We start from the raw sequence: 57,671 nt of genomic DNA, 5'->3' as shown, positions 1-57,671 counted from the left end.
GCGCCCGTAGCGGTTCCGGCCGCCAACTCGGTATCGACCACGCCCGGCATGATCGCCGTCAGATGCACGCCGCTGCCGCGCAATTCCTCACGAACCGCGGTCAGATAGCCGAGGACCCCGTGTTTGGTCGCGGCGTACGTCGCTTCACCGGCGGGGGAGACCTTGGACGCGAGAGACGCGATGGTGACGATGTGCCCCCGCCCGCGTGTCCGCATCGCGGGGGCCGCCAATCGCACCCCGCGGATCACCCCGTGCAGATTCACCGCGAGCATCCGCGCCGTCGCACTGTCGGGTTCGGTATCGAACGGCCCGACCCACATCACCCCGGCATTGTTGACGAGCACATCGACCGGCCCGAGTATCGCCTCGGTGACGGCGAGGAAATCGTGAAACGACCGCTCGTCGGTCACATCGAGTTCGCACCCGTGCACCGTTCCCGGCAGCTCGGCCGCGGCCTCGCGCGCCGCGTTTCCCGACAGATCGCCGAGGCACACCCGAGCTCCCGCGACCGCGAACTGCCGCGCGATCTCCAGCCCGATCCCGGCGGCACCGCCGGTCACCGCGACGACCCTTCCGGTGTGCGTACGTGTCATGGCGAAAATGCCCTCTCGGTGGAAACCGCTACATCTGGCATGCTGTCATGCCAGAAATCGGTCGCCAGTATTCCACGCAGTCACGACGCGGCGATAGCCTCGGCGGCAAACCTCTGGACACTCGACCACCAGGCGTCCGCGGCGTTCGACTTTTACACAACAACTCCCGCTGAGAGCGTGGTGATCGACTTCCCGGCGTGAGTTCAGCGCAGGGCGGTGTGCCAGACGACGGCGGCGGCGAGCGCGCCCGCGCCGTTGAGTGACCAGTGCAGGGCGATGGGCGCGAGGAGGCTACCGCTACGGCGGCGCAGCCAGGTGAACACGACGCCCGCGGCGGCGGTGGCAGCCACGGCCAGCGCTATGCCGACCAGTTGGCCGAGCAGGCCGCCGCCGACGATGCTGGACAGTCCCTTGTTGCCGGAGGTGAGGCCGAACGAGGACGCGATATGCCAGAGTCCGAACATCAGCGAGCCAGCGGCGAAGAGCCCGCGGACGCCGAGGACCCGATCGAGCGTGCCGTGGAGTACGCCGCGGAACGCGAGCTCTTCGGGGATCACCGTCTGCAACGGGATGACGATCATCGACGCGATGAGGGCGCCGGAAATCGTCGCGTACCGGTCAGCGAGGAAGAACGGCCTGGTGAGCGGTAGGAGGGCGCCGATCGCGACCGCGGTCAGCACAATCCCGACCGCGCCGAGGGCGTACACCGTCCCGCGCTTCCAGTGCCGCGGTGACAGTCCGAGTTCAGCCCAGCCCAGCCCCCGCTTGCGCATCAGCGCCAACAGCGCGAATGCCGCGATGGGCACGGTGACGATATTGGCCCAGGCCGTCGTGAAGTGCGCGATCAGATTGGTACCGGCCAGCACGACGACAACTACGGCGATGTCGATGTAGGCATGCAGCTTCGGCCGGGAATCGGCGATGGCGGGTACGGGCACCCGACCGAGTGTACGGAAATATCACGAAAGGAAAACGGTCCGGTGAATGCGGGACAACGCGCCGACTCCGGCCTCGAGCGGCCCGGAGTTCGCCCATCAAGATCGTCGGGATACGCCGCGCTGTGAGCTATTCGACAGCCGAGCCGGACCATCCGGCCGGATCGGTCCACGCCCGCAGCGTGCGCTGGGTCTCGAACCGCCGTGGCACCCCGCTGACCGGATCCGAGAATTCGAGCGAAGCCGCCAGCAATTGCAACGGCCGTGTGTAGTCGTCGACCGATTTATCGGTGATCACCGGATAGAAATCATCGCCGAGAATCGGCACGCCGAGCCCGTTCATATGGATCCGCAGCTGATGGGTTCGCCCGGTGTGCGGGCGAAGACGGTAGCGTCCGAGCCCGTCGCGGTGCTCGACCAACTCCACCTCGGTCTCGGCATTGGGTTCGCCGTCCACTTCATACGCGGCGAGCACCTGCTTCTCCTTGATGATCCGGCTGCGCACGGTCCGCGGCAGTTCGAGCGCGGGATCGTAGGGGGCGATGGCCTCGTACTCCTTGCGCACGGTCTTGCGGTGGAACATCGTCTGATAGGCCCCGCGTCGCGCCGGATTCACCACGAACAGCAGCAGACCCGCGGTGACCCGGTCCAGTCGGTGCGCGGGGATCAGGTCGGGAAGCTCGAGGTCGTTGCGCAACCGCACCAGCGCGGTCTGCAGGATGTGCTGGCCACGTGGGATCGTCGCCAGGAAATGCGGCTTGTCGATCACGAGGATGTCGTCGTCGCGGTGCACGATGCCGATGTCGAACGGCACCGCGGTCTCGACGGGCAGATCGCGGTGGAACCACACGGCGCCGCCCGGCACGAACGGCGCGTCCGGTGCCAGCGGACCTTCCAGATCCACGATCTCACCCGCCACCAGCATCGCGTCGATCCTGGCCGGATCCACCCGCGGCAACCGCTCGACGAGGTGGTCGCGCACGGTCGCCCACTGCCCGTCCTCCGGGAGCCGGAGTCGGGCGGGATCGAGGCCGTGCCGTTTCGGCAGCGGCGGTTGCTGCCTACGTCGCATGAAGCAAGTGTGGTCTGTCCGGTGAACGCGCTCCGCCGTGGGGTTCAGGCGGTGCGCGTCGCGATTCCCGGATACTCCACGATCAGGCCCGACTCGTCGTAGTCCAGGGTGGCCTCGAAGTCGAAGTCGGGAGCGCTGTAGGCGTAGCGCTGACCGGCCCCGTCGGCGATGCGGCGATAGTGCTGCGGTAGCCGCGCCGCGGTGAGGTCGGCGGCCCGGAGATAGACCGCGGGCGCGTCGGCCGCGTCACCGACCACGAGCCCGAGGCGATGCACCGGTAAGGCGTTCGTGAACGCCGACGCCTCGAGATCGATATCGAGGCACCCGTCGAACTCGGGCACGAGCGTGCCGTCGACCTGCCAGCGCCCCAACCCGTCGGACTGCACATGCACCGACCGCCTGCCCTCGGGATAGCGCCCGACGATCTGTGCCGACCGGGTATTCCAGCCCCCGTCGAGCCGCAGCCGATAGTCGATCGCCCAGACGATCCCGTCCTCGACCGCCGTCGCACACCCCTCGACGAGAAGTCCGCGCGCATCGTCGCGGAAATATGTCACTTCGAATCCGGTGCGCGCGTCACGATGCAACCAGGCGGCCGAAGGTGGCAGGGGAGTGAACATGGCCAACGCATTCCCTGAATTCCGCCGCCCAATCGCTAGCCCGCCCGCTGATCGAGCACCATCAGTTTCGCTTCGACGAGGACTTGGCGCGCACGCCGTCGCACCCGACACAGGTCGACGCTGCATTCCAGATGTATCTGCATCGCTCGATGCGCCCGTTCGGGCGACAGTTTTCCTGGATCGGAATGGCAATCGGCAATGGCTGAAATGATTGACGCGACAAACATTTTCGTTCTCCCACCGCTACACGAGATAAAGAAGTAGGGAGGAAATTACGCGCGAAATTGCGCAATGCCGACGGGTTGACTGGCAGTTCACACAACCTTCCCCGATCGGCCACAACCAATCAACTTAGGCTAACCTACCTTCTGTGGAGTTGCCGCGGACAGGTCGAGAGGCGAGAACGATATGACGGTGCAGGTAGCGCCGCCACCGGGGGCGGAGTCGGGGAATCGGCTGCCCAAGGCGGCAGCGAAAGCGCAGAAGCAGCGGGAAGCGCTGGCGCGCAAGGAGATTCTGGCACCGGTATCGGGGATGCTGACGGTGGCGAGCCTGATCGTGGCGCTCGCCTCGGTGTGCTCGGTGGTCCCGTTCCTGCTGATCGTCGCGGCCTGCCGCGAACTGCTGAACTCCCCGGTCGACACCGACCGGGTGTGGTGGCTGTTCGGCGCTGCCGTGCTCGTGCTCGTCGTGCGGGCTTTCCTGCAGGTCGTCGCGCTCAGCTGGTCGCACGCGGTCGACGCCGGCTACCAGCTCACGCTGCGCAGGCTGCTCGCGGCAAAGCTCACCCGGGTGCCGCTCGGCTGGTTCGGTGAGCGCAGCTCCGGTGAGGTCAAGGGCTATCTGCGCGACGATGTCGACGCCCTGCACTTCCTGGTCGCACATGCCCGGCTCGATTTCATCGGCGCGCTGGTGGTCCCGCTGGTCACCCTCGGCTACCTGTTCACCGTCGACTGGCGACTCACGCTGGTGCTGATGATTCCGCTGATCGCCTACATGATCCTGTTCAGCAAGATCATGGACCGCGACGGCCGCGACCGCCTCGCGGTGTACACCCGGTGGGAGCGTCGCCTGTCCGCCGCCACGGTCGAGTTCGTCGACGGCATCCAGGTGGTGCGGGCGTTCGGTCAGGCGGGCAAAGCGCACAAGGAGTTCCAGGACGCGGTCGAAGGCCAGGTCCAGGCGGCGCATCGGATGAAGACGCCGATCATTCGCGTGCAGGCGGCCTCCGACATCGTCGTGATGCCCGTGTTCGTCATGCTGGTCGTGGTCCTCGGTGGCCTCGCCGGGGTCGGCCTCGGCTGGGTGGACCCGCTCGATCTGCTGCCGTTCCTGCTGGTCGGGCTGGGCATCGGCAGTTCGCTGCTCGGCCTCGGCTACGGCTCGCAGGCCCTGCGCGCCGGTGGCGCCGCGGCCCTGCGACTGCACGAACTGCTGCAGACCCCGGAACTGGAGATCGCCGAAACACCGGCGGGCGTTCAGACCGGCATCGTGGGATTCGACGGCGTCCAGTTCGCCTACCGCACCGGCCATGATGTGCTGCGCGGCATCGACCTCGAACTGACCCCCGGCACCATCACCGCCCTGGTCGGCCCGAGCGGTTCCGGCAAGTCGACCCTGGCCAAGCTGCTGCCCCGCTTCTACGACGTGGGCGCGGGCCGAATCACCATCGACGGCCGCGATATTCGCGAGTTCACCAGCGAAGAGCTCTACCGCACAGTCGGATTCGTCTTCCAGGATGTGCGCCTGATCCGCGCCAGCATCCGCGAGAACCTCCTGCTGGCCCGCCCCGACGCGGACGCCGAAGCCATCGAGCGCGCGACGAGGGCCGCCCAGATCCACGACCGGATCCTGGCGCTGCCGCGCGGCTACGACTCCGAGATCGGCGTCGACGCCACGCTCTCCGGTGGTGAGGCGCAGCGCCTGTCGATCGCCCGCGCACTGCTGGCCGACACCCCGGTGCTCGTCCTCGACGAGGCGACCGCGTTCGCCGACCCCGAGTCCGAGGCCGCGGTCCAGGACGCGCTGGCCGCCCTCGTCGCCGGGCGCACGGTGCTGGTCATCGCGCACCGTCTGCACACCATCACCGGTGTCGACCGGATTCTGGTGCTGGACAACGGAGCTCTCGTCGAACAGGGCACGCATGAGCAACTGCGGGCCGCCGGCGGACTGTATCAGCGGCTGTGGGAGATCAACGAAGCTGCCCTCGGCGCGCTCGCCCTGGTGGAGGAAACACGATGATTCGCAAGGTTTTCCGGCTCGTCCCCGACGAGTTCGCCCCCCTGATCTCGCGGCTGCTCGGAGTGATCGTCGTGCAGGCGCTGTGCCAGGCCATCGCGTATCTGCTACTGGTGCCTGTCTTGGAAGCGCTGTTCGACGACGACCTGAGCGGCGCGTGGCTGTGGGCGCTCGGCATGACCGCCGCCGTGGCCGGTGTGGTCGTCTTCGGTTACCTGCAGGCCGTGATCGGTCTGCGCATCGGCCTCGGCATGCAGCGCGGACTGCAGACCAGGCTCGGCGATCAGCTCAACGCGTTGCCGCTGGGCTGGTTCGAAGATCGCGACGCGGGCCCGCTCTCGCGGGTGATGGTCGAGCAAGTGCGTGAAATGCAGGGCCTGATCGCCTATCTGCTCACCAAGGTGCTCACCGGCGTCATCGTGCCGCTGGTCGTCGCGATCGGGATGCTGTTCATCGACTGGCGCGTCGGCGTGGCGATGTTGCTCGCCGCACCGGTGCTCTACCTGGTGAACAATCTCGCCAATCGCGCCTATACCGGCGCCGACGCCCGGCTGCACGCCGCGGCGGCCGAAGCCGACTCGCGGGTGGTGGAGTTCGCGCAGGCCCAGCCGGTACTGCGCGCATTCGGCGCGGTCGGCGCGGGCAACAAGAAGCTGGATTCGGCGCTGGTACAGCAGCGTTCGGCCGTGCTGAAGATGATGGTCGCGACCGTGCCGGGCCTGACCGTGTTCGCGCTGTTCGTGCAGGCCGTATTCCTGGTGCTCGCCTATATCGCGGTCGTCCAGGTGACCGATGGCGCGATCTCGGCCGCCGCGGCGATCGCGCTGATCGCGGTGAGCGCGCGCTTCATCGAACCGGTGAACCAGGCCGCCCAGCTGGGGACGGCCCTTCGCTCGGCCGCCGCGGCCGCCGATCGCATCACCGACCTGCTCGCCGAATCGCCGCTGCCCGCCGCCACCGAACCGGTCACCCCGGGTGCGCCCGCGGTGGCCTTCGACGAGGTGAGCTTCGGCTACCGCCCCGGCGAACCGGTGCTGTCGGACCTGACCTTCACCGTCCCCGCCGGCACCACCACCGCCATCGTCGGGCCGAGCGGTTCGGGCAAGACCACCCTGCTGCGTCTCGCCGCCCGTTTCTACGACGTCGAGTCCGGCGCGGTCTCGGTGGGTGAACACGATGTGCGCCAACAGCCTTCCGACACCCTGCTCGACCAGCTCTCGCTGGTCTTCCAGAACGTCTACCTGTTCAACCGCTCGGTCGCCGACAACATCCGCATCGGCAAGCCCGACGCCACCGACGACGACCTGCACCGCGCGGCGGTCGCCGCCAGGGTGGACGAGATCGTCGAACGGCTGCCGGACGGCTTCGACACGACCGTCGGCGAAGGTGGCACCTCGCTGTCCGGCGGTGAGCGTCAACGGGTCTCGATCGCCCGCGCCCTGCTCAAGGACGCCCCGATCGTGCTGCTCGACGAGGCCACCAGCGCGCTCGACCCGCACAGCGAGGCCGTCGTGGTCCGTGGCATCCACCAACTCACCAGGGACAAAACGGTTCTCGTCGTCGCGCACCGTCTCTCGACGATCGCCCACGCCGACCAGATCCTGTTCCTGGACAAGGGCCGCATCGCCGAACGCGGCACGCACGCCGAGCTTCTCGCCCTGAACGGCCGCTACGCCGCGTTCTGGAACGAGCGCGAGCGGGCAACCGGCTGGCGCCTGGAACCTGTCTCTGCCTGACGGCTTCTCGGCCCGCCCGCCTCTGGACTGAGTGGAGGGTGCGACGAAGGAGTACCCGGAGGGAGGGAAGAGGCGGGGAACAGGGCCGAGAAGTGCGGCGCCAGCCGCTAGTGTTACTGCTGGTAGGTGGAGAGGAATTCGCCGATTCGGCCGATGATCTGGTCGAGCTCGTCGGCGTGCGGCAGGGTGACGATGCGGAAGTGGTCGGGTGCGGGCCAGTTGAAGCCGGTGCCTTGGACGACGTGAATCTTGGTGGCCAGCAACAGATCGAGGACGAACTTCTCGTCGTTGTCGATCCGGTAGGTCGCGCGGTCGAGCTTGGGGAAGGCGTACAGCGCGCCCTTGGGCTTCACGCACGACACACCCGGAATCGCGTTGAGTGCCGACCACGCACGATCACGCTGTTCGAGTAGTCGCCCGCCGGGCAGGGTGAGTTCATGGATGCTCTGATGCCCGCCCAATGCGGCCTGAACAGCCTGCTGCGCGGGCACATTCGCACACAGCCGCAACCCGGACAGCATCGTCAGACCCTCGAGGTAACTTTCGGCATGACGCGTCGGCCCGGAGACGGTGAGCCAGCCGGACCGGAACCCGGCGAGCCGATAGGCCTTGGACAAGCCGTTGAACGTCAGACACAGCAGGTCGGGCGCGAGCGAGGCGGTGACGGTGTGGGCCACGTCGTCGTAGAGGATCTTGTCGTAGATCTCGTCGGAACAGACGATCAGATTGTGCTGGCGGGCGAGCTCGAGCATCTGCTCGAGCACCTCGGTCGGATACACCGCGCCGGTCGGGTTGTTCGGGTTGATGATCACGATGGCCCGCGTGCGGTCGGTGATCTTGGCCGCGATATCGGCGATGTCGGGGTACCAGTCGGCGCCCTCATCGCAGAGGTAGTGCACCGCTCTGCCGCCGTTGAGGTGCACCGCGGCAGTCCACAGCGGGAAATCCGGTGCGGGGACGAGGACTTCGTCGCCGTTCTCGATGAGCGCGGTCATCGCCATCATGATGAGTTCGGACGCGCCGTTGCCGAGGAAGACGTTCTCGATATCGAGGTCGTCCACGCCGCGGTCCTCGTAGTACTGCACCACCGCGCGCCGGGCGGGCAGCAACCCCTTCGAGGTCGCGTAGCCCGCCGACGCAGGCAGGTTGGCGATGATGTCGCGCAGCAGCTCCGACGGTGCGTCGAACCCGAACTGCATCGGGTTACCGGTATTGAGCTTGACCACCCGGTGTCCCTCGACCTCTAGTCGAGCGGCGTGCTCGGCTATCGGGCCGCGGATTTCATAGGAAACGTTCGCGAGCTTGCTCGACTGTTTGAACTGCATGTCGGCTCCCCACCGTGATACGGACGGAGATCGCCACAGTACTCGCCGGGATCCCGCGCACGCACCGCGGCAGTTCAGAAGCCGCGCAGGCGGTCCGGGGCGATGTGGATCGGCACCGAATAGGTCTCGAAGAATTCTGATCGTGTCATCTTGATGTCGACGAAACCCTTGGTGTATTTCCGTGCGTAGTGAGCGATCTCGTCCTCGGTGGGCGGTTCGTCCACTCGCGCCGTGCCGGTGAAGACAGCCACCTCGCCGCCGGACTCGGTGGCATTGAAATTCAGCGCGACCCGCGGATTGTGTGCGAGGTGGCGCAGCCTCTTCGCCGCGGGCATGGTGAAGATGAGGAACTCGTCGTTCTCCCAGTGGAACCACACCGGGTTCGGCTGCGGAGTGCTGTCCGCGCCGACGGTGGTCAACCAGATCACGTGTTCGTCAGCCAGCCGCTTGCCGACTTCTTCGCCGAAGGGGGTGGCGGCGTCGAGAATGGACACGGTGCTCTCCTCGCAGGCAGGGGACAACTTCCGGCCCACCCTTGCCGAAATCCCGCCGCGTCGCTACCCGCCTCGCGGGGCTTACTTCCAGTAGGCCTGCGCCTTGATCGAGGTCTTGGGCAGGGCGTGTTGGGTCTTGAGGGTCTTCACGATCGAGCGGGTGGTGTGCCCGTCGCAGGTGACCCATCCGTAAGTGCCCGGTACGCAGGTGATTTCCTGAGCGGCCTCGCGCAGCAGGCGGCCGTCGTCGATGCGCTGGACCCAGGTGAGGGTGTGGTGGGGCTTGTTGCTGACCGGGATGGTCTGGTCGGACTCGTACTGCCATTCCAGCCAGACGCGCGCCGGGGTGTCGCCGATGGCGTCGAGCAGCGAGTTGATGGCAGGCAGGGAGGCGGTGTCGCCGAAGATGACGTACTCGCTGGGTGTCTGCTCGGGCAGTTGGAAGTCGGAGCCGAGCACGGTGGCGTCGAGCGGGTCGCCCGGCTTCGCGCGGCGCGCCCAATCGGCTGCCGGGCCGTCGTGCAGGGCGAAGTCGATGCTCATCGTGTCCGCGTCAGGGTTCTGGTCGACCAGGGTGTAGCCGCGGTGGTGCAGCTTGTCGCTGGTCGCGTCGGGAATCCACAGGCGGATCCACTGGGTCGGGTGCGCCGGGTGGTCGGCCAGCAGGCCACCGGCGGTGAAGCCGATGCGGACGAACTTGTCGGTGATCTGTTCGTTGGACGTCACCGTCAGCCGGTAGTCGGCACCGCCCCAGGCCTTGGTTATCAGACCGTTCAATCCCTTACCCATGTCGTTAGGTTAGCCTAACGACACTTGTTTGTCCGCTTCGGTGGTTAAATAAGGTAAGCCTATGCAAATATGGGCTGGTGCGTGAGAGAGTGGAGAACGAACCGGTGGAAACCCTCCTGGTAGTCGGCGCGGGGCCGAAAGCCCTTGCGGTGGCGACTAAATCGCACGTTCTGCGCTCGCTCGGAATGCCCGCGCCGCGCGTTGTCGTGGTCGAGGCGCACGCCGTCGGCGGTAACTGGCTGCCCACCGGCGGCTGGACCGACGGGCAGCACCGGCTCGGCACCAGTCCCGAGAAGGACATCGGCTTCCCCTACCACTCCACCTGGGCGCGCGGCCGCAACCGCGATATCGACCATGCGATGTCCGCCTTCAGCTGGACCACGTTCCTGATCGAACACGGCACCTACGCCGAGTGGATCGACCGCGGCAGGCCCAGTCCGCAGCACTATATGTGGGCCAAGTACCTGCAGTGGGTCGCGAAGTCCATCGACCTCGAGCTGGTGCTCGGTCGCGTGGAGCGCATCAGTCACGGCGACGGCGAGCAGTGGCAGGTCGACGTGGTCGACGCAGACGGCGCGCGCAGCGAACTGACCGCCGACGGCCTGATGATCACCGGCCCCGGCCGCAGCAGCCGGGCCCTGCTCGACCATCCGCGCGTGCTCAGCATCGCCGAATTCTGGGACAGGGCGGGCAAACGCACGCTGCCCGCCGCCTCGCGCGCCGCGGTGATCGGTGGTGGCGAGACCGGCGGCTCGGCGCTGGACGAGCTGGTTCGGCACGAGATGCTCACCATCTCGGTGATCTCCCCGCTGGCCACCCTGTACACCCGTGGTGAGAGCTTCTTCGAGAACTCGCTGTTCAGCGATCCCGTGAAGTGGGCGGCGCTGAGCATTCAGGAACGCCGCGACGTGATCCGGCGCACCGACCGCGGGGTGTTCTCGGTGCGCGTGCAGGAAAGCCTGTTGGGCGACAACCGCGTTCATCACCTGCAGGGCCGGGTCACCAAGATCGCGCCGCAGGGGGAATCGCTGGCTTTGACACTCAGCAACGAGTTGCGGGCCGATCAGGTGCACAACTTCGATCTGGTGGTGGATGCCACCGGCGGCCAGCCGCTGTGGTTCCTCGAGATGTTCGACCAGCGCACCGCGGACCTGCTCGAACTCGCCGTCGGCGGAGCGTTGACGCAGTCGCGGATCGAATCGTCGATCGGCTACGACCTGGCCGTCACCGGGCTCGGCGGCAAGCTCTATCTCCCCAACATGGCCGCGATGGCGCAGGGGCCGGGCTTCCCGAACCTCAGTTGCCTCGGCGAACTTTCGGACCGGGTGCTGCAGACGGTGCCCGCTCGGGCGCGGGCCACCGCTATCTCTCGCTGAGCACAGACAAAAGGCCCCTTCTGGTCGAGAAGTCGACGAGAAGGGGCTTTTGTGTTCGCGCTCAGCGCGGCGCGATGACGTCTTCCGGAGTGCGAGGCACGTACTGCAACGCGATCCGCCGGTCGGGGCGGACGTCGATCTCGCCGATCTGCTGGAACCCGGCCTTGGCCAGGCTGCGGGCGATCGCCACGTTGCGATGGTCGGGGTCGGCCATGACGCGGCGGCAATCGGGATCGGCCGCGAAGACGGCGGTGGTCATGGTGGAGATCCAGGCGGACATGATGCCCTTGCCGATCACCGCGGTGTCGGCGGTGGCGATATGGAAGCCGATATCGCTGGGATCGCTGTCGTAGAAGCGGCCGATCTCGTCCTTGGCGGCACGGTAGAACTCCAGGTAGGCGATATCGCGTACACCGAGTTCGGGCTCGCCGAGCAGGGCGAAGTCCAGGCTGAGAATGCAAGGGCGGGAATAGGTTCCGGCCAGCTGCGCGCGGAAGTTGTCGCGGCGGCGCTCGGCGTCCCAGTCCTGTTCCCACGATTCGAGCAGGTGCGGACGGGCCATCCATTCGGCGAGCAATTCGGGATCGGTGCCGTCGGGATCGGCCAGGCGCAAGCTGAACGGCGCCGCGAAAACGGGCAGCGCGGGCGCGGGCGCGGCGGCCACCTCGGCGGGCGGATCGGTCTGCTCGCGGGGCAGCGCGGTGGGGGTCCCGGCGGGGTTCATCTACTCGGTGCTCCGTTCAATCGTAACCTTGGTCACCTCGATGGGTAAGGCTAGCCTATACTAATGACCGGGTGTTACTGTTGCCCGACCGATCGCCCGGTAATAGCGGGCCGTCCACGAGTCCGGTCGGATTCGGGTGCAACAGGATTCACCCCGGTTCCGGACGACCGCGCCGGGCGGGCCCGTGCGCGAGCACGGCGTTGGACAGTGCGAAACGGTAGCGCAGCGTTGTGCGGCCGGTAAGGGAGAGCGACATGGCAAGAGAACTCGGCTGGATCAGGCAATTTCAGGCCCCCAGGACCGACTCCCTCCCGCCGCTGATCGTCTTCCCGCACGCGGGCGCGGGCGCCTCGGCCTACCGGGTGTTCGCCAAGCGTATGGCCACCGACTTCGACACCGTGATCGTGCAGTACCCGGGCCGTCAGGACCGCGCGCGCGAAGCCGCCGCCGACACGCTGCCCGAGCTGGCCGCCGGTGCCTTCGACGCCTTCCGCGAGTCCGCCCACAACACCGGCGCGCCGTTGACCGTGTTCGGCCACAGCATGGGCTCCATCGTCGCGTTCGAGTTCGTCCGTTCGGCGGAAGCCGCGGGGTTGCCCGTGCGTTTGCTGGTGGTCTCCGCGGCCGCCGCACCGCACCGAATCGCTGAGCTCCCAGGCCATCCCACCGAGGACGACGAATTGCTCGACCACATGGGCGCGCTCAACGGCACCGGTGCCGACGTGATGGCCAGCCGTGAAGTGATGCGCATGGCGCTGCCGGTGTTGAAGGCCGACTACCGTGCCTTCGACGCCTACTCGTGCGGCCCCGAGGTGACTGTCGCGACCCCCCTGCTGGTTCTCGGTGGCGACGACGACCCGTTCGTCGGCCCGCGTGACCTCTACGGCTGGGACCAGAGCACCACCGCCGAGATCGAGGTCAACCTGTTCGCGGGCGGCCACTTCTATCTCGACGAGAACATCGACGGCATCGCCGAGGCGCTCGTCGGCAAGGCGCTCGCGCGATGAACTCCGATCCCATCGTCATCGTCGGCATGGGCGTCGAAGCCCCCGGCGGCGTCGACACCCTGCCCGATTTCTGGTCCGCACTGGCCGCCGGGCGTGAGCTGATCGGCCCCTTCCCGCGCGACCGTGACTGGCCCCTCGACGAACTGTTCGCCCTCGGCAGGCTCGAGGGCTGGGCGCCGGTCCGCGACGCGGGCGGATTCCTCGACAGCGCCACCGAGTTCGACGCGCAGTACTTCGGCATCACACCGCGCGAAGCGGTGGCGATGGATCCGCAGCAGCGGGTGGCCATGCGGGTGACCTGGCGCGCGCTCGAGCACGCGGGCATCAATCCCGGCGCGCTCGACGGTGATTCGGCCGGCGTGTGGATGGGTGTCTCGGCGGCCGAGTACGGGCCCCGGGTGGGCTCGGTGAACGAGTACAGCGGTTACCGCGCGACCGGCACCGCGCTCGGTGCGGTGGCCGGGCGGATCTCGCACGGGCTCGGGCTGGTCGGTCCCTCGATCAGCGTGGATACCGCGTGCGCGTCGTCGCTGACCGCCGTGCACCAGGCAGCCTCGGCGATCCGCGCCGGCGAGTGCGGCTGGGCGCTGGCGGGCGGAGTGTGCGTGATGGGTTCGCCCGGCGCGTTCTACGAGTTCTCCAAGAACAATGCCCTGGCCACCGACGGCCACTGCCGTTCCTACGCCGCCGACCCGACCGGCACCCTGTGGGCCGAAGGCGCGGGAGTCATCGTGCTGGAACGGCAATCGCGGGCGGAGGCACTGGGCCACCGGATCTACGGGCAGCTGCTCGGTTCGCGGGTCAACCACAACGGTGCGGGCGCCCCGATCGCGGTACCCAGCGCGAGCGCACAGCAGCGGCTGATCGAGGACACGGTCGCCGCGGCCGGAATCAGTGCCGACGACATCGGCCTGATCGAAGGCCACGGCACCGGCACCGCCGTGGGCGATCCACTCGAATTGACCGCGCTGGCAGCGACTTACGGCAATCCCGATCGCGCCGACGGCCCGCTGCTCGGTTCGGTGAAGTCCAACACCGGCCACGCCCAGGCGGCCTCGGGGATGCTCGGGCTGATCAAGGTGCTGCTGTGCGGTGCGCACGGCGCCATCGCGCCGAGCCTGTGGGCCGACGCCCCGACCACCGACATCGACTGGGACGCGACAAGTCTGCGGCTGGCGGCCGAACTCACCGACTGGGCGCCGCGCGCGGACGGCCTGCGCTACGCCGCGGTGTCCTCGTTCGGTGTCGCGGGAACCAATGCGCACGCCATCGTCGGCCTGCCGGTGCTGGAGGAGACCAACCATGGCTGAGTACCGCTTGCCGGACGGCAGCGTTCCCGTGCTGCTGTCCTCCGACAGTGTCGACGGCCTGCGCGCCGAGGCCGCCGCGCTGCGCGACTACCTCGCCGCGCACCCCGAGGTGACTCCGGAACGGTTGGCGGACATGCTGTTCCGCACCCGTACGGCCCGTCGCCGCCGGGCCCTGATCCTGGCCTCGCCGTCGCTCGCCGACCCGGGCACAGGCGCAGGCCGAGCCGCAGCGCCCTCGGCGGGGACGACCGACGAGCTGCGGTTCGCGCTCGACGCGATCGCGACCGGCTCCGAGCACGCGCTCGTCGTGCACGGCGACGTGCCGGCGAGTGCGCGTCGCGTCGGGTTCGTCTTCCCAGGTCAAGGCAGTCAGCGGCCCGGCATGGGCGCGACGTTCTACGAGCTGTCGGCCGACTACCGTGCGGTGGTCGACGAGTGCGCCGCCATCCACGCCGAACGCTTCGGGCACTCCCAGCCGCTGCACTATCTGCTCGGCCACGAGGGGCAGTACGAGGACACGGTGTGGGAAGTGCAGCCCGCGTTGATGTTCCACATGACGGGCCTGGCCGCGCTGTGGCGAGCGGCGGGTGTGGATCCGCACGCGACCGTCGGCCACAGCCAGGGCGAGCTCGCCGCGGGCGCGGTCTCCGGTGTGATGACGCTGCGTGATTCGGTGCTCGCGGTGACCCATCGCGCCCTGCTCGCGGACCGGCTTTCCCCGCGCGGCTATTCGATGGCGGTCTTCGGGATGGACCGCGAGAGTGTGGAAGCGCTGATGGCGCGGCACTCGGGGTGGGCCGAACTCGCCGTGGTCAACTCGCCGCACATCATCGCGATCTCCGGTGAACGCGGCGCCGTGGTCGATCTGGTGGCCGCGGCCACCGCGCGCGGCCAGTTCGCCAGGGAGATCCGGGTCGCCTTCCCGGCGCACACCTCCATCGTGGCCGAGGTGCGGGCCGATTTCGAAGGCTTCCTCGGTGACGAGATGAGCACACCGAACTTCACCGAGTCCGAGATCGCCTGCTACGGCGCGACCCTCGGCGAGAAGATCACCCCCGACCTCAAGCAGGAGGAGTACTGGTTCTGGAACCTGCGCAACCGGGTCCGGTTCGACCGGGCCGTGGTCAGCGCGGGCAGTGACGGCGTCGACCTGCTGATCGAGGTCGCCGAACACCCCGTGCTGCAACTGGCCATCCAGGAGAACCTCGGCCTCGTCCCGAACCGTCCCGGCCTGCCCGCGCGCGACTTCCGTGTCCTCGGTACCTCGCTGCGCACCGCGGACGGCCTGTCGGAGTTCACCCGCAATCTCGCCCAGGTCGCCGTGCTCGACATCGACTACCGCTGGGACGCGCTGCGAGTCGACGACGCCGTGACCCTGCCGCTACGCGACTTCCCGCACACCGTGACCAACCCCAAGCGTCTCTGGGCACCCCTCGGCACCAACGAAACTCCCGCCGAACTCGCCGTCACCACTCCGAAACCCCAACGGCTGGTGGAACAGTGGACGCCACTGCAACGGCGCTCCCTGACCGCGCCGCGTCGCCTGCTCATCGTCGACCACACGGGCGAATGCTCCGAGCTGGCCGCCGCGTTGGTCACCGCGGCGGACCGCCACGGCGCCGAGGCGCGCGTTGTCGCCGCGGGTGAACCCGGCGACGAACTGTCGACCGATACCGTGATCGTTCTGCTTCCGCCGAGCCCCGACGACGACAGCACCGGTGCGATCGATGCGCTGGTCGACTTCTATGCCGAACGTGCCTGGGCCCCAGCGGTATCCGCACTTCGCCCCGGCGGCGAGTGCTGGCTGCTCACCACCGGCGGCGAGACCGTGCACGACGGTGACCCGATTCCCGGACTGTTCCAGTCGGGCGTCAGCGCCGGATTCCGCAGTGTCGGAATCGAACACCCCGGCATCCACTTCCGCCATCTCGATCTTGCCGCGAGCGAATCCGCGCCCGCGCAAGCCGCCAAGATCGTCGGCGCGGTGCATTCGAGCGGTGAGGCCGAGTTGGCGCTGCGGGCGGGCAAGCTGTTCGTGAAGCGGCTGGTCGTCGATACGACCGACGAAACCGGCTCGCTGGGCACCGATCTCGATCACGCGGTGATCGTGGGCGGCACCGGTCAGCTGGGTCTGCGGTTCGCCGATCACCTGGCGCGCACGGGTGCCGGCCGGGTCACGCTGCTGAGCCGCAGTGGCGAAACCGACGCGCTGGCACCGGAACTGGCTCGGCTGCGCGCGGTCGGCGCCACCGAGATCGTGGTGCGGTCCTGCGATGTCAGCGACCTCGAGGCCGCGACCGCCTTCGGCGCCGAGATCGCCGATCGCCCCGTGGATCTGGTGATCCATGCCGCGGTGAACTACGTGGACGCCGAACTCGAGCAGATCACCGACGATGCCGTGCGCACCGCCGCCGCCGCGAAGCTGCGCGGCCTGGACAACCTGATCGACGCGGTCGCGCTGACCGTGGACTGCCGGGTCCTGCTGTGCTCGTCGATGGCGGCGACGCTGGGCGGACGCGGGCAGGTGCTGTACGCGGTGACCAACCGCATGCTCGACGTGGCGGCCCGCCGGCTCCGCGCCCGTGGCATCGCCGCCGCGAGCCTGCAGTGGGGTCTGTGGAGTGTGGCCGGTCCGCTCGACGATGCCGGGTTCGCCCGGGTCGAAGAGGCAGGCGTGTTCCCGATGGTGCCCGCCGACGCGATCGAGGCCGGACTGGCCGCGCCGGTTCGCGACGGCATGATCATCGCCGCCGACTGGGACTTCCTGCGCGAGGTGCTCGGGGCGTTCGGCCAGGCCAGCGTGCTCACCGGCCTCGAATCCGAGACGCGGGCACCGCAGGTGACCCAGGCACCCGCCGACGTGATTTCCGCACCCGCACCCGCACCGGCTCCCGTCGCTGGCGCGCCCATCGACAGCTTCCCGCTCGACCTGCGTATGCGCACCGAACTGCTCAAGGTGATCGGCGGTGACAGCGCCGAATCCATCGACGCCACCATGCCGTTGGTCGCACTCGGCCTCGATTCCTTGCAGGCCTTGGACTTCCGCAAGCGCGTGAAGGTGGAGCTGGATCGCGATCTGCCGGTCGCGGCGATTCTCGGCGGCGCATCGCTCGACGATGTCGTGCTGCTCATGGCACAGAACACCAACCAGGGCTGAGGGGCCGAAGAACATGTCTGACACCGAAGCCACCCTGTCCGTCGCGGAACGCCGCAAACTGCTGCTGCAGCAGAAGCTGCGCGAACGCGGCATGTCGGTCGTGCACGCCGAACCCGTGGCGGTACCGAGGATCCCGGCGGGGGAGCGGCGCCCGCTCACCCCCGGCCAGCGCCGCATGTGGTTCCTGCAGACCCGCGACGCCGACGACACCGCCCTCAATATCTGCGTCGCCTACCGCCTCACCGGCCCGCTCGACGCCGACCGCCTGCACGCCGCGTTCGACACGGTGGTGGCGCGCCACGACATCCTGCGCACGACCTACGGCGCGGATGTCGACGGCACTCCGTTCCAGGTGTTCGCCGAGGATGCCCGCGCCGATTGGTCGACCCACGACGTCACCGAGCTCGCGGAGTCGGGTCGCGACCTGCGGGTGGAGGTGCTGGCCCAGCGTGACTTCGCCCGCCCCTTCGCCCTCGGCACCGAGCTCCCGCTGCGTGCCACGCTGATCCGCACCGGGGTCGACGAGCATGTCGTGTTGTTCACCATCCACCACATCTGCTGGGACGACGACTCCTGGGCCGTCTTCTTCGCCGAACTCAACGCCGCCTACCGGCTCGGCGCACCCGCTGTCGACGCGTCGGCCGCCGGCTCCCAGCCCGAGACGGTGCAGTTCGCGGCGATCGCGCCCACTGTCGAGCCCGCCGAGGACGACGTCGCCTACTGGCGTGACGCCCTTCGCCCGCTGCCCGAACCGCTCGAGCTCCCCGGCGCCGCCTCGGCAGGCGCGGGCAGGCACGCCCGGCGCCGCACCCACCGGCTGCCCGCCGACCTCGTCACCCGCACCGAACAGTTCGCGCGCGAGCAGGCCGCGACCCCGTTCATGGTGCTGCTCGCCGGTTTCGACGCCCTCGTACACCGCTACACCGCCGCCGACGATTTCCTGGTCTCCATCCCGGTGACCGACCGTCCCATCGGCACCGAACAGCTCATCGGCTACTTCGGCAACACCCTGCTGCTGCGCGCGGGAATCGGTGGCCGCGACGATTTCGCCACCTTGGTCGCCGGCGTGCGCGACACCTGCACCGGATCGTTCGCGCGCCGTGGGGTCGGCATCGATCGTGTTGTCCGTGAAGCGAATCCGGACCGTGTCGCCGGACGCGACGGCATGGATCAGCTGGTCCGCCTCGGCTTCAGTGTGCGCAAGAGCGCCGATGGTTTCGCCATCGACGGCGTGCGATCCACCCAGCTCGAACTGGGCGCGGCGAGCGCGCAGGTGCCGCTGGCCTTCGCCGTGGTGCTCGAGGCCGACGGCAGCGCGGTGGTGGAAGCCGAGTACCAGACCGACGTGCTCGCCGATGCTCTCATCGACCAGCTGCTCGTCCATTTCGGTCGTCTCCTCGACAGCGCCCTGCGCGACCCGAAGCGCAGGCTCGCCGATCTCGACATGCTCGGCGACGCCGACCGCGCCGCGCTGCTCGACCGTTCGCACGGCGTGCTCGTCGACGAAGAGGCGACAACCCTTGTCGCCCTGCTGGAGTCGGCCGCGGCGGCCGATCCCGAGGCGCGGGCGCTGGTCTCCGATGATGTGGAGCTCACCTACGCCGCGCTGCACGCTCGCGCGAATCGGTTGGCGCACTGGCTGATCGAGCAGGGTATCGGCACCGAAGACATCGTCGGCCTTCGGCTCGGCACTTCGGTCGAGTTCATCGTCGCCGTGCTCGCGGTGCTGAAGGCCGGTGGCGCGTACCTGCCGATCGACCCGGCCTACCCGGAGGACCGCATCGAATACCTGGTCGAGGACGCGAATCCTCGATTACTGCTCGGGGCGGTCGAATTGGCCGCCGCCGAGGAGGCGGCGTCCGAGCTGCCCGCGACGGCGCCCACCGATGCCGCGCGACTGCGGCCACTGCGCCCGTCGAACCTCGCCTACGTCATCTACACCTCCGGCTCCACCGGCAAGCCCAAGGGTGTTCCGGTGCCGCACAACGCGATCGCCGAACACATCGTCTGCTTCACCGCGGACTGGAACATGACCCCCGCCGACCGGCTGATGCAGTCGTCGTCGGTGAGCTTCGACGCGTCGCTGGTCGATATCGCGATCACGCTGACCGTCGGTGCGCAGCTGATCGTGCCCAAGCCCAACGCTTTCCGCGACATCCGTTATGTCGCCGACTTGATCAGCCGCCGCCAGGTGACCGTGCTGCACATGGTGCCGTCGATGCTGAGCACCTTCCTGCTGCTGCCCGAGATCAGTGAATGGCAGTCGCTGCGCCAGATCCCCGTCGGTGGTGAGGCATTGCCCGGCGAGGTCGCCGACCGCTTCGCCAACACCCTCGACGCCGAACTGCGCAACCACTACGGCCCCACCGAAGCCGTGGTCTGCTCCACCCACATGCCGGTCTCCGGCCCGCAGGGTACCGGCGTGGTGCCGATCGGCGTCCCCAACCGCAACGTCTACACCTACGTCCTCGACGAGGCGCTCCAGTTGGTGCCCGACGGCGTCGTCGGTGAGCTCTACCTGGGTGGTGAGCAGCTCGCCCGCGGCTATCTCGACCGGCCCGCGCTGAGCGCCCAGCGTTTCGTCGCCGACCCGTTCACCCCGGGCGCTCGGCTGTATCGCTCCGGTGACCTGGTGCGCCGCAACACCTTCGGTGAGCTGGAGTTCGTCGGTCGCGCCGACGAGCAGGTGAAGGTGCGCGGTTTCCGCATCGAACTCGGCGAGGTGGAAGCCGCGATCGCCGCGCATCCCGCCGTGGCCCACTGTGTTGTCGTGGTGACCGAGGACCCGGCCATCGGCGCGATGCTGGCCGCCTATGTGGTGCCCGCCGAGGGCACCGTCGACCTCGAACAGGTCCACGCGTTCGCGGCGAGCGGACTGCCCGAATACATGGTGCCCAGCGCGTTCGCGGTGATCCCCGAGATCCCGCTCACCGTCAACGGCAAGCTCGACAAGCGCGCCCTGCCCGCGGCGACCCCCGCCGTGGTGCGCACCCACCGCGCCCCGGCCACGGCCACCGAGCGCAAGGTCTGCGCCCTGTTCGGCGCCCTGTTCAGCCTCGACGAGGTCAGCGCGGAGGACTCCTTCTTCGAGCTCGGCGGCCACTCGCTGCTCGCGGCCCGGCTGGTAGCCCAGGTCCGCGCCGAATTCGGCGTGGAACTCGACGTCCGCGTCGTCTTCGACAGCCCGACCCCCGCCGCCCTCGCCGCCAACTTGGTCGCCCGCTTCCTGGCCGAATTCGACATCGACCTCGACGCCGTCGACAACGATTTCGACGACGCCCCCGCCGCGACCGAGAGCGAGACCACCGACACCAGTCGCCCCGCGATCGGTGGGCGCGCGCGTGGCGAGCGTGTTCCGCTGTCGTACTCGCAGCTGGCGATGTGGTTCCAGTATCGGATGGAGGGTGCGGGCTCGGTCGGCAACCTGCCGCTGGCCATGCGGTTCGACGGCGCACTCGACATCGCGGCGCTGCGTGCCGCACTCGACGACGTGGTCGCTCGGCACGAGTCGCTGCGCACCACGTTCCCCGAACACGACGGCGTGCCCTACCAGGTGGTGCACCCCGCCGCTCCGGTCCCGCTGCCGGTGCGCGAGATCACGTCCGACCAGCTCACCGAGGCGCTCGCCGAGATCGGCGACTACCACTTCACCCTCGACGGTGAGCCGCTGATCCGCGCCGAACTGCTCGTCCTCGACGCCGACACCCACGTGCTCTCGCTGCTCGTGCACCACATCGTCGCCGACCATGCGTCCTTCGGCGTGCTGCTCGACGACCTCACCACCGCCTACCGCGCTCGATGCGAGCTGGGCGGCGCCCCGAACTGGGCGGCGCTGCCGGTCCAGTTCGCCGACTACGCGCTGTGGCAGCGTGAACTGTTCGACCAGGCCGCCCCGAGCGCGTTCGCCACCGACCAGATCGACTACTGGCGTGCCGCGCTCGCCGACGTCCCCGAGGAGATCGCGGTCGCTCACGATCGGCAGCGCCCGCCGGTGCTCGGCAAGCGCGGTGAAGTGGTGAACTTCTCGTTGCCCGCCACCGTGCGCTCCGGACTGGAATCGCTCGCGATCCGCAGCGGCGCCACCGAATTCATGGTGTGTCAGGCCGCGGTCGCCACTCTGCTGCACACCCTCGGCGGTGGCACCGACATCACCCTCGGCACTCCCGTCGCGGCGCGCACCGATCCGTCGACAACGGCCATGATCGGGTTGTTCGCCAACATGGTCGTGCTGCGCAACGACCTGTCGAACGCGCCGACCCTGCACGACACCGTGCTTCGGGCGCGCAATGTGGTGCTCGACGCCAATGCCCACCAGGAGCTCCCGATCGAGCGATTGGTCGAAGCGCTCAACCCGCGCCGCTCACGCTCACGGAACCCGCTGTTCCAGAGCATGATCCACTTCCGTGGCGCCGACTGGGCACCGACCACGTTGCCGTTCGCCTCCTCGGGCGAGACCACCGTCACCGTGCTGCCCGCCGACTTCGACGTCTCGTTCCTGGATCTGAACCTGAGCCTGAACGTGACCGCCGACGGCGGCATGGATGTGCGCGTCGTCGTCAACGCCGATCTGTACGACCCGGCCACGGCCGCGCTGATCGCCGACGCGCTCGCCGCCACGCTGCGCGCCTTCGCCGAGACACCTGACCTGCCGGTCGCCGACCTGCGGGTGCTGCCAGCCGCGGATCTCGAGCGCCTGCTCGCCCCGCCTGCCCCCACAGCGACGAGCGCCGTCGCCACCGGTGCCGCGACCGACTCCGATACCGAGCGCACCCTGATCGCCCTGATCGAGGAACTGCTGGAGATCGACGAGGTCGTCGGCGACGACAACTTCTTCGCCCTCGGTGGCGACAGTGTCATCTCCATCCAGTGGTCGGCCCGCGCCGACGCCCTCGGTCTGCCGCTGTCGCCGCAGATGGTCTTCGAGTGCGCCACGATCACCGAATTGGCCGCCGCTGTCGACGCCGCCGGTGGCGCGACTCGAGCCGATGAGCCCGAACAGGTTTCGCACGCGCCGATGAGCGCGTCGGGCCTGGAATCCGACGCCCTGTCCGCGCTGACGGCCGCCTGGTCCGCACAGGGATGAGCACGAACGTCGGGATGAACGAGCAGTTAGGAAGGGACGCAGCATGAGTGCGCCGCAGATCGAAGACGTACTCGCGCTGAGCCCGCTGCAGGAGGGGCTGTTCTCCCTGTCCCGGCTGACGGGCACCGAGATCGATCTGTACACGATGCAATTCGTGGTCGATATCGACGGCCCGCTCGACACCGACCTGCTGCACCGCAGCGCGCAGGCCATGCTGGACCGTCATCCGAACCTGCGGGCCGCGTTCTGGGACACCGATGTGCCCAAGCCGGTGCAGATCATCCCGTCGCGCGCGGAGCTGCCGTGGGCCGAACGGGCCGCGCTGTCCACGGAATTCGACTCCATCGCCGAATCCGAGCGCCGCGTCCCCTTCGTGCTCAGTCGCGGTCCCGCGCTGCGAGTGCTGCTGCTCGACGTCACCGACGCGCCCGCGCCGCGCAAGCGGATGATCCTCACCGCCCACCACATCCTCATGGACGGCTGGGCGGTGGCGGTGTTCTTCACCGAACTGCTCGCCGTCTACCAGGCGGGCGGCGCCCTGGACGGTCTACCCGCGCCCCGTCCCTACCGTGACTACATCGGTTGGCTCGGCGCCCAGGACCACGACGCCGCGGCCCGCCGCTGGGCCGAGTACCTACAGCAGGTCAGCGCACCGCTGGTGCTGGCCGACGGCACCGGCGAGCGCGGCTCCGCGGTTCCGCAGACCACGCGACTCCGGTTGTCCGCCAACGAAACCGAGCAGTTGCAGCAGTGGGCGCGCGGCAACGGGATGACGCTGAACACCGCGGTCCAGTTCGCCTGGACGCTGCTGCTCGGTCGCATCACCGACCGTCGCGATGTCGTCTACGGCACCACGATCTCCGGCCGCCCAGAGAAGCTCGCGGGCGTCGAAGGCATGGTCGGGCTCTTCATCAACACCGTCCCGGTCGTGCACCGCCTCGATCCCGTCGAGCCGGTCGTCGCGCAATGCGCACGCCTGCAACGTGATTCGGCCACTATGCGCGACATCGGCTACCTCAGTCTGTCGACCCTGCAGCGCACGGCGGGCCACGGCGCCCTGTTCGACACCCTGTTCGTCTTCGAGAACGCCCCCATCGACGACGCCATCCAGACGGTCACCGCCCCCGACGGCGCGCAGTTCCGCCCGATCGAGATGGAAAGCCTCGCCCACTACCCGCTCACGGTGGTCTCCCACCTGAGCGACGGCGAGCTCCTCGTCCTCGTCGAGGCGATCCCCGCCCTCCTCGGTCACCTCGACCCCGCTGACCTCGGCGCCCGGATGCTCACCGTGCTGCGCACCCTGTCGACCCTGGATGCCACCGCGACCACCGAGTCGATCGACCTGCTCTCCGAGGCCGAACACGCCGAACTCCGCAGCGCCGCAACCGATATCACGGCTGCGCCGACGGCCACGCCGTGGGAACTGTTCGAGCAGCAGGCCGCGGCCGCTCCGGACGCGATCGCGCTCACCACGACCGACGGCGAGGTCTTCACCTACCGTGCGCTGTGCGACGAGGCTTGCCGGATGGCGGGCGAGTTCGTCACCCACGGTGTCGGCCCGGAAACAGTTGTCGCCCTGATGCTCCCGCGTGGGCCTCGCTCGATCATCGCGATCCTGGCGACGTTCGCCGCGGGCGCCGCCTACGTCCCGGTCGACATCACGCTCCCTGTGAGTCGCATCGAATCGATTCTGCGCCAGTCGAACCCGACGCTGGCCCTTGTCCTCGGTGAGAACCGCGCACTGCTCGACGGCACGAATCTCGACACGGTGTCCGTGGATGACGATGGCGGCATCGACTTCGGGCAATCGGTCCAGGTGCTGGCGCTCGACGCGCCTTCGGTCGTGGACCGGATCGCCGCCCGCCCCGCGCAGGCGCTCGCAGTCCACCGCGCGCTCGACCACAGCGCCTACATCATCTTCACCTCCGGTTCGACCGGCGAGCCCAAGGGCGTGGTCGGTACGAACGCCGCGCTGGCGGGCTACTTCGCCGATCACCTGGAGCGCTTCTACCGCCCGGCGACGGCCCGGCTCGGCCGACCGCTCCGGATCGCCCACGCCTGGTCGCTCGGCTTCGACGCCTCCTGGCAGCCGATGGTCGGCTTCTTCGCCGGACAGGCCCTGCATCTGTTCGACGCCGAGGAGATGCGTGACGCGCACCGAATCGTCGCAGGCATGGCCGAATTCGACATCGACATGATCGACACGACCCCGTCGATGCTGGCGCAGTTGGCAGCAGCGGGCCTGCTCGACCGCGAACTGTCGGTGCTCGCCCTCGGCGGCGAGGCCATCGACACCGCGCTGTGGGCACGACTGCGCGCCCTGCCCGGGACGGCTGTGTACAACTGCTACGGCCCCACCGAGACGACCGTCGAAGCCGTGGTCGCACCCGTCGCCACCTCGGAGATCCCCACGATCGGCACCGCCAACGGCGGCATGGTCGGCTACGTGCTCGACTCCCGGCTGCGACCGGTCCCGCAGGGCATCGTCGGCGAGCTCTACCTGTCGGGCGTGCAGCTGGCCCGCGGCTACCTCGGCAAACCCGCCATCACCTCGGACCGTTTCGTCGCCGACCCTACGCGCCCCGGCGAGCGCATGTACCGCACCGGCGACCTCGTGCGCAGGCTGCCCGGTGGCCGTTTCGGCTACCTCGGGCGCGCCGACGCCCAGGTGAAGGTGCGTGGCTATCGCATCGAGGTCGGCGAGATCGAGACCGCGCTTCGTCGCTCCGCCGATATCGACACCGCCGCGGTGACCGTGGTGCGCCGTGCCGGTGGTGCGTCGCTGGTCGGCTTCGTCGTCGGCAAGGCCGGTCGCGCCGTGATCGTCAGCCGGGTGCGCGCCGACCTGGCACAACGCCTGCCCGCGTACATGATCCCCGCGCGCATCGTCGTCATGGATCAGCTGCCGGTGAACGTCAACGGCAAGCTCGACAGCCACGCGCTGAACGAGCTCGCCGAGCGGTCGCTCTCGGTCGCCGACAGCAACGCCGCCGCCGAGACGGCAACGGAGATCGCGCTCAGCGAGCTCTTCGCCGAACTCTTCGACGGCCGCGCACCCGGCATCGACGCCGACTTCTACGAACTCGGCGTCGACAGCATCGTCGCGATCTCCCTGGTCAACAAGGCCCGCCGTCGCGGCCTCGCCCTCAATCCGCGAATGGTGCTGGCCTGCCCGACTATTCGTGAACTCGCCGCCGCCGTCGACGACGCGCCGGTCGCCGCCGCGCAGTCCGGCGCCGACGCCTACGGTGTGGTCCCGCCGCTGCCGGTGGTCTCCTGGATGTACGAGTACGGCAACTACCGCCGTTTCACCCAGACCGCACTGCTGCGCCTGCCCGCCGGGATCGACCGTGCGGCATTGGAGTCCACCCTTCAGGCGTTGCTCGACGCGCACGACACCCTGCGCGCGGTGCTCACCGACACCACCGACGGGCCACGCTTGGTCACCCGGGCGCCCGGCGTGGTGAACGCCGCCGACCTCGTCATCGAAGCGCCCTCGAGCCTTTCCGGTGACGAACTCGGCTCGGCCGTCACCGAATTCGCGCGGATCGCCAACGACGCCATCGACCCCCGCACGGGGGACATGGTGCGCGCCGTGTGGTTCCGGGGCGCCGGCTCCGATGTCGCGGACATTCTGCTGCTCGCCGTGCACCACCTCGCGGTCGACGTCGTGTCCTGGCACATCATGCTCGACGCACTGGCCGCCGCCTGGCAGCAGATCCAAGCGGGCGTGACGCCGAAGATGTTGCCCGAGTTCACCTCGTACCGACAATGGTCCGAGGCCATGTGGCGGCGCGCGTCCGAGCCGGAAGTCCTCGCTCAGCGCGATTACTGGACCACACAGGTCCGCGAGCCCGATGCCGCACTCGGCTCCCGACACCCCGCACCGGCGACCGACACCTGGTCCAGCCTGCGGGTCAGCACGGTGGCGACTCCCGTCGCGGTCACCGAACGCCTGCTCAACCGCGTCGGCAAGGACGAGGGCGTCCGCGAATTCCTCCTCACCGCCCTCACCATGGCCATGGCCTCGCTGCACGCCGACAACGGAAACGACCCGGCCGCAGGCGCGTTGATCGCCATGGAAGGCCACGGCCGCGCCGACACCACCCTCGGCACCGACACGGCCAACACCCTCGGCTGGTTCACCAGCGTCTTCCCGGTACGCGTCGGCGTCGGCGACAACGCGGTGGATGTCGCACGCGCACAAGCAGACCCCGCCGCCGCTCGCACCCTGCTCGACTCGGTCTCCGCGCACCTGCGCGAAATCCCCAACCAGGGCCTCGATTACGGACTCCTCCGCTACGTCAACCGTTCCGCGGAACTCCGCACCGCCGCCGAACCCCAGGTCGAGTTCAACTACCTCGGCCGAATCGACTTGAGCGGCAACGAAACCGCCCCCTGGTCACTGCTCGTCGGCGAACACGACACCGCACTTCCGCTCGACCCGGAACCCGATCTACCCCTGCGCTACGCGGTAGACGTCATCGCGGGCATCGGCGCCACGCCGGAAGGCTCCGCGCTCACGACGAACTTCCGCTGGAGTACCGCTCTCTTCACGGAGGCCCAGGCCGCCCGCTTCGCCGAACACTGGGAGCTGGCGATCACCACCCTCGCCGACGCGTTGGACCGTTAGGGCGGGTACACCCACACGCTGCTTGTCAGTCGCTGTGGGGCTTGGCGAACTCTTCGATCAGCACGGGATACTGTTCCTCGCCGTGACCCGCGGTGATCGACCTCGCGGGCCTGTGCCGAGTCACCCGAGGTCAGATTGAGCAAGGTCGTGCCGCCGACCTCTGTGGTGTCGAACAGTTCACGGACGGCCGGGTAGTCGGAGACGCAGATGATCGTGATCGAGGCCGCTCGCAGCGCGTCACCGACGGTCGGCGCGAGCCGCGCACCCTCGGCGACCAGTCGGTCGGCCTTGGCGGGCGTCCGATTCCAAACGGCGGTGGATGTCCGGCGGCGAGGAACGCGCCGGCGAGCGCCTGGCCCATGAGCCCGAGTCCGATGACAGTCACAGATGTTTCGGTTGCGTTGTTCATGGCAGCATCATCAACGTTCATACCGGTATGAAGGTCAAGTGAGGATGCCATGCGAATCGGCGGACTGAGTACCCGCACAGGCGTCAACGCCCACCAACTGCGCTACTAGGAAGCCCAGGGCCTGATGTCCGCGCACCGCAGCCCGAACGGCTACCGCCCTGGCTGTCTACATCACCGCCGCCGAACGCACAACCAGCGACACCTACCCACCCTTCGACGGAACCGAACCGATCCCCGCCTGAGTAATAGTTGGCGGCGGCCAGTGCAGGCTTGAAGACCGACTATCGAAGCCGTTCCAGCCACGCATTGGCTCACGCCGGCCCCACTCGCCGCCGCAGCAGGCAGAATTCGTTCCCCTCCGGGTCGGCCAGCACGTACCAGGTTTCGGTACCGGTCTGTCCGATATCGACGTTGCGGGCACCCGCGGCGAGCAGACGCTGGAGTTCTTCGTCCTGATCACGGTCGGTGGCGTTCACATCGAGGTGCATCGGCAGTTTCCCCCGCCTGGGGTCGGTGCTGAGGCTGAACAGCAATGTAGGCTGCGGTCCGCCGAATTCGGTTCCTGGCGCACCGATTTGGCGACGACTCACGCTTGGTGAATACCAGCCTTGGGCCAGACCCCGTCGGCCCGATGCCCTCGTATCGCCATCCCTGCCACTCGCACCGTCATATTGTCGCCCTGCCCATCCTCCACCGCGACCGAATAATCCGCAGAACTGATCTTCAGCGCCCGATCGAATCGGTGATCCGCCCCACCGAACTCGTAACTCACCCCCATCGCATCTTCCGAAGTCTTCCGAAAAACCACGTATATCGCCACACGTCCTCCACTCTTTCCTTGTGCTAGGGGCCCGTGGAATTACGAAGCTCGTAGATGCCGTTACTAGTCGCACCTGTCTTCTTGTCGAGTACGAAATTTCCGAGACTGCGTCCGGCCCCGCTTGCGACCTCGTCGTCGGTCAGGACCGCCCGGCCGACCCAACCGTGGACGCACTCGAACACGCGGAACTCTCGACCGGTTTCGAACACGTTCCCGAACAGCTCACGCGCTTCCTCTCGCGAGGTCACAGGCTCTCGCTGCAGGCGGGGATCCGATGCCGCCGATATCGAGGCGTGGGCGTCGCGGCCTTCCACGACGCGAGGGCCGTCGGTGTCGGTGTGGCCCGCTAACCAGCGCACGGACTCTCGCGGGATTCCGGTTGTCTCCACCAGGATGTCCACCTGGGGTTCCCCGCCTCCGTATCCGCGCACCGCCACGTAGGCGCAGCTGTGATCAGGCGGCGCGAACAGGCCGAGCGGCACGCCCGTTCGCATCGTGAGCAGTAGATAGGCACCGCCCGCTGGGGAACGGCTGAACAAGCGTGACATTCGAACTTCGACACGGTGTACGCGAGTTCCCTCATTCGAGGGAACGTAGCCGAGGTGGGTCCATCAGAACTCGATGCGATGACCGGATCAGCGCGCCGGTGAGCCGACGATGATGCTGCCGACGTTGCACTCTTCGAGTTCGTCGAGCCCGGTGGCGGCGGCGAAAGCGGATGTGTCGCTGAAGCCTTGGGCGACGACGCCGAGGTCCATGGCGGTGGCGGCCAGGTAGACGGTCTGCATGAGGACGCCGACGTGCTTGAGGATGTTGGCGTAGGCGACCTGTTCGTAGCTCCACATGACGCGGCCCGCGCGGGCCGAAACCAGCAGTAGGACTTGGGGTTGCGCGCCGCCTGCCAGGGTCGCCGAGGTGGATTTGAGGAGCTTCTGAACGGCGGGGGCGTCGGCGAGGGCGACCGGGCGTAGGGCGTGGTCGGTCGAGTCGTAGTGGTACATGCCGTTTTCCAGGCCTGCGACGTTGCGCACCACGGGGTAGATCTCGAGTTCGTAGGCGCCGCCGCCGGAGGGGTAGGGGCGGGAGCCGTCCTCGCGGGTGCGGGCGGTGCGGAACAGCAACTCGCCCAGTTGAACCGAGGTGATGGGGGCGGCGTCGTCGAAGGCGCGGGTGGAGACGCGGTCCTCGATGGCGGCGGCCAGGCTCGGGTCGGAGACGCGCAGCGACACCAGGTCCGGCTTCGCAAGGGCGATCGGGTCACCGGCGAATGTCGCACGGCGCAGCGGCAATTCGGGGAACTGGCCGTCGGCCCAGCGGGTGGGGCCGAAGTCGTCCCAGGTCACCGTGCGGGCGCCGAGGGTGCTGCGGCGGTGGAACCACAGGTCGGGGGTGTTCCAGGAGCGGGTGGTGAACTCGCGCTCCTCCTCGTCGCCGTCGACCAGGAAACCGCACCACTGCAGGTCCGCCATGAACTGGGTTTTCACGGCGGCGGGCACCGGGGAATCGGCGGCGAGGGGACCGTCGAGCAGGGCGAGCAGGCGCGGGTCGTGGATGCGCAGATCGCACCACGCCTGCGGGTGTTCGAGCACGAAGCCCTGGTTGTCACGGTGCAGGACAGCGAATTTCGACAGCGTCGCCGACCAGGTGGGCAGGGCCATCGTGGGGCGAGGCGCGGGGTCGGCGAAGGGGCGGATGCTGTAGAGGTCGCGGCCGCCGTCGCGGACTGTCACCGAGAGCCAGCCGCCGTCGGTGAGCTTGCGCATCAGCGCGGTGATGTCGTCGCCGGCCGCCGCGGTCGCCATTTCCGCCGCGGTCGCCGGGCCCTGGTTGAGGGTTTTCAGCGCCTGCAGCGCCCCCGCGCCCAGACCGGTCAGCTTCTCGTTGCGCGGCGGGTTCAGCAGCACCGCGCCTGCGGGTGTCGTGAGGCAGGTGACGCCCGCGCGCAGGGCGAAGCGGGTCTGGGCGGGGTAAGCGGAGGCGAGCACGGTGGAATCCTCGGGGGTAGAACCGGTCTGGGGCAGAACCTATTTCGCGGCGGCGGCGAACGCGGGTTCGAGCTTGTCCAGCATGTACGGCACCGACAGCGCGCTCGGCTGGTTGATCGCGCTGATTTCCTGCGTTGTCAGGAACACGACCGAACCCTTGCGCACCGACGGCAGATCGGCGTAACCCGGCAGCTGCCGGTACTTCTCGTCGAGGCCGGGGGAGTAGCCGGCCAGCAGCAGGTCGGCGCTGAGCTCGTCGACCTTCTCCGGCGACAGCGCCAGGCGGCCCTGGTTGGCCGGCATCGCGGCGAGGTTGGCCGGGATGCCCATGCCGAGTGCGGTGAACACCTTGGCCGAACCGTCGTTGGGGTCGGTCAGCACCATCAGCTGCGCGGGGCTCGCGAGCCAGGTGCTGGCGAAGGTCTTGCCCTTCAGGCCGGGGTTGGCGGTCGCGATGGCGGCGACCTTGTCGTCGACCTTCTTGATCACCGCGCTCGCGTCGGACTCCTTGTGCAGCACCTTGCCCAGCGCGGTGACCTGGTCCTGCCACGGGGTGACGGCGTCTTTGGTCAGCGCGGGCAGGGTGGGGGCGACCTTGGACAGGTCGTCGTAGGTCTTCTGGTCGGCGATGAACGGATCGGCCAGGATCAGGTCCGGCTCCAGCGCCGCGACCTGCTCGGCGAGATTGCCGGTGGTGTTGAGGGCGGTGGCCGACTTCAGCGACTCCGGCGTCCACGGCGGGGTGCTCTTGGAGACGGCGGAGACGTTGTCGATGTAGCCGACGGGGACCACGCCGAGCGCCAGCGAGGTGTCGAGCCACTGGTTGCCCAGGGCGACGATCTTCTTCGGGGTACCGGGAACGCTGGTTTCGCCGCGGGCGTGGGTGATGGTCACCGCTTCGCCGCCGGTCGACGCCTCGTCGGATGAGCTACAGGCCGTGATACCGCCGAAGGCGAGGGTGCTTGCCAGCACGGCCACCGCCGTGCGGCGCCACCCGCGTGAAGTCCGAGCAGTCATCGTTGCGTCCCTTCTATCTCGAGGAGTGCTCCTCGAGCGGCCCTGAAGAGCCTGTCCCAGCATAAGTCAGCCAAGGCTAACCTACGTCGGTTTTCGGTGGTCAATCGATGGGCCGAGCTGCGGCCCGGCGGAGACCGGTTCGGCGGGTTAGACTGCGCCGGATTTCGGCCGTCAGGGATGGGATGCGTGCGTGGAGACGTCTAGAGACTGGAGCGTCGAGTGGTTCGAGAGTCTGAAATGGCTCGGGATCGCCTTCCTCATCACCGCGGTGGCGTTCGTGGTCATCGCCGCACTACTGCTCAGGCTCACGAAGTGGGGTCGCCAGTTCTGGTCCGTCAGCGGTAACTACTTCCGTGGCGCCGGAGCTTGGCGCGTCTGGCTGTTCGTCGCCGCCCTGCTGCTGATGGCCCTGCTGACGGTGCGATTGAGTGTGCTGCTCAGCTACTGGGGCAACGACATGTTCGCCTCGTTCCAGCTCGCCGCGTCCGCGTTGAAATCTGGCGACGACGCGGCACTCTCGGAAGCCAAATCCGGGTTCTGGGACTCGGCGAAGCTGTTCACCCTGTTGATCACCATCTGGACGGTCAAAGAGCTGGTGTACCTCTACGCCAAACTGGCTTTCGACATCCGCTGGCGGGTGTGGTTGACCGATCATGTCACCACGGACTGGATGGCAGGCAGCGCCTTCTATCGCGCTCGGTTCATCGACAGCACGATCGACAACCCTGACCAGCGAATCCAGGCCGACACCATCACGTTCACCGAGCAATCCCGCACGCTGGCGCTCGGCGCGGTGACGGCCATTGTCTCTGTCGTGTCGTTCACCAAGGTGCTGTGGGATCTGTCGGGGCCGATGACGGTCCTCGGTGTCACGATTCCTCGGGCGGCGCTGGTCATCGTAATGGCCTATGTCCTGGTGTCGACCGTGATCGCTTTCTGGATCGGTCACCCACTGATCCGGATCAACTTCCTGCGAGAGCGTACGAACGCCGACTTCCGCTACGCGCTCGTCCGGGTGCGTGACGCGGCGGAAAGCGTCGCGTTCTATCGGGGCGAGAACGTCGAGCGGGCCGGCTTGCTCAGCCGATTTGCCGAAGTGATCCGGGTGCAGTGGGCCTATGTCTACCGGATGCTCAAGTTCGTCGGCTGGAACTTCGTCGTCACCCAGTCCGCCTACCTGTTCCCCTATCTCATCCAGGCGCCACGCTTCTTCAGCGGCGCGATAACCCTGGGCGGGATGAACCAGACGGCTACGGCATTCAGTCAAATCCAGGACTCCCTGTCCTTCTTCCGTGATTCCTACGACGACTTCGCCGAGTATCGAGCCTCCCTCATCCGTCTCGACGGCCTGCTGGTCGCCAGTGGTGAATCCCGTAACCTCCCCAAGCTGGCCGCCGTGGATCTGGACGACGCCGTGAGCCTGGACAAGGTCGATGTCCGCAAGCCCGATGGGGAAGTGCTCATCGACGACCTGACCCTGCGGCTCGTCCCCACTGACGCGTTGGTCATCAAGGGCGCCTCCGGTAGTGGGAAGACCACGTTGCTGCGCGCGCTCGCGCAGATGTGGCCGTACAGCGACGGCGAGATCAGCCGTCCGGCGGGCACGGAGACTTTGTTCCTGTCCCAGCTCCCCTATCTCCCGCTCGGCGATCTGCGGACCGCGGTCGAATACCCGGCCGAGTCCAACGACTCGACCGACGACGCGATTCGCGAGGTTCTCACCAAGGTCCACCTGGGCCATCTCGCCGACCGCCTCGACGAAGAGGCCGACTGGGCGAAGATTCTGTCCCCGGGCGAGCAGCAGCGCCTGGCCTTTGCCCGCATTCTGTTGACCCGCCCCAAGGTGGTCTTCCTCGACGAGGCGACCTCCGCCGTCGACGAGGGCCTGGAGTACTCCCTCTACAGCCTGCTCCGCACCGAGGTGCCGGACACCATCATCGTTTCGGTGGCCCACCGCAGCACGGTCGACCAGCACCACACCCAAGTCCTCACCCTCGCGGGTGACGGTCCGTGGGAACTGGCACCAGTGGCGGGCTGACACGACCTCGACCTGGTCGACCAGCGGCCGAGCGAAGCCCTTGATCGGGCCTCGCTCGGCCGCTGTCGTCAGGAGGCGCTGCCCGAGCTACCCGTCGCCAGGTCGCAGGCCAGTCCGCTGCCCGCGTTCAGGACCTTCATGACGGTGGGTACTCGTTTGGTCACCAGCGGTGTGCCGGTGGCGTGCAGCAGCAGCGAAAGCTGGACCTCCACCTCGGTTTCGACGTGATAGAACGCCGTGGCCTTGGCTACGGTGACGCCCGCGAGGTTCACCTCGAGCTCGACGGTGTCGCTGGCGAAGAACTTGCCGTTGGCGAGGAAGTCGACTTGCGCGCCGACATAGTTGTCGAGGCCGACCACGTCGATCTTCGACGTGCAGCCGACGGTCAGCGTGTCGGTGAGCATGTCGATGACGGGACCCGCGCTTGCGTGCGGTGCCACCATGGTGACGACGGCGGCGAACGCGGTGGCCGTGGTCGCGAGACGGCGCTTCATCGGCAGGGTGATGTTCATGGCGGGACGTTAGCAACGGGCCGTGTGCGACGAAGCTAGTTTGAAACATATCTACTTCAGATTGGTCGACGCACCCCGATTCGTCTCATCCTGGAGCCTCACCTACACTAGAACGGTTGCCTGCGGGAGCTATGCCCTCGCAATCCGGCAGTGAACCCCCAGTGGAAGGTATTTCCGCTGGCAGGCGCGCGTCCGGAGGGTGACTGACCATGTGCGTCGGGTCGGCAATCCGGCGTACGTATACATCCAGGTCCAGGAGGTGCTGAAGTGATTCAGCAGGAGTCGCGACTGCGCGTCGCCGACAACACCGGGGCGAAGGAAATCCTTTGCATCCGCGTGCTCGGTGGCTCGTCGCGTCGCTATGCCGGTATCGGTGACATCATCGTCGCCACCGTGAAGGACGCCATCCCCGGCGCCAACGTGAAGAAGGGCGACGTCGTCAAGGCTGTCGTCGTTCGCACGACCAAGGAGCGTCGTCGTCCGGACGGTTCCTACATCAAGTTCGACGAGAACGCTGCCGTGCTGATCAAGCCGGACAACGACCCTCGTGGCACCCGCATCTTCGGCCCGGTCGGCCGCGAGCTGCGTGACAAGCGCTTCATGAAGATCGTTTCGCTGGCCCCGGAGGTGCTCTGACTATGAAGGTGCACAAGGGTGACACCGTGCTCGTCATTTCGGGCAAGGACAAGGGCGCCAAGGGCAAGGTCATTCAGGCTTTCCCGGCGACCGGCAAGGTTCTCGTCGAAGGCGTGAACCGCATCAAGAAGCACGTCGCGGATTCCGCGAACCAGCGTGGCGCGTCCTCGGGTGGCATCGTCACCCAGGAAGCCCCCATCCAGGTTTCCAACGTGATGGTCGTCGACTCCGACGGTAACCCGACTCGCGTCGGCTACCGCACCGACGAAGAGTCCGGCAAGCGCGTCCGGATCTCCCGTAAAAACGGGAAGGACATCTGACATGACCACCTCTGAGCAGACTCAGCCCCGGCTGAAGGCGCGCTACCGCGCCGAGATCAAGGACGCGCTGAACGGCGAGTTCGAATACGCCAACGTGATGCAGATCCCTGGCGTCGTCAAGGTCGTCGTGAACATGGGTGTCGGCGACGCCGCCCGTGACGCGAAGCTGATCAACGGTGCCGTCAAGGACCTCGAGCTGATCACCGGCCAGAAGCCCGAAATCCGTAAGGCCACCAAGTCGATCGCGCAGTTCAAGCTGCGTGAGGGCATGCCGATCGGCGCGAAGGTCACCCTTCGTGGCGACCGTATGTGGGAGTTCCTGGACCGTCTCGTGTCCATCGCGCTGCCCCGTATCCGCGACTTCCGCGGCCTGTCGCCGAAGCAGTTCGACGGCAACGGCAACTACACGTTCGGCCTCAGCGAGCAGTCGATGTTCCACGAGATCGACGTGGATTCCATCGACCGCCCGCGCGGTATGGACATCACCGTGGTCACCACCGCGACCAACAACGAAGAAGGCCGCGCGCTGCTGAAGCACCTCGGCTTCCCGTTCAAGGAGAACTGAGCACATGGCTAAGAAAGCACTGCGCATCAAGGCGGAGGCCAAGCCTAAGTTCGCCGTCCGCGCCTACACCCGCTGCCAGCGTTGCGGTCGCCCGCACGCGGTCTACCGCAAGTTCGGCCTGTGCCGTATCTGCGTCCGCGAAATGGCGCACCGCGGTGAGCTCCCGGGCGTGCACAAGAGCTCCTGGTGAGCTTGCGCTCGGAGTGAGCGCTGCCGTCTAGGCGAATAACGAAGTAGGGCACGGACTCTCGATGGAGAGTCCGTGCCCTCGCGCGTTAAGAAGCCCATTTCCCACGACGAACGTCTCGCGGTGATGGTGAGGCTACCGAGTCCCGCATCTCCGAGAGTTGGGCGTTGTAGGTGCGTTGAAGGGTTGGATCAGAACAGACAGCCGGGGAAGGTGGAGGACCAGTACGACGGGAATTTCCAGGATAACCACGCCGACGCTTTCCGGCACGCATATTGGAACGCAATGCTAACCGAGGAGTTCGGCGCGGAGTGGACCGAGGAGTACACATCCAAGCATGAGGGCCGAGAAGATAACCGTATGAGTCGTGAGGCTATGGATCTGTACAACAATGAACTCGGCCGAAGAATTGCGACTGAGAATCCGGGCCTCAGTTCTGTTGGATTGCAGAACAAGATCATTGAATCGTGGAACCATGGTGATGGGGTCGTGATCGATCAGAACGGCAACCTCGCCAGGCCGAAGGGAACCACTCTCGGGTACGAACCACCTACCGAGTTGATTGATCAGCAGCAGTCACTGCCAGGCTCCCTGATTCCGGACAACAAGCCGTCTCCCAAATGACCTGGACCGCGTGTGTCGAAACCGCATAGGAGTATCGGTGCGTACTAGGAAACGGATGAGGGGCCTGCTGCTGGCCTTCGTTGCGACTGCAGCCTTCGCCCCGACCGCCGGGTGTGGTTCCGCATCGAACGGTGAGCAAATCACCGTTCAGGACGAGAACCCTGCATTGACGACGGCGTTCGCTCGACTTTTGGACGAAAGGAGAAGCGCCCGGCTAGGCGATATCGTCGCATCATCCGGTGCCCAGATCGGTCCGTGGGATCGTATGTACAGCTTCAACTCTCCCAACACGAGTGACAAACTCAATCGAACCCTGGGAACAGATGGAGCAAAGTGGAACGGGTTGCATACCCACTCCGAATCTACAACACAGGTGTTCGTGCACGATGGCAAAGTTGTCCTTGCCTACGACGACAGGGAACGGGGACCGATTGTCAAGCGGCTGACCTATGCCACACCGGACTCGATCGTGAGTCCGAAGGCGGCTGTAACTAAAGGCATCGGCGGCGACCAGACTATCTGGTACCTGGAGGTACAGGGATTCTCGTGAGCGAGCGCTCCCTGAAGCGCCGGCTATTCCATCGGCCTTCGACAAGGAGAACTGAGCACATGGCTAAGAAAGCACTGCGCATCAAGGCGGAGGCCAAGCCTAAGTTCGCCGTCCGCGCCTACACCCGCTGCCAGCGTTGCGGTCGCCCGCACGCGGTCTACCGCAAGTTCGGCCTGTGCCGTATCTGCGTCCGCGAAATGGCGCACCGCGGTGAGCTCCCGGGCGTGCACAAGAGCTCCTGGTGAGCTTGCGCTCGGAGTGAGCGCTGCCGTCTAGGCGAATAACGAAGCAGGGCACGGACTCTCGACCGAGAGTCCGTGCCCTGCCGCGTTCATGGTGATCTCAGTCGATGCGTTGAAGGGGCTGCCCGGTGAGACGGCCGATAGTCTCGAAGTCCGAATCCGCGTGCAGCACAGTCAATTTGTGGTGTGAGGCGGTCACCGCGACGAGTAGATCGATCGGACTCGTGCACTGATGCCAGCGCTTCTCGGCGAGGCGATCCCGCAGTTGCGCGGCATCCTCCCAGCAGGAATCGGGCATCGAGAAGTAGGGAAAGATCTCGTGCAGCAGACTGGCTGCCTCGTAGTAAGCGGGACGCCCTCCAGCGGCGCGTAGGTGCTCCTGGCGAACAGGTTCGCAGATCCCCAGCAGACCGGAACTGGCCAGCTGATCCCATTGCGCACCGGTCTGGCCTCGAAAGAATCGCACCAGGGCGCTGGTGTCGGCGAGGAACCGTTCGGTCACGCCGCCGACTCATGACCTGGGCATGCAGGCTCGGTTTCCGGTAGATCGATCTCGCCACTGGCTACCATCGCCCGCATCCGGGCGATCGCCTCAGCTCGGCGCCGACGATCGATGATCTCGCGCAACGCGGCGTTGACAGTGTCCTTCTTGGTCGTTGTCCCCAGGTATCGAGCCGCCTCGGCTAGCCGGTCGACCCGAAGGAACGGATCTCCAGGGCGTAGTCCGGTCGGCGGGTGCCACCGGCTAGTTCGGCGAAGTTCGAAGTACCGGGTGTTCACAGCGACAAACTCTGACCACGGCATGGTGATCGGGAACGGGTAGGCGATGGTGATTTCGGTGGAGTCGGTCGGCGACCAAGCGCCGACCAGGAAACTGTTGGCCTTGTGGAGCGGTGACTCAGGCAGGTCGGGGCGCTGGGGAGGCGCGTTCGTCATGGCTCGATGATGGGCGCGGGGTCGGTCAGTGTTCGTGGTGGCGGGTCCATTCGGTCCAGGCCTCGTCGAGCAGTGGTGCGACGGCTTCGTAGGTTGCCCAGGTGTCGGGTGCGTGGTAAATGGTTTCGTGGCGGGCTATTTGGGGGACGTATTCGTAGGTGCGCAGGTAGGCGCGGTAGGCGGCGTCGGCGAAAGCTCGGCCGCGGGGGTTGAGGTCGCCGAGGTTGAGTTCACCGCAGCAGTGGTCGAGCAGGTAGCGGCCGGGTGTTTTGGTGCGGTTGAACAAGGCCACCAGCTCCGGTCGGGGTTGTTGCTCCGGTTCGCCCCAGACGGGCACGGTCGGCGAGTGCAAGTCGTTGGCGACTGCCCACGCGTAGAAGATTCCGATGTGCGTGGCGCCTGCTTCGGTGTCGAGACCCAGTTCCGATGTCGAGTCCGAATGCCATCCGCAATCGTCGTAGGTCATGTGCTGCCCCCTCGTGATTTGTGTCCTGAAAGGCTAGCTGCTGCGAGGTAGTTCGCGCCCGCGCACATTTCCAGGGACTGTGGGATATCACGGACTTTGGATGAAATGTGCACATTTCACTCCATTGGTGGGGGTGGGTGTGTTCTCTTGGCGCATGAAGAAGTTCGCCACAGTCGCTGTTCTTTCCGTCGCGCTCCTCGGGGCGCCTGGTGTTGCCTCCGCCGCCCCCAGCGCCGGTTCCGGGTCCGGGGGTGGATCGGGGTCCTCGGAGACGCAGTTGATCTGCTCACCGATCGCGCAGTTGTTGTTCTCCACGGGCAGCGTGGAGAAGCCGCCGCTCTACGACCTGCTCTGCCTGTTCAGCTGAACGGTGAGCGGTCGATTCCGCAGCTGACGCCGGCGGGCGGGAGTTGGGCGGTGAACAGGTAGTCGCGTTTGAGGTGTTCGGCGCAGGTGCTCTGGACGTACATGGAGCTGTGGCCCGCGCCTTCGATGACGACTACCTGGGCCCGGTTCAGTTGGGCCGCACCGGCTTTGGCGCCCTGTAGCGGGGTGGCCGGGTCGTATCGGCTGTTGAGGACGAGGATCGGGGCGGCGGTTTCGCGGTTCCACGGGCCGGTGTAGCGGTCTCGGTCCTCGGCCTGCCAGAAGGCGCAGGGGGTGGCGTTGAAGACGGCGGTTCGGCCGAAGTAGCGCGACTGCAGGTCTTCGGCGGCGGCTACTCTGCTGTAGACGGCGGGATCGGTGGGGACGGTGCTGTCGGAGCATTGGATCGTGTAGAAGGCCTCGACGCGGTTAGCGGGGTGGTTCTCGGCGAACAGGGCGTCGGGGACCCGGGCGGGAAGCACCGTTGCCGCGTCGAAGAGGCTTTGGAGGAAAGTCGCCAGGTCGGGGTAGGTCTCGGGGCGGGAGAGGCTGCCCGCGGCGCTCACTATCTGGGAGAAGGTCCACGGGGTGCCGTCGACCGTGATCGGGGCGAGGCGTGCTCGTTCGGCCAGTGCTACCCACTTGAGTTTCGGGTCGCCCTCGGCGAACGCGCAGCGTGGGCCCGCGGCGGAGCAGTCACGCAGGAAGGTGTCGAAGGTTTCGGCGATGCCCGCGGCCACGCCCTGGCGGGTATCGAGGGGCAGGTTCACACCGTCGGTGCCGTGGCCGTTGACATTCCCCTCGAAGTCGAGGGAACCGTCGAGCGCCATCGCGCGGACCCGGCCGGGGAACATGTTGGCGTAGACCGCGCCGACCTGGGTGCCGTAGGAGATGCCGTGGTAGGTCAGGGATTCGTCACCGACCGCCCGGCGTAACAGGTCCAGGTCGCGGGCGGTGTTCGCGGTGGAGGCGTGCTGCAGGATCGGACCCGCGTTCTCGGCGCAGCGGGCGGCGATATCGGCGGAGGCGGCGAAGAACGCGGGCTCGTCGCGCGGATCGGTGGGGGTGCCGGGGAAGGAACCCAGGTACGCGTCCTGCTCGGCGGCGCTGGAGAAGCACTGTGTGCCCGCGCTGCGCGAGACCGAGCGTGGATCCCAGGAGACCAGGTCGAACCGGGCGCGCAGTTCGTCGGAGAACAGCCACGGCCAGCGGGCCCGTTCGCGGAGACGGTCGACGCCGGACGGGCCCGGCCCACCGAAGTTGACGAACAGTGTTCCGATGCGCCGAGCGGGATCGGACGCGGGCAACTTGATGACAGCCAGGTCGATCTGGGCGGCCTGCGGGCTGTTGTAGTCCAGCGGCACCTGAGCTAACGCGCACTCGAATCCGTCCGCGCAACCCTCCCACCCCAGCGTCGGGGTGGCCGCCGCTTCGGCGAGCTGGTCGACGTAGGGATCGGCCGAAGCACGCGCGGGTGTGACGAGCGCGCCGATCCCGAGCAGTACGGCGAGCAGATAAGCCGAGCCCCGGCGGCGCGCACAGTGGGAAGACAACGGCAGAGCCTCCTGCGCAGATCCGACGAACCTCGCGAAGCTACCACACTCGTGAGCAGCGCTTACGAACGCAAAGTGGTTGGTATCGAACACAATTCGATCGGTGGTGGGGATCGGCCGCCACCCTGCGGCGGCATCGTCGCAGGTCCCGCGTGCGCGTAGGCGGAATTGATTTAGAATTCTCGGTTACTTCGGCATTACCGGCACCTCATAATCCTGTGTCTTTCCCGAGAATGTGATCTCCGAGCTGGTAGGAATTTTATTTCGTGGCTACTGTCGAGGTCGTTGCGCGACAATGCAGCGTGCAGATGGGCGTCAGTGTCGATCCCTTGCCGGAGTAAATGCAGAGGATGTGAAATAGTGACTCTGACCACAGGAAACAAGCCTAGTGATGTGGCCCACCGGGTGACGCTACGTGGGATTCCCGCGGGCGCGATGCCGATGGTGGCATTTCTTTCGATATTGGCCGGATTTATCGGCGCCGCCGCATATACGCATTCCGCCGGATATTTCGTGACATTCATGACCGGTAATACCGAGCGCGCCGTTCTCGGCTGGTTCGACAATGATCAACTGCTGGCCACCGGTGCTATTACGCTGCTCTTCTCGTTCGGACTCGGCGTGTTCGTGGCCTCGATGCTCCGGCGGCGGCTGTGGCGCAGTGGCCACTACGGGGCGTCCGTGGTGACCACCGTGGCGCTCGCCGTGGCCGCGGTCGTCGACTACGCCCTCGACCGCACCGGCGGGCAGGACGTGGGGTTCATCCCGATCGCGTTCGTCGCCTTCGCGGTGGGTGCGCTCAACACCGCGTTCGTCAAGAACGGCGAGACCAGCGTTCCGCTCAGCTACGCCACCGGAACGGTCGTGAAGCTGAGTCAGGGCATCGAAAGCCACGTCAGCGGCGGTAGCTCGCGCGATTGGCTCGGCTACGGCCTGCAGTACGCGGCCTTCGCCGTCGGCGCCCTGCTCGGTGGCTTGATGAGCATGGTGGTGGGCGGTGAGATGATGTTGATCGTCGCCGCCGGTGTCTCGGCCTCGGCGATCCTGATCACCTACAAGACGGGCGCGAAGGCCGATCACACGGCCGCGTGACGGATATCGCCCCGGTTCGTCGCCCCCCGGGTTTGGTCCTGACCACGGCATTGCCTACACTAGAGCGGTTGCCTGGGCAGATCTGTGTCCGCTGCGCGCTCCGGCGCGAGTGGGACCGTGCCAGGCGCCGAGAGCTCGCAAGAGAACTCATCCGGTCGGCAAGTGCCGACCGGACCAGCCGAATTGTTGTAGGCCCACGATCACCTGCGCGCGAGCGTGCGGGAGATGTTGTATGGGAACCGCAGCGAGAAAGGTGTCGAGGTCTAACCATGACCATGACTGATCCGATCGCAGACTTCTTGACGCGTCTGCGCAACGCCAACTCGGCGTACCACGATCAGGTGAAGGCGCCCCACTCGAAGATCAAGGTGAACATCGCCGAGATCCTCAAGCGTGAGGGCTACATCGCCGATTACCGCACCGAAGACGCGACCGTTGGCAAGGCCATCGTCGTCGATCTGAAGTACGGCCCCAGCCGTGAGCGCAGCCTGCAGGGCCTGCGTCGCGTCTCGAAGCCGGGTCTGCGTGTGTACGCGAAGTCCACCAACCTGCCCAAGGTCCTCGGCGGCCTCGGCGTGGCGATCATTTCCACGTCGACCGGTCTGCTCACCGACCGTCAGGCGGCCAAGCAGGGCGTCGGGGGCGAAGTCCTCGCCTACGTCTGGTAAGGGAGGTCAGGACTAATGTCGCGTATTGGTAAGAAGCCCATCGAGATTCCGGCCGGCGTCGACGTCAACATCGACGGCCAGGTTGTCACGGTCAAGGGGCCCAAGGGCACCCTGTCGCACACCGTGGCCGAGCCCATCATCGTCACCAAGGGTGAAGGTAATGAGCTCGAGGTTGCTCGTCCCAACGACGAGCGCGCGAACCGTTCGCTGCACGGCCTTTCCCGCACCCTGATCGCCAACATGATCGAGGGTGTCACCAAGGGCTACGAGAAGAAGATGGAAATCTTCGGCGTCGGTTACCGCGTTCAGGCCAAGGGTTCGAACCTCGAGTTCGCCCTCGGTTACAGCCACCCGGTGCCGATCGAGGCCCCGGCAGGCATCACCTTCGCGGTGGAATCGCCCACCAAATTCTCGGTGTCCGGAATCGACAAGCAGGCGGTCGGTCAGATCTCCGCTGTGATCCACGGACTGCGTAAGCCCGACCCGTACAAGGGCAAGGGCATCCGCTACGCCGGCGAGGTCGTTCGCCGCAAGGTCGGAAAGACGGGTAAGTGATCATGGCGCAAACTGCTAACCAGAAGGCCAAGCGGATTCCGCTCGGCAAGGATGCTTCGACGAAGCGTCGTCTGTCGAAGACTCGCCGTCACTTCCGTCTTCGTAAGAAGGTCGAAGGCACCACCGAGCGTCCGCGCCTGGTGGTCAACCGCTCCGCGCGCCACCTGCACGCTCAGCTGATCGACGACTCGGTGGGCAAGACCATTGCCGCCGCTTCCTCGATCGAGGCCGACGTGCGTGCGTTCGAAGGTGACAAGTCCGCCAAGGGCGCGAAGGTCGGTCAGCTGATCGCCGAGCGTGCCAAGGCTGCCGGTGTCGAGGCGGTCGTGTTCGACCGTGGTGGTCACGACTACCACGGCCGTATCGCGGCGCTGGCCGATGCCGCTCGCGAAGGCGGGCTGAAGTTCTGATGACCATTATTTCCAACGGAAGGAACGTCTGATGCCGGGACGTCAGCGGCGCGACGGCGGCGGCGGACCCGCCGGACCGAACAGCAACAACAACAGCAACGCCGGTGGCCCCGAGGGCAACCGTCGTGGCGGTGGCGATCGTCGCGGTGGTAACGACCGTGGCGGTAACGCGGCCGAGAAGAACCAGCTCGAGCGCGTCGTCGCGATCAACCGTGTCTCCAAGGTCGTGAAGGGTGGTCGTCGCTTCAGCTTCACCGCCCTCGTGATCGTCGGTGACGGCAACGGTCTGGTCGGCGTCGGCTACGGCAAGGCCAAGGAAGTTCCCGCGGCCATCCAGAAGGGTGTCGAGGAGGCTCGTAAGAGCTTCTTCCGCGTCCCGATGATCGGCTCGACCATCGTCCACCCGGTTCAGGGTGAGGCGGCGGCCGGTGTGGTCATGCTGCGTCCGGCTTCGCCCGGTACCGGTGTGATCGCCGGTGGTGCGTGCCGTGCCGTGCTCGAATGTGCCGGTATCCACGACATTCTGTCGAAGTCGCTCGGTAGCGACAATGCGATCAACGTCGTTCACGCGACAGTTGCCGCGCTCAAGATGCTCCAGCGTCCCGAAGAGGTTGCCGCGCGTCGCGGTCTGCCGATCGAGGATGTCGCTCCGGCGGGCATGCTGCGTGCGCGTGCAGGACAGGGAGCCTGACATGGCTGATCTCAAGGTGACTCAGATCAAGAGCACGATCGGTGCCAAGTCGAACCAGCGCGACAGCCTGCGGACGCTTGGTCTGCGGAAGATCCGCCAGTCGGTGGTTCGTGAGGACAACGCTCAGAACCGCGGTCTGATCAACGTCGTGCGCCACCTCGTAACAGTTGAGGAGGTCTAGACATGACCATCAAATTGCACCACCTGCGTCCCGCCCCTGGCTCCAAGACCGAGAAGACCCGTGTGGGTCGCGGTGAAGGTTCCAAGGGTAAGACCGCCGGTCGCGGTACCAAGGGCACCAAGGCACGCAAGAACGTCCCCGCGGCGTTCGAGGGTGGCCAGATGCCGCTGCACATGCGTCTGCCGAAGCTTCGCGGCTTCACCAACCGCTTCCGGGTCGAGTACCAGGTCGTCAACGTTGGCCGCATCGCTGAGCTGTTCCCGCAGGGCGGCACCATCGGTAAGGCCGAGCTTGTCGAGGCCGGCGCCGTTCGCAAGAACGAGCTGGTCAAGGTTCTCGGCGACGGCGAGATCGGTGTCGCCATCCAGGTGACCGCCGACAAGGTGACCGGCTCCGCCAAGGAGAAGATCACCGCAGCCGGTGGCACTGTCACCGAACTGGCCTGACGGTACTCTGAAGAGCAGTCGACACCGGACGAGTGGCAAACTCGTCCGGTGTCACTGTTAGAGTTCAGTCGTTGGCTGCCAACACTTGTCATGGGCTGACGTTTCCGTAAAACCGATGTCGCATGGCATGACCATGTCGTTCGCCAGGAGGATTTGTGCTTTCCGCCTTCGTATCGGCCTTCCGGACTCCGGACTTACGGCGGAAGATTCTCTTCACGCTGGGGTTGATCGCGCTGTACCGGCTGGGTGCCGCGCTGCCGTCCCCCGGCGTCGACTACCAGAACGTCCAGGAATGCGTGAAGGTGGTCTCCGGCGGTGAATCCGCCGGCATCTACCAGCTCATCAACCTGTTCTCCGGTGGCGCGCTCCTGCAGCTGTCGGTGTTCGCGATCGGCATCATGCCGTACATCACCGCGAGCATCATCATCCAGCTGCTGACCGTCGTCATCCCGCGGTTCGAGGAACTGCGCAAGGAAGGCCAATCGGGCCAGACCAAGATGACGCAGTACACCAGGTATCTGTCGGTCGCCTTGGCGGTCCTGCAGGCTACCGGCCTGGTCGCGCTCGCCTCTCGTGGTCAGCTACTGCAGGGCTGCAACGAGCCGATCCTCGCCGACACCAGCATCTTCGGCATGATCATCATCGTCCTCGTGATGACCGCAGGCGCCTCGCTGGTCATGTGGTTCGGCGAGCAGATCACCGAGCGCGGTGTCGGTAACGGCATGTCGCTGCTCATCTTCGCCGGTATCGCGGCCCGGCTGCCCCTCGACGGCAAGCGGATTCTCGACTCCGATGGTGGCCTGATCTTCGGCGCGGTGTGCGTCGCCGTGCTGGTGATCCTGGTGGCCGTGATCTTCGTCGAACAGGGTCAGCGCCGGATTCCGGTGCAGTACGCCAAGCGCGTCGTCGGTCGCAAAATGTACGGCGGTTCATCGACGTACCTGCCGTTGAAGGTCAACCAGGCCGGTGTCATCCCGGTGATCTTCGCGTCCTCGCTGCTCTACCTCCCGAACCTGATCGCTCAGCTGACCGGGTCGAGCACGGCCCAGGATCCGAGCTGGTGGCAGGAGATCATCCAGAAGTACCTGGTGAATCCGGGCAACCCGGTCTACATCGCGATCTACTTCGGTCTGATCGTGTTCTTCACCTACTTCTACGTCGCGATCACCTTCAACCCGGAGGAACGCGCGGATGAGATGAAGAAGTTCGGCGGCTTCATTCCCGGTTACCGTCCGGGCAAGCCGACCGCCGACTATCTGAACTACGTACTGAGCCGCATCACCCTGCCTGGCTCGATCTACCTCGGTATGGTCGCCGTTCTCCCGAATCTGTTCCTTGACATGGGTGCCAATGGCGGAGCGGCGAACCTGCCGTTCGGCGGTACCGCGGTGCTCATCATGGTCAGCGTGGGTCTCGACACGGTCAAGCAGATCGAGAGCCAGCTGATGAATCGAAATTACGAAGGGTTCCTCAAGTGAGAGTTGTTCTGCTCGGTCCGCCGGGTGCCGGCAAAGGTACTCAGGCCGTCCTGCTGTCAGAGAAGCTGGGCGTTCCGCACATCTCCACCGGAGACCTCTTCCGCGCGAATATCAGCCAGCAGACCGCCCTCGGGCGTGAGGCACAGAAGTACATGGACGCGGGCGACCTGGTACCCAGCGACGTCACCAACCGCATGGTCGAGGCCCGCGTCGGCGAGCCCGATGCCGCGAACGGTTTCGTGCTCGACGGTTACCCCCGCACGGTCGACCAGGCCGACGCGTTGAAGAAGATCCTCGAGCACAACGGCACCACACTCGACGCCGTGCTGTGCTTCGTGGTCGCCGAGGACACCGTGGTCGAGCGCATGCTCGCCCGTGGGCGCGCCGACGACACCGAGGACGTTATCCGCAACCGGCTGCGGGTCTACCGTGAGGAGACCGAGCCGCTGCTCGAGCACTACGACGGTCTGGTCGTGACCGTCGACGGCATCGGCGAAGTCGATGAGGTCAACGGCCGGGCGCTCGCGGCGCTCGGTCAGTAATCAGCGGATCGGAGTACTGAGGCCGGATGGTCTTCACCCGTAAGAAGAAGGTCGTGCCGTTCCGTTCGGCGGGCGAGCTGGATGCCATGCAGGCAGCCGGCGCGATCGTCGGCGCCACGCTGGTCGCCGTTCGCGCGGCGGCCAAGCCCGGCGTTTCGACGCTGGAGCTCGACGAGGTCGCCGAGGCCACTATCCGTGACTCGGGCGCTGTCCCGTCGTTCAAGGGTTATCACGGCTTCCCCGGCTCGATCTGTTCTTCGGTCAACGACCGTGTGGTCCACGGGATCCCCTCGGCGAGTGAGATTCTCACCGAGGGCGATCTCGTGTCCATCGACTGCGGCGCCATCCTCGACGGCTGGCACGGCGACTCGGCGTGGACGTTCGGCATCGGCAACATCATCGAGGCCGATCAGCTGCTGAGCGAGGCCACCAAGCTCTCGATGGAGGCCGGCATCGTGGCGATGCTGCCGGGCAACCGGCTCACCGATGTCTCGCACGCCATCGAGCTGGGCACACGCGCGGCCGAGCAGGCACACGGTCGTCAGTACGGCATCGTCGACGGTTACGGTGGCCACGCCATCGGGCGCGAGATGCACATGGATCCGTTCCTGCCCAACGAAGGCGCGCCCGGTAAGGGCCCGCGCCTGGTGGTCGGTTCGGTGTTGGCGATCGAGCCGATGCTGACTCTTGGCACCACCGACACCAAGACTCTCGATGACGACTGGACCGTGGTCACCACCGACGGTTCGCGCGCCGCGCACTGGGAGCACAGCGTCGCGGTGACCGAGGACGGGCCGCGCATTCTCACCCTGCGCCCGGAGTAGTCGCCGACGAAGTCAGCCTTCGAGCAGAACGGTGATCGGGCCGTCGTTGGTGAGTTCGATCTGCATGTGCGCGCCGAATTTTCCGGTGGCCACGGTGGCGCCCAGTTCACGAAGTGTTTCAGCGAAGGTGTCGACGAGGGGTTCGGCGAGCGAGCCGGGAGCGGCGGCGTTCCAGGAGGGGCGCCTGCCCTTGGCGGTGTTGGCGTAGAGGGTGAACTGGCTGACCACCAGGATGGGGGCGTCCAGGTCGGCGGCGGAGCGTTCACCATCGAGGATTCGCAGGCGATATGTCTTGTCGGCCAAGGCTTTCGCGTTGGCGTCGGTGTCGGTGTGGGTGGCGCCGACGAGGGCGAGTAGACCGTGGGGGACACCGGTGGCCGCCGGGTCGATGCGTCCGACGATCTGATCGTCGACGCTGACCTGGGCACTGGTCACACGCTGCAGCAGTACTCGCACGACTCCGATCATGCCGGGTGGTCGTCCTCCACGTCGTTTCGGGGCGGCATATCCGTTCCAGCGGTGTGAAGTACCGCCGCCAGGATCAAGCGGTACGCGGGACGCGACTCCTGACACGACGAAGCCGCTGCCTCCCGGTGGGGAGGCAGCGGCTTTTCGCTGCGACGGGTCAGTCCTTGCCGAAGAAGAGAATATTCGGGCCGTAGTCGGTGAGCGGGGCCTTCTCCGCGGCCTGGCGGATGCCGGCGCCGGGGAGCTCGGTGACCTTGGCGAACATTTCGGCATTACCGAAGGCGGCTCTGACCTGGGTTTCTGAGGCGTAGTCGGCGCCGTAGTCGGCCAGAGTCGCGAAATCCAGTGGGGCCAGCGGGGCGTCGAGAGGCGCCTGACCGGCGGGTCTGCCGAGAGCCGCGTACTGGGTGGCGATGCCGTTGTCGTAGAGGCACAGTTCGTAGGAGATCTTCTCGATGGTGGCGACGGTGAGGACCGGCCATTTCTTCGAGAGAGCAACGGCGAGTGGGTGTTTGCCGAGTGCGCCGATCTCCCAGTTCAGGCTCTTCACCGAAATCCAGCTGCCGGAGGACTTCTCGACGAGCACCACATCGGCACCGAGCTCGGTGTCGAGGTTGGTCTTGGGTTCCTTGACGCCCCAATGCTTGTCGTGCACGCCGGCGAATCGCCCGGCGTCGACAGGTTCCGCTTTGTCCTGTGCGTACGCGGCGACGATGGCGGTGCGGACCTGGTCGAGCGCGTCCGGCGCCGAGCACCGCACGGCGATCGCACCGTAGGTCGCCGAGATCTCCACCGGCCGCGAGGGCGGTTCCGGCATCGCCCCTGCCGCGAGGGGCTTGAGGCCGACGAGCGCCAACCGCCAGTTGATCTCGTCGATCGTGGCCAGGTCGCCGCCCGACTGGTACAGAATCTGCTGCTGAGTCAGCCGCCCCGCGCGTTCCAAGGTCGGCGCGCCCAGCTTGATCAACGCCTGGGTGGTCTTGACCGTGAGATCCAGTTCCTCGACCCGGGTTTCCCGCAATTTCGCGGTACTCGCTGTCGTGGTCACCTCGGAATACAACGCGCGATAGCTCGCGATGGCCTGCTTGCGCGAGCGCCCCACCATCAGCGTGCGCAGCAGGGTACTGAGGCTCGCCAGATACTTCCCTGGCTGCTCGGACGCGCGCGCGTACATTCCCGCCCGAATCCGCACCGCCGACTCACTCGCCGCCACCGCCGCATCGTGATCGAGCCGCATCAACCACACGCCACACTTGGACAGCCCATCGGCGCACATGGCCGAAACATCGGGATAGTCCTGCGCGACCTGCCGATACGCCGAACAGGCGCTGCGAATGGTGTTCGTCGCGAGCTGCCGATGCCCGACCAACCGCGTCGCCTGCTCGAACAACCGCAACGCGTCCTGCAACGCACCCGCGTACTCGTAGGAGACGTACCCGCCGACCAGCCAGTGCAGCCGGATCGCCACCGCTTCCTGCGCGGGCTCCAACGCCTCCGCCGTGCGATCGCGCCCCGACGGATCGTCCCTGGTCGCCAGTAGGCCCTGCGCCAGCTCGGTCAAGGAACCGGCCAAGCGAAGGTAGTCGTCGGCGTGCTGGCTGCGGGTGTTGGCGCGATTGGCTGCCACGCGCCGTTCGAGGCCGCTCAGGTCGGTCATGAGCAGTTCCATCGCGACGTCAAAGCTGGGGCCCTATCGTTCGTTCGTTCATGGCCGTCCTGTGGCCGCTAGCGCTTCGATCGAGTCTGTCACAAATCGGTGTCAGCCGTCGGATCGTTCGCCGGAACCGTCTGTTCATCAGGGATCGACACCGGTGTTTCCTTGCTGCTGTGCATATTTCGCATTGCTCACTAGAATGCGAGGCGATCGAGTCGACTGCGAGGGTCGGCGGTGGGGTGCTGCGAGGAGCGGTTGGCGTGGGCGATTCTCCCTTCGAGGGGCTGGCAGACAAGGCGAAGATCAAGGTCGAAACGGGTGCCGCGCTGGATGCCGCCAAGGCATGCAGTACGGCGATCGAAGTGATCAAGGGCTGTCGAGGCCTGATCGAGAGCAGGCAGCTCAACGTCTTCACGATGTCCAAGCTCGGCGGGGCCGAGGTCTACGCCCCGGAGAGATTGCAGCCCCGGTTCGTCACCGAAGCCACCGAGTGTAAAGACACTCTCGGCAAGTTCATCGACTCGCTGGTGGACATGGTCGATATGTTCAAGGCCGCGGGTGACAAATACACCGGCACCGATGAACTCTCGGCATCCGAACTGTCGACGCTGAAACAGAAGAAGACCGACCTCGGCGGCGTGTCGTCGACACCTGGCGCCAAGGACATGTCGGGCGCGGTCAAGAACGCGGGTACCTACAACCCCGCGAACCAGGACATCGAAACGCGCGACGGCAAGATCTATGTCCAGCACAACGACGATATCGACAAAGCCAGCGTTCCCAAGGACGTGACGGCCAAGCCCGAACCGGTCGAGGGGGAGATCCCGTATCGGGAACCGTCGAGCATGGGCTGGGGCGATCTGTACGACCTGGGCTACCGCATCGGCTGGACCGAGATCACCGAAGACGCGCCGGTCTGGGGCACGATGGCCAGCCAGCTCGAGGGCGCCGCCTACGACCTGAGCCAGGCGATGCAGACGATCACCTCGACCAAATGGGAGAGCCAGGGCGGCGAAAGTGCTCTGACCGCTGTGCAGGGGTTCTCCAAGTCGGTCTCCGATCTCGCCGGGTCGTTCAAATTGATGCAGGCGAACCTGCAATACACCGCGGACTGGTTGTATGCGACCAACTCCTGCATGCCGGTCTCGCGCGACGAGGGCTGTGGTGACGATGTCGGCGAAGTCCAGGAGCTCTATCGCAAGCACTACATCGACGGGCTGAAGCAGACCCAGAAGATGTTTCCGGCAGAGGTCGCACCCGCTGCTCCGAAGGGGGCCATCGGACCACCACCGCCGCCGCCGAAGAAGGAAGAGGACAACGGCGGCCAACAGAACAACGGTGGCCAGCAGTCCGGCGGTGGCCAGCAGTCCGGCGGTGGTCAACAGTCCGGCGGTGGTCAGCAGTCGAGTGGTGGCCAGCAGGCCGGCAGTCAGCAACAGGGAAGCACCCAGCCATCGGCCGGGTTCATGGCGGCACAGCAAGAATTGGCGAATCAGGGGAAGGGCACAGGTCAGAGCGGTTCCGGTGGCGCATCAGGGTCCGGCTCGGGAACCGGTACGGGGACGGGAACCGGCGGAACCGGCAACGGCGCTATCGCCGGAACGGGAAGCTCGACCGGTAGTTCCGGCTCGGACATGATGTCCTCGCTGATGTCGACCATCTCCGGGGTTGTCTCCTCGCTCACCCAAGCGCTGCCGAGCGTCACCCAGGCCCTGCAGCAAATCGCCTCGACCGACTTGTCCGCGGCCACGCCCGACCTGTCCCAGCTCACTTCGCTGCTCGACCAGTTCCCCGATCTGGCGACCGCGATCTCGGAATCGCCCGAGTTCGCGCAGCTGATGGAATCCAACCCCCAGTTGCAGTCCGTCGCGGAGCAGCTCGGTCTCACGGTCGAGGAACCGGCGGAGCCGGTGGCAGTGGCCGGTCTCCCGGCCGAGGAAGCGGTCGCATCCGGGGCGGGGACGGCCTTCCCGCGCGCCTCGCTGCCGAGCCTGCCTGATTTCAGCTCGCTCGGTGATCTCGTGGAACCGGTGATCGCGGCCAGTACCGGGGTGCCGGTGGAGCCGGTCGGGGTGGGCGCCGAGGTCACCCACGGCGGCGAGGTCACCGAGGGCGCCAGTGCCGCCCACGCGCGTCCGGCGGCCGACGCATGACCCGTACCTGGGAATTCACCGATGTCGAGTTCAAGGTGCTGTGGGATCGGCTGGTCGGCGGTCACATGCCGCGTCCGCTGAGTTTCCTGTCCACCACCATGCTGATGTACGACTTCGATCAGGAGAAGTACGACACCTGGCAGCGCCTGCAATCCGACATCGATCCCGGGCTGCGCACGGCGCTGGACGTGCTGGCGCGTCCGGATGTCTATCTGCGGCTGCGGGCTTGGAACGACCGCGAGCGCGACGACGCGCAGCGGTGGGTCAAAGCCCGTGCGGCACGGGCAGGTGCCAACGGCTATGTGATCCGCCAGTTGCCCGGTGCGACACCGGCTCACAGCGGTGGATTCATCCTGACCGATTGTGGCCCATACGGTCTCACCGAGTCGATCCTCGACATGATGCCGAAGGTCGGGCCTGCCAAGGGTGGAGTGATACCACTGGTCACCGATAAGCAACCCGATCAGGACCCCTACGCGTCACGCGCCTCGATGGTGTTCGAGGAAGCCGACACCGGCATCGCGCGCCGCAGCGCGGAATTCTTCGAGGTTCCCGCCGACCGCACCGGCACCATCAATATTCTGCAGAACCAGTCCATGTTCGGTTCGCGTGGCATGCATCGCGACATCCTGGTGTGGCGTGATCTCCCCGGCGACGGCCGCTACGTCATCGAACTTCCCAACGAAAACCCCACCGCCACACCGATGTCGCGGACCGACCTGGCCGACAAGGTCGACGCGTCGATCGAGCGCATGATGTCGCGGGTGGAATCACACTGGGAGGCAAGCACTTAGGGGACCGGCTCGAACCCGGCGTTCACAGCGTTGTCATCCGCGGTTCGTGCCATCGTGCGAGGCTGTTGCGCACGCGAATGAGTTGTGGTGTGCTCGAACGGCACCACTTGTGGAGGGATGAGCGCGATGACATTCGAATACGACGCCGACGACTTCCGGACCGCGGCCGGCAAGTCGCGCAATGTCAGCAACCAACTCAACGGCATCATCAACACGCTGAACAGTTCGCTGACCGGCCGTGGAAACGTCTGGGGCAACGACAAACTCGGCCGTTCCTTCAACAACGGACCAGGTGGCGACGACGGCTACGACTCCTCCTGGACCAACACCAGCGAGAACGTCAAGACCATGGCCACGTCCATGGGCGACTTCGCCGACGGCCAGACCGAAAGCGCCGACTACATCGACAAGATGGAAAAGGGCAACCGCGACGGCTTGACGTAGAAGCGCGGTCGGTCAACTCGCGTCCGGGATGCCGAGGCCGGGCAGATGCAGGTCGCTGTTTCCGGCACTCTCGACCCAGCCCTTGTAGGCCAGTGTCAGTGGGGAGCCGATGCCGAAGCCGTCGCGGAGCCCGACGACGGTGATCGCGGCGAGCCGCTGGTAGTCGTCGGTGTCGACCGGCCAGGGAAACTCGGTCCACCAGTTGCCCATATGAGCTTCGTCGGGGAGACGCCAGCCCGCTTCGGTGATCATTCGGATGCCGTCGCCGTCGGGGCGGAATTCGGGCTCGAGCCATTCGTCGCCGGTGAGTTCGGCCGACACCGCCTCTCCGGTCTTGCGGAACTGGGCGAAACGTCGTGCTCCCGGTGCTGCCGATTCACCGATCACCAGGACTGTGGTCTCGGGTGCGGCCGCGAGCTCGGCGGCGAGCCCATGTGCGAACCCGGTCCAGTCGGTCACAGCAGGCCCTGCTCGTCGAGCGCGATATTACGATCGTCGGCGGCCAGACGCGCATTGGTGACCAGATACAGCCACACCGAGGCGGCGGAGCGTTCGAGCACGACCGTGGCATCTGCCCCGGCCCACCGGTACTGCAGCGGCGGACCGGCGACGCGGGCTATCGGCTCGCCGAGCTTGGCGGTGATCGCCGCGGCGAAGCTGTCGAAAGCCGTTGCGACCTGCGCGTTCTCGCTCGCATCGGCGAAGTCGGTGAGTTGCAGCTCGATGCCGGTGACCTGGCCGTTCTTGGCACGGATCGTGCCGCTGTCCGGACCGAGTCCGGTGTCGAGCGTGATCCGCCGTGGTCGGCTGGAGACGGTGTGCCAACCGAACTTCTCGACGACTGCCGGGGCGTCGTCGAGGGACCACGACCAGTCGAGTGTGTGCAGTGCACCCGCCAGATCGGCTGCCTTGTCGGCGGGCATCGTGTGCCAGTTCGTCATTCGGTGCCTTTCCTCGGTCAGAAGTACGACAGGAACGCCGCGTCGAAATCGGGGTCGCGGGTGTCGAAGTTCTGGGGAGCGTAGTCGAGGGCGCGGACGTGTTCTACGAACTCGGTGGGGAGGACGAGGGCCTGCTCGGCGAGGTACTTCAGCGAGTCCTCGCGCCAGATCCAGATGCCGTCGGAGTACAGGGAGGGACCACCCTCGATGTCGGCGTCCCGGGTGAACAGGTCAGGAGATTCGCCCATGACGTCGAAGACGGCGCGGACCTTGCGCATGTAGTTCAGAATTCGGTCGCGGTCGTCCTCGACGGTGCCGGTGGGCGCGTCGAATACCGAGGGCAGTTCGTCGTGCCCGCGCTCGTACATCTCGCGGTACATGGCCACCGGCTTCAATTCCATTGCGTGCGTTCCGTTCTCGAATCATGGAGTCTGTGTCCGGCTCGGCGTGCTCGTCGCTGCGGAATGCCAGGTCGCGCCTGCGCTTCAAGTGCCGCCGACCCCGATCCTTCGCCCGCACCGGCTGGTCGTCAAGTCGCCCGCGCGGGGTTCGTTCCGGCTGCCTGGCGTTCATACTGTCGTCATCACGGATTCGTCGGTACCTGCCACTCTGTTGCGCAGGCGAACGAGTTGTGGTGTGCTCGACCGGGCATCACTATTGAGGGATGAGGGGCGATGGCGACGTTCACGGACTCGAGTTGGTGACGTAGCGCTCCATGATCGATCTCCCATCTGGGCTGCATTGGCTCTCGATTCTTGCCGGTATGGAGTGGCCGGAGGGCAATGAAGACGAGATGTGGGCCATGGCCGAGGACTGGCGCACGGCCGCGGACGGTCTTCGTGCACTGGTAGATGACGTCGATGCCGCCAAAGATGCTGCGTTCAAGGCATATCCGCAGGGCGACGGCGTCGAAGACATGCTCAAAGCCTTCGAGGGGATGGCCCGCGGCGACCAGTCGGTGACCAAGCTGGGCGAATTGTTCGACATCCTCGGTGACTCGGTGTATCAGACCGGCACCGAGATCGAATACACCAAGATCATGTTCCTGTCCTCGCTGGGCTTGCTGGCGCTGGAAATCGCTGCGGCGTGGATATTTCCGCCGACGGCGCCCGCGGTGGAGGCTGCCGCGATCGGCGTGACCCGCGTGGTGGCGCGGGGAATCTTCGGGCGCGTACTGGCCGCGATCCTGCGGCACGGCGCGAAGGCCGTGATCACCCGGGTCCTGAAGTTCATCGGCCAGCACGTGGCGATCGACACGGCGCTGGGCACCCTGCAGGAACTCGGCGCCCAGCAGTGGCAGGTCGATCAGGGCCACCGCAAGGAGGTCGACTGGAACCAGGTGAAGGCGGCCGCTGTCAGTTCCGCCGCCGGTGGTCTGGCGGCCGGTCCGTTCGGCCACTTCCTCGGCAAGCGGCTCGGCGACGGCATGTCGCCCTGGCTCAAGGGCGCGATCACCGGCACCGGTGCCGGTCTGGTCGGCGCGGGCGGCGGCATGCTCGGCCAATTCGGGTACGAGGGGATGACCCAGGGCTGGGATCAGGCATGGAACAACCTGAAGACCGCGGCATCCGACCCGCTCATGTGGAGTGCGGGCGCCACCAATGGCGGACTTTCGGGCCTGAACAAGGCCGGGGCGAACTCCGCGTGGTCGGCGATGAAGCCCGGGTTGTTCGAACGGCCCAGCTTCAGCTCGCAGGTTCGCGATGCCATGCCGGGCCACGACCTCGGAACATTCGGGCAGAACGACGGTGCGGGCGGCGACGGGTCGTCCAACCGTCCCGGTGGCGAGGGCGAGAACCGGGCGGGTGCCGACGAAGAGGGGACCGGGGCCGGTGGTGACGACGGCGTGCGCGCGGGTGCGGGCGATGACGCCATGGGCGGCGAGGGTTCCGGTGAGTCGCGGGCCGGTGCCGGTGACGACGGTCAGTCGATGCGCCCCGCCGGGAGCACGCAGTCGCCCGAGGGCGAAGCCCAAGGGCCGACGAATTCCGAAGAGGGACGGGCGAATCAGCAGTCCGGCGACGATCGCCAGTCCTCAGCCGATGGCGGCGCCGGTGCGGGGCGCCAGGAGTCCGAGCCCGAGGTGCAGGGTGGCGAATCGCAGGCCGGTGACGGCAGTCGTCAGGACGGCGGCAGCCGCGCCGACGGGGAAAGCCCTGCGGCACAGACGGATTCCGGTCAGGACAAGTCGCGGGTGGGCGAGGCCGAGCAGGCCGACGGCGCGAGCGTGGGCGAGGGGACGCGCACCGACGCGCAGTCGAGTGGTCAGCCGGTTACGCAGGTCAACGACACTCCGGCGACCAACCGGGACACCACAACACAGGCCGGGGCACCGATCGGTGCCGGTGTGGCAGGTGCCGGGCCCGCTGCGACGGCGGGGCCGTCGCCCGCTGCGACCGGTCAGGCGCCGGTCACCAATCAGGCAGCAACGCCGACGACCGGTCAGCCTGCCGCGAGTCCCACTCAATCTCATACTGCGCCAACACAATCGACCCCGGGTCAGCAGTCGACCCCGGGTCAGCAGTCGACGCCTGCCCAGGGGTCGCAGCCCGCTGCCCGTCCCGGTGTACAACCCGGATCCGACATTCGTTCCGGCGCACCGGAAGCCAGAGCCGACGGCCCGAGTGTCGACGAGTCGCGGGTGGCCGACCCACAGGGCACCGCCGAAGATTCCGGTGCGACGAGTCGACCTGATGGTGAAAGCCGCGCGGGGGTCGGTGAACAGCGCGGCGCCGGTATGGCCGAGACGCCGCTGCGGGGGCTGCAGGCCGCGCCGGGCGAAGCGCCGTCGACCCGTGCAGGCGAGCCCGAGGCTGCCGCCGAACGGACTCGTGCCGGGGATTCCGAGGTCAGGCCGGAGTCCGATCCGCTGGCCGACATCCCGCCGGTGGTGCCGATCGTCGGTGCGGATCCGGGCGCGAGTCCCCGACCGGGCCCGGAGACGAGTCGTCCCGGTCGACCGGGCGCCGACGACACCGCCTCGCCGCGGGACCGCACCGATTCCGGCGACGATCGCAGGCAGCCGCAGCCCGACGGCAACGACAGCGGTCCGGTCTACGACACCCAGTTGCCCAACGGCCAAGGCGTCGTACACCATCCGACCGGCACGGCCATCGGTGAGGATGCCCGCACGCACCGGGTGAGCGAGAACGTGCGCAACGACGGCTCCCACGACGTGGTCGTGCACGGGCGGCGCGACGGTTCGGTGACCCCGAGCAACGGGGACCCCGTCCACCCGCGCGACATCGTCGACGCGATCCGCAGCAACCCGAATTACGTTCCAGGAACACCGATCCGGCTGCTCTCCTGTCACGCGGGCAACAGCAAGGGCTGGGCGCAGTACATCGCCGACCAGCTCGGTGTCGATGTCACCGCGCCGACCGATCGAGTGGGTGTGCGGCGGGAGCCGGGCTCGGACCCGGTGATCGATCGCGGTGGCAAGTGGCGCACGTTCAGCCCCGAGTCCGCGACGACACCGAGCGATACACCCTCGCCCAGAACGGATTCCGATTCGTCCGATACTCGCGATCGCGACAGTCTCGACGGCGACGGTCCACCACTGGATCGCGAGCTCGTCGACTTCATGAGCGACCAGGACCCACCGACCCGCCCGGCCGCGATGTCGTTCCTCGAACCCGGAAACGGGACCGCCAACGCACCGTTCAGCCGGACGCCCGGTGTGGACGCGCATCTGCTCGGCGTGCTGGACCCGAACGACCCGATGGTGCAGACCGCGGGCGATCCGCCGCGGATCACCCATGTCGGCGGGGAGCCGATCGACGAGTTCTCCCACCGACTCAGCGAGGAGCGTGGCCAGGCGTTCATCGACGCGTCCACACCGGACGCGGCCCTGGTCGCCGACTACGAGCAGCACAAGGCCCAGCAGCAGGCGCTGGAAACCGCGAAGTCCGACAAGGGTCGGGCGGTGCGCGACGCCGCGATGGCTCTCAAGGACGCCCGGGCAGCACATACCCGCGCTCTCGAGGCCGCGGCGGACGCACGCAGCCGCGGC

General features: G+C 66.9%; 54 protein-coding genes and 1 pseudogene (1 of these 55 running past the window's edge). 31 read left to right on the top strand and 24 right to left on the bottom strand.

Annotated elements, in window-relative coordinates; translation table 11 throughout:
• The 4 genes from NS1_RS05980 to NS1_RS05965 form a co-directional block, all read right to left on the bottom strand.
• Positions 1-593, bottom strand: partial view of an SDR family oxidoreductase gene (locus NS1_RS05980; protein ID WP_062982457.1) — the 5' portion only. It extends 244 nt beyond the left edge of the window; the window shows 593 of its 837 coding nt (coding positions 1-593); the start codon lies at positions 591-593; the stop codon falls past the left edge of the window.
• 203 nt (positions 594-796) lie between these two features.
• Positions 797-1,531 (bottom strand): CPBP family intramembrane glutamic endopeptidase, encoded by a 735-nt coding sequence (locus tag NS1_RS05975; protein WP_062982456.1) that lies wholly within the window; start codon positions 1,529-1,531, stop codon positions 797-799.
• Positions 1,532-1,658: 127 nt separating this feature from the next.
• Positions 1,659-2,600 (bottom strand): RluA family pseudouridine synthase, encoded by a 942-nt coding sequence (locus NS1_RS05970; protein ID WP_062982453.1) that lies wholly within the window; start codon positions 2,598-2,600, stop codon positions 1,659-1,661.
• A 44-nt stretch (positions 2,601-2,644) separates the two neighbouring features.
• Positions 2,645-3,220, bottom strand: a complete 576-nt coding sequence (locus NS1_RS05965) for a putative glycolipid-binding domain-containing protein (RefSeq protein WP_056818459.1) — start codon at positions 3,218-3,220, stop codon at positions 2,645-2,647.
• Positions 3,221-3,628: 408 nt separating this feature from the next.
• On the opposite strand from NS1_RS05965, the gene NS1_RS05955 reads away from it, so the two are divergent.
• Together NS1_RS05955 and NS1_RS05950 are read left to right on the top strand one after the other, a co-directional pair.
• Complete coding sequence (locus NS1_RS05955; protein WP_062982449.1) at positions 3,629-5,461, top strand: ABC transporter ATP-binding protein; 1,833 nt, start codon at positions 3,629-3,631, stop codon at positions 5,459-5,461.
• Positions 5,458-7,194: an ABC transporter ATP-binding protein gene (locus NS1_RS05950; RefSeq protein ID WP_062982447.1), complete on the top strand. Its 1,737-nt coding sequence runs from the start codon at positions 5,458-5,460 to the stop codon at positions 7,192-7,194. The genes NS1_RS05955 and NS1_RS05950 overlap by 4 nt, the downstream gene beginning before the upstream one ends.
• A 113-nt stretch (positions 7,195-7,307) precedes the next feature.
• Here the strand turns inward: NS1_RS05950 and NS1_RS05945 are convergent, their stop codons facing one another.
• From NS1_RS05945 to NS1_RS05935, 3 genes are all read right to left on the bottom strand, one after another.
• Positions 7,308-8,519 (bottom strand): pyridoxal phosphate-dependent aminotransferase, encoded by a 1,212-nt coding sequence (locus NS1_RS05945; protein WP_062982445.1) that lies wholly within the window; start codon positions 8,517-8,519, stop codon positions 7,308-7,310.
• 74 nt (positions 8,520-8,593) lie between these two features.
• A complete protein-coding gene (locus NS1_RS05940; protein ID WP_255284440.1) occupies positions 8,594-9,013 on the bottom strand; it encodes a TIGR03667 family PPOX class F420-dependent oxidoreductase in 420 nt (139 codons plus the stop codon).
• Between the two features lie 81 nt (positions 9,014-9,094).
• Positions 9,095-9,802, bottom strand: coding sequence for a siderophore-interacting protein (locus NS1_RS05935; protein WP_062982444.1), 708 nt, complete (start codon positions 9,800-9,802; stop codon positions 9,095-9,097).
• 104 nt (positions 9,803-9,906) lie between these two features.
• Between NS1_RS05935 and NS1_RS05930 the strand changes: the two genes are divergently transcribed.
• Positions 9,907-11,178 carry a SidA/IucD/PvdA family monooxygenase gene (locus NS1_RS05930; protein ID WP_062982442.1) on the top strand — a complete coding sequence of 424 codons (1,272 nt, stop codon included), beginning with the start codon at positions 9,907-9,909 and terminating at the stop codon, positions 11,176-11,178.
• A gap of 61 nt (positions 11,179-11,239) precedes the next feature.
• Here the strand turns inward: NS1_RS05930 and NS1_RS05925 are convergent, their stop codons facing one another.
• Entirely contained in the window at positions 11,240-11,902 is a 663-nt protein-coding gene (locus NS1_RS05925) for a GNAT family N-acetyltransferase (protein ID WP_062982440.1), read from the bottom strand.
• A 254-nt stretch (positions 11,903-12,156) separates the two neighbouring features.
• On the opposite strand from NS1_RS05925, the gene NS1_RS05920 reads away from it, so the two are divergent.
• Genes NS1_RS05920 through NS1_RS05900 form a run of 5 tightly spaced genes read left to right on the top strand, consistent with a single transcriptional unit; the run spans position 12,157 to position 27,092 of the window.
• Entirely contained in the window at positions 12,157-12,909 is a 753-nt protein-coding gene (locus NS1_RS05920) for a thioesterase II family protein (RefSeq protein ID WP_062982438.1), read from the top strand.
• The gene (locus tag NS1_RS05915; RefSeq protein ID WP_062982436.1) at positions 12,906-14,219 is read left to right on the top strand and encodes a beta-ketoacyl [acyl carrier protein] synthase domain-containing protein; all 1,314 of its coding nucleotides are present in this window, start codon (positions 12,906-12,908) and stop codon (positions 14,217-14,219) included. The genes NS1_RS05920 and NS1_RS05915 overlap by 4 nt, the downstream gene beginning before the upstream one ends.
• Positions 14,212-17,376: a nocobactin polyketide synthase NbtC gene (gene nbtC, locus NS1_RS05910; RefSeq protein WP_062982434.1), complete on the top strand. Its 3,165-nt coding sequence runs from the start codon at positions 14,212-14,214 to the stop codon at positions 17,374-17,376. The genes NS1_RS05915 and nbtC overlap by 8 nt, the downstream gene beginning before the upstream one ends.
• Positions 17,377-17,389: 13 nt before the next feature.
• A complete protein-coding gene (locus tag NS1_RS05905) occupies positions 17,390-22,459 on the top strand; it encodes a non-ribosomal peptide synthetase (RefSeq protein WP_062982427.1) in 5,070 nt (1,689 codons plus the stop codon).
• A 43-nt stretch (positions 22,460-22,502) separates the two neighbouring features.
• On the top strand, positions 22,503-27,092 hold the full coding sequence (locus tag NS1_RS05900; protein ID WP_062982425.1) for a non-ribosomal peptide synthetase: 4,590 nt from the start codon (positions 22,503-22,505) through the stop codon (positions 27,090-27,092).
• Here the strand turns inward: NS1_RS05900 and NS1_RS05895 are convergent.
• The 6 genes and pseudogenes from NS1_RS05895 to NS1_RS05875 all read right to left on the bottom strand — a co-directional run bounded on the left by NS1_RS05895 (position 27,089) and on the right by NS1_RS05875 (position 31,323).
• A complete protein-coding gene (locus NS1_RS05895; RefSeq protein WP_507762133.1) occupies positions 27,089-27,370 on the bottom strand; it encodes a hypothetical protein in 282 nt (93 codons plus the stop codon). The two genes, NS1_RS05900 and NS1_RS05895, sit on opposite strands and share 4 nt — an antisense overlap.
• Before the next feature lie 442 nt (positions 27,371-27,812).
• Positions 27,813-28,067 (bottom strand): annotated as a pseudogene (locus NS1_RS05890) (VOC family protein); the annotation flags it as partial.
• Between the two features lie 20 nt (positions 28,068-28,087).
• Positions 28,088-28,321 (bottom strand): hypothetical protein, encoded by a 234-nt coding sequence (locus NS1_RS40735; protein ID WP_169812750.1) that lies wholly within the window; start codon positions 28,319-28,321, stop codon positions 28,088-28,090.
• 23 nt (positions 28,322-28,344) lie between these two features.
• The gene (locus NS1_RS39880; RefSeq protein ID WP_157125113.1) at positions 28,345-28,860 is read right to left on the bottom strand and encodes a hypothetical protein; all 516 of its coding nucleotides are present in this window, start codon (positions 28,858-28,860) and stop codon (positions 28,345-28,347) included.
• Between the two features lie 96 nt (positions 28,861-28,956).
• Positions 28,957-30,306, bottom strand: a complete 1,350-nt coding sequence (locus tag NS1_RS05880) for a SagB family peptide dehydrogenase (protein WP_062982423.1) — start codon at positions 30,304-30,306, stop codon at positions 28,957-28,959.
• Between the two features lie 39 nt (positions 30,307-30,345).
• A complete protein-coding gene (locus NS1_RS05875; protein WP_062982421.1) occupies positions 30,346-31,323 on the bottom strand; it encodes an ABC transporter substrate-binding protein in 978 nt (325 codons plus the stop codon).
• Positions 31,324-31,513: 190 nt separating this feature from the next.
• Here NS1_RS05875 and NS1_RS05870 point away from each other — a divergent pair, with 190 nt between their 5' ends.
• Positions 31,514-33,361 (top strand): ABC transporter ATP-binding protein/permease, encoded by a 1,848-nt coding sequence (locus NS1_RS05870; protein WP_062982419.1) that lies wholly within the window; start codon positions 31,514-31,516, stop codon positions 33,359-33,361.
• A 68-nt stretch (positions 33,362-33,429) separates the two neighbouring features.
• Here NS1_RS05870 and NS1_RS05865 read toward each other — a convergent pair whose 3' ends face one another.
• A complete protein-coding gene (locus NS1_RS05865; protein WP_062982416.1) occupies positions 33,430-33,873 on the bottom strand; it encodes a hypothetical protein in 444 nt (147 codons plus the stop codon).
• Between the two features lie 267 nt (positions 33,874-34,140).
• Here NS1_RS05865 and rplN point away from each other — a divergent pair, with 267 nt between their 5' ends.
• The 7 genes from rplN to NS1_RS05830 all read left to right on the top strand — a co-directional run bounded on the left by rplN (position 34,141) and on the right by NS1_RS05830 (position 37,000).
• Positions 34,141-34,509: a 50S ribosomal protein L14 gene (gene rplN, locus NS1_RS05860; protein ID WP_056818394.1), complete on the top strand. Its 369-nt coding sequence runs from the start codon at positions 34,141-34,143 to the stop codon at positions 34,507-34,509.
• Between the two features lie 2 nt (positions 34,510-34,511).
• Positions 34,512-34,829 (top strand): 50S ribosomal protein L24, encoded by a 318-nt coding sequence (gene rplX, locus NS1_RS05855; protein WP_056818391.1) that lies wholly within the window; start codon positions 34,512-34,514, stop codon positions 34,827-34,829.
• 1 nt (position 34,830) lies between these two features.
• Complete coding sequence (gene rplE, locus NS1_RS05850; protein ID WP_056818389.1) at positions 34,831-35,394, top strand: 50S ribosomal protein L5; 564 nt, start codon at positions 34,831-34,833, stop codon at positions 35,392-35,394.
• A 4-nt stretch (positions 35,395-35,398) separates the two neighbouring features.
• Positions 35,399-35,584, top strand: coding sequence for a type Z 30S ribosomal protein S14 (locus NS1_RS05845; RefSeq protein WP_056818387.1), 186 nt, complete (start codon positions 35,399-35,401; stop codon positions 35,582-35,584).
• Between the two features lie 72 nt (positions 35,585-35,656).
• Entirely contained in the window at positions 35,657-36,205 is a 549-nt protein-coding gene (locus tag NS1_RS05840; protein ID WP_169812751.1) for a DUF6973 domain-containing protein, read from the top strand.
• Between the two features lie 55 nt (positions 36,206-36,260).
• A complete protein-coding gene (locus tag NS1_RS05835; protein ID WP_062982413.1) occupies positions 36,261-36,755 on the top strand; it encodes a hypothetical protein in 495 nt (164 codons plus the stop codon).
• Positions 36,756-36,814: 59 nt separating this feature from the next.
• Complete coding sequence (locus tag NS1_RS05830) at positions 36,815-37,000, top strand: type Z 30S ribosomal protein S14 (RefSeq protein ID WP_056818387.1); 186 nt, start codon at positions 36,815-36,817, stop codon at positions 36,998-37,000.
• Positions 37,001-37,097: 97 nt separating this feature from the next.
• Here the strand turns inward: NS1_RS05830 and NS1_RS05825 are convergent, their stop codons facing one another.
• Genes NS1_RS05825 through NS1_RS05815 form a run of 3 tightly spaced genes read right to left on the bottom strand, consistent with a single transcriptional unit; the run spans position 37,098 to position 38,399 of the window.
• Positions 37,098-37,499 (bottom strand): PIN domain nuclease, encoded by a 402-nt coding sequence (locus NS1_RS05825; protein ID WP_062982411.1) that lies wholly within the window; start codon positions 37,497-37,499, stop codon positions 37,098-37,100.
• Positions 37,496-37,933, bottom strand: coding sequence for a type II toxin-antitoxin system VapB family antitoxin (locus NS1_RS05820; RefSeq protein WP_062982409.1), 438 nt, complete (start codon positions 37,931-37,933; stop codon positions 37,496-37,498). The genes NS1_RS05825 and NS1_RS05820 overlap by 4 nt, the downstream gene beginning before the upstream one ends.
• A gap of 25 nt (positions 37,934-37,958) precedes the next feature.
• Positions 37,959-38,399, bottom strand: a complete 441-nt coding sequence (locus NS1_RS05815; RefSeq protein WP_062982407.1) for a DUF7832 domain-containing protein — start codon at positions 38,397-38,399, stop codon at positions 37,959-37,961.
• Positions 38,400-38,553: 154 nt separating this feature from the next.
• Between NS1_RS05815 and NS1_RS05810 the strand changes: the two genes are divergently transcribed.
• On the top strand, positions 38,554-38,766 hold the full coding sequence (locus NS1_RS05810) for a hypothetical protein (RefSeq protein WP_062982405.1): 213 nt from the start codon (positions 38,554-38,556) through the stop codon (positions 38,764-38,766).
• Here the strand turns inward: NS1_RS05810 and NS1_RS05805 are convergent.
• Positions 38,759-40,318: an alpha/beta hydrolase gene (locus NS1_RS05805; RefSeq protein ID WP_255284439.1), complete on the bottom strand. Its 1,560-nt coding sequence runs from the start codon at positions 40,316-40,318 to the stop codon at positions 38,759-38,761. The two genes, NS1_RS05810 and NS1_RS05805, sit on opposite strands and share 8 nt — an antisense overlap.
• A gap of 360 nt (positions 40,319-40,678) precedes the next feature.
• On the opposite strand from NS1_RS05805, the gene NS1_RS05800 reads away from it, so the two are divergent.
• The 10 genes from NS1_RS05800 (at position 40,679) to map (ending at position 47,205) form a co-directional block, all read left to right on the top strand.
• On the top strand, positions 40,679-41,410 hold the full coding sequence (locus NS1_RS05800; protein ID WP_255284438.1) for a YoaK family protein: 732 nt from the start codon (positions 40,679-40,681) through the stop codon (positions 41,408-41,410).
• A gap of 269 nt (positions 41,411-41,679) precedes the next feature.
• Entirely contained in the window at positions 41,680-42,078 is a 399-nt protein-coding gene (rpsH, locus tag NS1_RS05795; RefSeq protein WP_056818383.1) for a 30S ribosomal protein S8, read from the top strand.
• Positions 42,079-42,093: 15 nt separating this feature from the next.
• On the top strand, positions 42,094-42,633 hold the full coding sequence (rplF, locus tag NS1_RS05790; RefSeq protein ID WP_062982403.1) for a 50S ribosomal protein L6: 540 nt from the start codon (positions 42,094-42,096) through the stop codon (positions 42,631-42,633).
• A 2-nt stretch (positions 42,634-42,635) separates the two neighbouring features.
• Positions 42,636-43,043 (top strand): 50S ribosomal protein L18, encoded by a 408-nt coding sequence (gene rplR, locus NS1_RS05785; RefSeq protein ID WP_056818379.1) that lies wholly within the window; start codon positions 42,636-42,638, stop codon positions 43,041-43,043.
• 31 nt (positions 43,044-43,074) lie between these two features.
• Positions 43,075-43,734, top strand: a complete 660-nt coding sequence (gene rpsE, locus NS1_RS05780) for a 30S ribosomal protein S5 (protein ID WP_056818377.1) — start codon at positions 43,075-43,077, stop codon at positions 43,732-43,734.
• 1 nt (position 43,735) lies between these two features.
• Complete coding sequence (gene rpmD / locus NS1_RS05775) at positions 43,736-43,915, top strand: 50S ribosomal protein L30 (protein ID WP_056819257.1); 180 nt, start codon at positions 43,736-43,738, stop codon at positions 43,913-43,915.
• Between the two features lie 2 nt (positions 43,916-43,917).
• The gene (gene rplO / locus NS1_RS05770; protein ID WP_056818375.1) at positions 43,918-44,361 is read left to right on the top strand and encodes a 50S ribosomal protein L15; all 444 of its coding nucleotides are present in this window, start codon (positions 43,918-43,920) and stop codon (positions 44,359-44,361) included.
• A gap of 155 nt (positions 44,362-44,516) precedes the next feature.
• Entirely contained in the window at positions 44,517-45,839 is a 1,323-nt protein-coding gene (gene secY / locus NS1_RS05765) for a preprotein translocase subunit SecY (RefSeq protein WP_062982401.1), read from the top strand.
• Complete coding sequence (locus tag NS1_RS05760; RefSeq protein WP_056818371.1) at positions 45,836-46,381, top strand: adenylate kinase; 546 nt, start codon at positions 45,836-45,838, stop codon at positions 46,379-46,381. Before secY ends, NS1_RS05760 begins: the two co-directional genes overlap by 4 nt.
• Positions 46,382-46,407: 26 nt before the next feature.
• On the top strand, positions 46,408-47,205 hold the full coding sequence (gene map, locus NS1_RS05755; RefSeq protein WP_062982399.1) for a type I methionyl aminopeptidase: 798 nt from the start codon (positions 46,408-46,410) through the stop codon (positions 47,203-47,205).
• A 12-nt stretch (positions 47,206-47,217) separates the two neighbouring features.
• On the opposite strand, the gene dtd is transcribed toward map, so the two are convergent.
• Positions 47,218-47,661 (bottom strand): D-aminoacyl-tRNA deacylase, encoded by a 444-nt coding sequence (gene dtd / locus NS1_RS05750; protein ID WP_062982815.1) that lies wholly within the window; start codon positions 47,659-47,661, stop codon positions 47,218-47,220.
• Positions 47,662-47,830: 169 nt separating this feature from the next.
• A complete protein-coding gene (locus tag NS1_RS05745) occupies positions 47,831-49,330 on the bottom strand; it encodes a hypothetical protein (protein WP_255284437.1) in 1,500 nt (499 codons plus the stop codon).
• Between the two features lie 257 nt (positions 49,331-49,587).
• Here NS1_RS05745 and NS1_RS05740 point away from each other — a divergent pair, with 257 nt between their 5' ends.
• The 3 genes from NS1_RS05740 to NS1_RS05730 all read left to right on the top strand — a co-directional run bounded on the left by NS1_RS05740 (position 49,588) and on the right by NS1_RS05730 (position 52,718).
• Positions 49,588-51,480, top strand: coding sequence for a hypothetical protein (locus NS1_RS05740; protein ID WP_062982395.1), 1,893 nt, complete (start codon positions 49,588-49,590; stop codon positions 51,478-51,480).
• Positions 51,477-52,274 (top strand): ESX secretion-associated protein EspG, encoded by a 798-nt coding sequence (locus NS1_RS05735; protein WP_062982393.1) that lies wholly within the window; start codon positions 51,477-51,479, stop codon positions 52,272-52,274. Before NS1_RS05740 ends, NS1_RS05735 begins: the two co-directional genes overlap by 4 nt.
• Before the next feature lie 126 nt (positions 52,275-52,400).
• Entirely contained in the window at positions 52,401-52,718 is a 318-nt protein-coding gene (locus tag NS1_RS05730) for a WXG100 family type VII secretion target (RefSeq protein WP_157125111.1), read from the top strand.
• Positions 52,719-52,730: 12 nt separating this feature from the next.
• On the opposite strand, the gene NS1_RS05725 is transcribed toward NS1_RS05730, so the two are convergent.
• Genes NS1_RS05725 through NS1_RS05715 form a run of 3 tightly spaced genes read right to left on the bottom strand, consistent with a single transcriptional unit; the run spans position 52,731 to position 54,060 of the window.
• Positions 52,731-53,177 carry a TY-Chap domain-containing protein gene (locus tag NS1_RS05725; protein WP_062982389.1) on the bottom strand — a complete coding sequence of 149 codons (447 nt, stop codon included), beginning with the start codon at positions 53,175-53,177 and terminating at the stop codon, positions 52,731-52,733.
• Complete coding sequence (locus NS1_RS05720) at positions 53,174-53,659, bottom strand: DUF6301 family protein (RefSeq protein ID WP_062982387.1); 486 nt, start codon at positions 53,657-53,659, stop codon at positions 53,174-53,176. The genes NS1_RS05725 and NS1_RS05720 overlap by 4 nt, the downstream gene beginning before the upstream one ends.
• 17 nt (positions 53,660-53,676) lie before the next feature.
• Complete coding sequence (locus tag NS1_RS05715) at positions 53,677-54,060, bottom strand: hypothetical protein (RefSeq protein WP_062982385.1); 384 nt, start codon at positions 54,058-54,060, stop codon at positions 53,677-53,679.
• 314 nt (positions 54,061-54,374) lie between these two features.
• Here NS1_RS05715 and NS1_RS41305 point away from each other — a divergent pair.
• A partial coding sequence (locus NS1_RS41305) for a WXG100-like domain-containing protein (RefSeq protein ID WP_444980720.1) occupies positions 54,375-57,671 on the top strand: 3,297 nt, incomplete at its 3' end.

Source organism: Nocardia salmonicida NBRC 13393 (genome assembly GCF_001613085.1).
GTDB classification, from domain to species: domain Bacteria; phylum Actinomycetota; class Actinomycetes; order Mycobacteriales; family Mycobacteriaceae; genus Nocardia; species Nocardia salmonicida.
This window is presented reverse-complemented; position numbering and strand designations above follow the sequence as displayed.

Excerpts from the sequence above, each read along its gene's own strand:
- rplR (WP_056818379.1), top strand. The coding sequence starts at position 42,636 with ATGGCGCAAACTGCTAACCAGAAGGCCAAGCGGATTCCGCTCGGCAAG.
- NS1_RS05900 (WP_062982425.1), top strand. The coding sequence starts at position 22,503 with ATGAGTGCGCCGCAGATCGAAGACGTACTCGCGCTGAGCCCGCTGCAG.
- NS1_RS05865 (WP_062982416.1), bottom strand. The coding sequence starts at position 33,873 with ATGAACATCACCCTGCCGATGAAGCGCCGTCTCGCGACCACGGCCACC.
- rpsH (WP_056818383.1), top strand. The coding sequence starts at position 41,680 with ATGACCATGACTGATCCGATCGCAGACTTCTTGACGCGTCTGCGCAAC.
- rplF (WP_062982403.1), top strand. The coding sequence starts at position 42,094 with ATGTCGCGTATTGGTAAGAAGCCCATCGAGATTCCGGCCGGCGTCGAC.
- map (WP_062982399.1), top strand. The coding sequence starts at position 46,408 with ATGGTCTTCACCCGTAAGAAGAAGGTCGTGCCGTTCCGTTCGGCGGGC.
- NS1_RS05970 (WP_062982453.1), bottom strand. The coding sequence starts at position 2,600 with ATGCGACGTAGGCAGCAACCGCCGCTGCCGAAACGGCACGGCCTCGAT.
- NS1_RS05965 (WP_056818459.1), bottom strand. The coding sequence starts at position 3,220 with ATGTTCACTCCCCTGCCACCTTCGGCCGCCTGGTTGCATCGTGACGCG.
- NS1_RS05815 (WP_062982407.1), bottom strand. The coding sequence starts at position 38,399 with ATGACCTACGACGATTGCGGATGGCATTCGGACTCGACATCGGAACTG.
- NS1_RS05950 (WP_062982447.1), top strand. The coding sequence starts at position 5,458 with ATGATTCGCAAGGTTTTCCGGCTCGTCCCCGACGAGTTCGCCCCCCTG.
- NS1_RS05810 (WP_062982405.1), top strand. The coding sequence starts at position 38,554 with ATGAAGAAGTTCGCCACAGTCGCTGTTCTTTCCGTCGCGCTCCTCGGG.
- rplE (WP_056818389.1), top strand. The coding sequence starts at position 34,831 with ATGACCACCTCTGAGCAGACTCAGCCCCGGCTGAAGGCGCGCTACCGC.
- rpsE (WP_056818377.1), top strand. The coding sequence starts at position 43,075 with ATGCCGGGACGTCAGCGGCGCGACGGCGGCGGCGGACCCGCCGGACCG.
- NS1_RS05715 (WP_062982385.1), bottom strand. The coding sequence starts at position 54,060 with ATGGAATTGAAGCCGGTGGCCATGTACCGCGAGATGTACGAGCGCGGG.
- nbtC (WP_062982434.1), top strand. The coding sequence starts at position 14,212 with ATGGCTGAGTACCGCTTGCCGGACGGCAGCGTTCCCGTGCTGCTGTCC.
- NS1_RS05720 (WP_062982387.1), bottom strand. The coding sequence starts at position 53,659 with ATGACGAACTGGCACACGATGCCCGCCGACAAGGCAGCCGATCTGGCG.
- NS1_RS05915 (WP_062982436.1), top strand. The coding sequence starts at position 12,906 with ATGAACTCCGATCCCATCGTCATCGTCGGCATGGGCGTCGAAGCCCCC.
- NS1_RS05945 (WP_062982445.1), bottom strand. The coding sequence starts at position 8,519 with ATGCAGTTCAAACAGTCGAGCAAGCTCGCGAACGTTTCCTATGAAATC.
- NS1_RS05745 (WP_255284437.1), bottom strand. The coding sequence starts at position 49,330 with ATGACCGACCTGAGCGGCCTCGAACGGCGCGTGGCAGCCAATCGCGCC.
- NS1_RS05820 (WP_062982409.1), bottom strand. The coding sequence starts at position 37,933 with ATGACGAACGCGCCTCCCCAGCGCCCCGACCTGCCTGAGTCACCGCTC.
- NS1_RS05845 (WP_056818387.1), top strand. The coding sequence starts at position 35,399 with ATGGCTAAGAAAGCACTGCGCATCAAGGCGGAGGCCAAGCCTAAGTTC.
- NS1_RS05955 (WP_062982449.1), top strand. The coding sequence starts at position 3,629 with ATGACGGTGCAGGTAGCGCCGCCACCGGGGGCGGAGTCGGGGAATCGG.
- rpmD (WP_056819257.1), top strand. The coding sequence starts at position 43,736 with ATGGCTGATCTCAAGGTGACTCAGATCAAGAGCACGATCGGTGCCAAG.
- NS1_RS05735 (WP_062982393.1), top strand. The coding sequence starts at position 51,477 with ATGACCCGTACCTGGGAATTCACCGATGTCGAGTTCAAGGTGCTGTGG.
- NS1_RS05875 (WP_062982421.1), bottom strand. The coding sequence starts at position 31,323 with ATGACTGCTCGGACTTCACGCGGGTGGCGCCGCACGGCGGTGGCCGTG.
- NS1_RS05905 (WP_062982427.1), top strand. The coding sequence starts at position 17,390 with ATGTCTGACACCGAAGCCACCCTGTCCGTCGCGGAACGCCGCAAACTG.
- rplO (WP_056818375.1), top strand. The coding sequence starts at position 43,918 with ATGACCATCAAATTGCACCACCTGCGTCCCGCCCCTGGCTCCAAGACC.
- NS1_RS05935 (WP_062982444.1), bottom strand. The coding sequence starts at position 9,802 with ATGGGTAAGGGATTGAACGGTCTGATAACCAAGGCCTGGGGCGGTGCC.
- NS1_RS05835 (WP_062982413.1), top strand. The coding sequence starts at position 36,261 with ATGAGGGGCCTGCTGCTGGCCTTCGTTGCGACTGCAGCCTTCGCCCCG.
- NS1_RS05830 (WP_056818387.1), top strand. The coding sequence starts at position 36,815 with ATGGCTAAGAAAGCACTGCGCATCAAGGCGGAGGCCAAGCCTAAGTTC.
- rplX (WP_056818391.1), top strand. The coding sequence starts at position 34,512 with ATGAAGGTGCACAAGGGTGACACCGTGCTCGTCATTTCGGGCAAGGAC.
- NS1_RS05730 (WP_157125111.1), top strand. The coding sequence starts at position 52,401 with ATGACATTCGAATACGACGCCGACGACTTCCGGACCGCGGCCGGCAAG.
- NS1_RS05925 (WP_062982440.1), bottom strand. The coding sequence starts at position 11,902 with ATGAACCCCGCCGGGACCCCCACCGCGCTGCCCCGCGAGCAGACCGAT.
- NS1_RS05920 (WP_062982438.1), top strand. The coding sequence starts at position 12,157 with ATGGCAAGAGAACTCGGCTGGATCAGGCAATTTCAGGCCCCCAGGACC.